The 57,671-nt window shown below is 35.1% G+C and carries 56 protein-coding genes, 1 tRNA gene and 1 pseudogene (1 of these 58 only partly in view); 23 read left to right on the top strand and 35 right to left on the bottom strand.

Features of this window, described 5'->3' with window-relative positions; translation table 11 throughout:
- Both ACMT7R_RS10705 and ACMT7R_RS10700 read left to right on the top strand, forming a co-directional pair.
- Positions 1-688 carry the 3' portion of a M24 family metallopeptidase gene (locus ACMT7R_RS10705; RefSeq protein ID WP_415311840.1) on the top strand. 464 nt of this gene lie to the left of the window's left edge, so the window shows 688 of its 1,152 coding nt (coding positions 465-1,152); its start codon lies beyond the left edge, outside the window; the stop codon is at positions 686-688.
- Between the two features lie 351 nt (positions 689-1,039).
- Positions 1,040-1,921, top strand: a complete 882-nt coding sequence (locus ACMT7R_RS10700; RefSeq protein ID WP_415311839.1) for a radical SAM protein — start codon at positions 1,040-1,042, stop codon at positions 1,919-1,921.
- Between the two features lie 54 nt (positions 1,922-1,975).
- On the opposite strand, the gene ACMT7R_RS10695 is transcribed toward ACMT7R_RS10700, so the two are convergent.
- Positions 1,976-2,452, bottom strand: a complete 477-nt coding sequence (locus tag ACMT7R_RS10695) for a hypothetical protein (protein WP_415311837.1) — start codon at positions 2,450-2,452, stop codon at positions 1,976-1,978.
- Between the two features lie 163 nt (positions 2,453-2,615).
- Positions 2,616-3,659 carry a sodium:calcium antiporter gene (locus ACMT7R_RS10690; RefSeq protein WP_415311836.1) on the bottom strand — a complete coding sequence of 348 codons (1,044 nt, stop codon included), beginning with the start codon at positions 3,657-3,659 and terminating at the stop codon, positions 2,616-2,618.
- 111 nt (positions 3,660-3,770) lie between these two features.
- Between ACMT7R_RS10690 and rdgB the strand changes: the two genes are divergently transcribed.
- Positions 3,771-4,340 (top strand): RdgB/HAM1 family non-canonical purine NTP pyrophosphatase, encoded by a 570-nt coding sequence (gene rdgB, locus ACMT7R_RS10685; protein WP_415311835.1) that lies wholly within the window; start codon positions 3,771-3,773, stop codon positions 4,338-4,340.
- Positions 4,341-4,345: 5 nt separating this feature from the next.
- Here rdgB and twy1 read toward each other — a convergent pair whose 3' ends face one another.
- Positions 4,346-5,374 (bottom strand): 4-demethylwyosine synthase TYW1, encoded by a 1,029-nt coding sequence (gene twy1, locus ACMT7R_RS10680; protein WP_415311834.1) that lies wholly within the window; start codon positions 5,372-5,374, stop codon positions 4,346-4,348.
- A gap of 131 nt (positions 5,375-5,505) precedes the next feature.
- Here twy1 and ACMT7R_RS10675 point away from each other — a divergent pair.
- Positions 5,506-5,608, top strand: a tRNA-His gene (locus tag ACMT7R_RS10675).
- Positions 5,609-5,936: 328 nt separating this feature from the next.
- Here ACMT7R_RS10675 and ACMT7R_RS10670 read toward each other — a convergent pair.
- Positions 5,937-6,638 (bottom strand): type 1 glutamine amidotransferase, encoded by a 702-nt coding sequence (locus ACMT7R_RS10670; protein ID WP_415311833.1) that lies wholly within the window; start codon positions 6,636-6,638, stop codon positions 5,937-5,939.
- Positions 6,639-6,715: 77 nt separating this feature from the next.
- Here ACMT7R_RS10670 and ACMT7R_RS10665 point away from each other — a divergent pair, with 77 nt between their 5' ends.
- From ACMT7R_RS10665 to ACMT7R_RS10645, 5 genes are all read left to right on the top strand, one after another.
- Positions 6,716-8,032 carry an ABC transporter permease gene (locus ACMT7R_RS10665; protein WP_415311832.1) on the top strand — a complete coding sequence of 439 codons (1,317 nt, stop codon included), beginning with the start codon at positions 6,716-6,718 and terminating at the stop codon, positions 8,030-8,032.
- A 100-nt stretch (positions 8,033-8,132) separates the two neighbouring features.
- Positions 8,133-10,091 (top strand): excinuclease ABC subunit UvrB, encoded by a 1,959-nt coding sequence (gene uvrB / locus ACMT7R_RS10660; protein WP_415311831.1) that lies wholly within the window; start codon positions 8,133-8,135, stop codon positions 10,089-10,091.
- A 6-nt stretch (positions 10,092-10,097) separates the two neighbouring features.
- Positions 10,098-12,983: an excinuclease ABC subunit UvrA gene (uvrA, locus tag ACMT7R_RS10655; protein ID WP_415311830.1), complete on the top strand. Its 2,886-nt coding sequence runs from the start codon at positions 10,098-10,100 to the stop codon at positions 12,981-12,983.
- 79 nt (positions 12,984-13,062) lie between these two features.
- On the top strand, positions 13,063-14,772 hold the full coding sequence (uvrC, locus tag ACMT7R_RS10650) for an excinuclease ABC subunit UvrC (RefSeq protein WP_415311828.1): 1,710 nt from the start codon (positions 13,063-13,065) through the stop codon (positions 14,770-14,772).
- A 90-nt stretch (positions 14,773-14,862) separates the two neighbouring features.
- Positions 14,863-16,287 carry a cobyrinate a,c-diamide synthase gene (locus tag ACMT7R_RS10645; protein ID WP_415312196.1) on the top strand — a complete coding sequence of 475 codons (1,425 nt, stop codon included), beginning with the start codon at positions 14,863-14,865 and terminating at the stop codon, positions 16,285-16,287.
- A 32-nt stretch (positions 16,288-16,319) separates the two neighbouring features.
- On the opposite strand, the gene ACMT7R_RS10640 is transcribed toward ACMT7R_RS10645, so the two are convergent.
- The 6 genes from ACMT7R_RS10640 to ACMT7R_RS10615 form a co-directional block, all read right to left on the bottom strand.
- Positions 16,320-17,015 carry a precorrin-8X methylmutase gene (locus ACMT7R_RS10640; RefSeq protein ID WP_415311826.1) on the bottom strand — a complete coding sequence of 232 codons (696 nt, stop codon included), beginning with the start codon at positions 17,013-17,015 and terminating at the stop codon, positions 16,320-16,322.
- Positions 17,002-17,760, bottom strand: a complete 759-nt coding sequence (locus ACMT7R_RS10635) for a sirohydrochlorin chelatase (protein ID WP_415311824.1) — start codon at positions 17,758-17,760, stop codon at positions 17,002-17,004. The genes ACMT7R_RS10640 and ACMT7R_RS10635 overlap by 14 nt, the downstream gene beginning before the upstream one ends.
- Positions 17,757-18,839, bottom strand: a complete 1,083-nt coding sequence (locus ACMT7R_RS10630) for a cobalt-precorrin 5A hydrolase (RefSeq protein WP_415311823.1) — start codon at positions 18,837-18,839, stop codon at positions 17,757-17,759. The genes ACMT7R_RS10635 and ACMT7R_RS10630 overlap by 4 nt, the downstream gene beginning before the upstream one ends.
- A gap of 227 nt (positions 18,840-19,066) precedes the next feature.
- Positions 19,067-20,245: a cobalt-precorrin-5B (C(1))-methyltransferase gene (locus tag ACMT7R_RS10625; RefSeq protein ID WP_415311822.1), complete on the bottom strand. Its 1,179-nt coding sequence runs from the start codon at positions 20,243-20,245 to the stop codon at positions 19,067-19,069.
- Between the two features lie 58 nt (positions 20,246-20,303).
- Positions 20,304-21,464, bottom strand: coding sequence for a methionine adenosyltransferase (metK, locus tag ACMT7R_RS10620; protein WP_415311821.1), 1,161 nt, complete (start codon positions 21,462-21,464; stop codon positions 20,304-20,306).
- Between the two features lie 36 nt (positions 21,465-21,500).
- Positions 21,501-21,767, bottom strand: a complete 267-nt coding sequence (locus ACMT7R_RS10615) for an LSM domain-containing protein (protein WP_415311820.1) — start codon at positions 21,765-21,767, stop codon at positions 21,501-21,503.
- Between ACMT7R_RS10615 and ACMT7R_RS10610 the strand changes: the two genes are divergently transcribed.
- Together ACMT7R_RS10610 and ACMT7R_RS10605 are read left to right on the top strand one after the other, a co-directional pair.
- Positions 21,757-22,524 carry a hypothetical protein gene (locus ACMT7R_RS10610; protein WP_415311819.1) on the top strand — a complete coding sequence of 256 codons (768 nt, stop codon included), beginning with the start codon at positions 21,757-21,759 and terminating at the stop codon, positions 22,522-22,524. The two genes, ACMT7R_RS10615 and ACMT7R_RS10610, sit on opposite strands and share 11 nt — an antisense overlap.
- A 115-nt stretch (positions 22,525-22,639) precedes the next feature.
- The gene (locus ACMT7R_RS10605) at positions 22,640-23,779 is read left to right on the top strand and encodes an NAD(P)-binding domain-containing protein (protein ID WP_415311818.1); all 1,140 of its coding nucleotides are present in this window, start codon (positions 22,640-22,642) and stop codon (positions 23,777-23,779) included.
- Here ACMT7R_RS10605 and ACMT7R_RS10600 read toward each other — a convergent pair.
- Positions 23,772-24,257, bottom strand: coding sequence for a tetrahydromethanopterin S-methyltransferase subunit A (locus tag ACMT7R_RS10600; RefSeq protein WP_415311817.1), 486 nt, complete (start codon positions 24,255-24,257; stop codon positions 23,772-23,774). The two genes, ACMT7R_RS10605 and ACMT7R_RS10600, sit on opposite strands and share 8 nt — an antisense overlap.
- 1 nt (position 24,258) lies before the next feature.
- Entirely contained in the window at positions 24,259-24,657 is a 399-nt protein-coding gene (locus ACMT7R_RS10595; protein WP_415311816.1) for a pyridoxamine 5'-phosphate oxidase family protein, read from the bottom strand.
- A 336-nt stretch (positions 24,658-24,993) separates the two neighbouring features.
- Between ACMT7R_RS10595 and ACMT7R_RS10590 the strand changes: the two genes are divergently transcribed.
- Genes ACMT7R_RS10590 through ACMT7R_RS10580 form a run of 3 tightly spaced genes read left to right on the top strand, consistent with a single transcriptional unit; the run spans position 24,994 to position 26,581 of the window.
- Positions 24,994-25,524, top strand: a complete 531-nt coding sequence (locus ACMT7R_RS10590) for a cob(I)yrinic acid a,c-diamide adenosyltransferase (RefSeq protein ID WP_415311815.1) — start codon at positions 24,994-24,996, stop codon at positions 25,522-25,524.
- Positions 25,525-25,572: 48 nt separating this feature from the next.
- Positions 25,573-26,382: a translation initiation factor IF-2 subunit alpha gene (locus tag ACMT7R_RS10585; protein WP_415311814.1), complete on the top strand. Its 810-nt coding sequence runs from the start codon at positions 25,573-25,575 to the stop codon at positions 26,380-26,382.
- A 13-nt stretch (positions 26,383-26,395) separates the two neighbouring features.
- Positions 26,396-26,581, top strand: coding sequence for an RNA-protein complex protein Nop10 (locus tag ACMT7R_RS10580; protein ID WP_415311813.1), 186 nt, complete (start codon positions 26,396-26,398; stop codon positions 26,579-26,581).
- Positions 26,582-26,622: 41 nt separating this feature from the next.
- Here ACMT7R_RS10580 and ACMT7R_RS10575 read toward each other — a convergent pair whose 3' ends face one another.
- Together ACMT7R_RS10575 and ACMT7R_RS10570 are read right to left on the bottom strand one after the other, a co-directional pair.
- Positions 26,623-27,366, bottom strand: a complete 744-nt coding sequence (locus tag ACMT7R_RS10575) for a hypothetical protein (protein WP_415311812.1) — start codon at positions 27,364-27,366, stop codon at positions 26,623-26,625.
- Positions 27,367-27,475: 109 nt separating this feature from the next.
- Positions 27,476-28,363 carry a right-handed parallel beta-helix repeat-containing protein gene (locus ACMT7R_RS10570; RefSeq protein WP_415311810.1) on the bottom strand — a complete coding sequence of 296 codons (888 nt, stop codon included), beginning with the start codon at positions 28,361-28,363 and terminating at the stop codon, positions 27,476-27,478.
- Between the two features lie 210 nt (positions 28,364-28,573).
- Between ACMT7R_RS10570 and ACMT7R_RS10565 the strand changes: the two genes are divergently transcribed.
- Positions 28,574-29,614 (top strand): NAD(P)/FAD-dependent oxidoreductase, encoded by a 1,041-nt coding sequence (locus tag ACMT7R_RS10565; protein ID WP_415311808.1) that lies wholly within the window; start codon positions 28,574-28,576, stop codon positions 29,612-29,614.
- Positions 29,615-29,636: 22 nt separating this feature from the next.
- Here ACMT7R_RS10565 and ACMT7R_RS10560 read toward each other — a convergent pair whose 3' ends face one another.
- The 5 genes from ACMT7R_RS10560 to ACMT7R_RS10540 all read right to left on the bottom strand — a co-directional run bounded on the left by ACMT7R_RS10560 (position 29,637) and on the right by ACMT7R_RS10540 (position 33,736).
- Positions 29,637-29,939 (bottom strand): hypothetical protein, encoded by a 303-nt coding sequence (locus ACMT7R_RS10560; RefSeq protein ID WP_415311807.1) that lies wholly within the window; start codon positions 29,937-29,939, stop codon positions 29,637-29,639.
- Between the two features lie 613 nt (positions 29,940-30,552).
- Positions 30,553-31,368, bottom strand: coding sequence for a class I SAM-dependent methyltransferase (locus ACMT7R_RS10555; protein WP_415311806.1), 816 nt, complete (start codon positions 31,366-31,368; stop codon positions 30,553-30,555).
- A 347-nt stretch (positions 31,369-31,715) separates the two neighbouring features.
- Positions 31,716-32,447 (bottom strand): methionine biosynthesis protein MetW, encoded by a 732-nt coding sequence (locus ACMT7R_RS10550; protein WP_415311805.1) that lies wholly within the window; start codon positions 32,445-32,447, stop codon positions 31,716-31,718.
- A gap of 163 nt (positions 32,448-32,610) precedes the next feature.
- A complete protein-coding gene (locus ACMT7R_RS10545; protein WP_415311804.1) occupies positions 32,611-33,405 on the bottom strand; it encodes a hypothetical protein in 795 nt (264 codons plus the stop codon).
- A gap of 22 nt (positions 33,406-33,427) precedes the next feature.
- Positions 33,428-33,736 (bottom strand): glycosyltransferase, encoded by a 309-nt coding sequence (locus tag ACMT7R_RS10540; RefSeq protein ID WP_415311803.1) that lies wholly within the window; start codon positions 33,734-33,736, stop codon positions 33,428-33,430.
- 183 nt (positions 33,737-33,919) lie between these two features.
- Here ACMT7R_RS10540 and ACMT7R_RS10535 point away from each other — a divergent pair, with 183 nt between their 5' ends.
- From ACMT7R_RS10535 to ACMT7R_RS10525, 3 genes are all read left to right on the top strand, one after another.
- Positions 33,920-34,762, top strand: coding sequence for a hypothetical protein (locus tag ACMT7R_RS10535; protein WP_415311802.1), 843 nt, complete (start codon positions 33,920-33,922; stop codon positions 34,760-34,762).
- 57 nt (positions 34,763-34,819) lie between these two features.
- Positions 34,820-35,953 carry a glycosyltransferase gene (locus tag ACMT7R_RS10530; protein WP_415311801.1) on the top strand — a complete coding sequence of 378 codons (1,134 nt, stop codon included), beginning with the start codon at positions 34,820-34,822 and terminating at the stop codon, positions 35,951-35,953.
- A gap of 114 nt (positions 35,954-36,067) precedes the next feature.
- Positions 36,068-36,904 (top strand): glycosyltransferase family A protein, encoded by an 837-nt coding sequence (locus ACMT7R_RS10525; RefSeq protein ID WP_415311800.1) that lies wholly within the window; start codon positions 36,068-36,070, stop codon positions 36,902-36,904.
- A gap of 19 nt (positions 36,905-36,923) precedes the next feature.
- Here the strand turns inward: ACMT7R_RS10525 and ACMT7R_RS10520 are convergent, their stop codons facing one another.
- Entirely contained in the window at positions 36,924-37,622 is a 699-nt protein-coding gene (locus tag ACMT7R_RS10520; protein WP_415311799.1) for a hypothetical protein, read from the bottom strand.
- Positions 37,623-37,653: 31 nt separating this feature from the next.
- Here ACMT7R_RS10520 and ACMT7R_RS10515 point away from each other — a divergent pair, with 31 nt between their 5' ends.
- Positions 37,654-37,977: a hypothetical protein gene (locus ACMT7R_RS10515; RefSeq protein WP_415311798.1), complete on the top strand. Its 324-nt coding sequence runs from the start codon at positions 37,654-37,656 to the stop codon at positions 37,975-37,977.
- A 511-nt stretch (positions 37,978-38,488) separates the two neighbouring features.
- On the opposite strand, the gene ACMT7R_RS10510 is transcribed toward ACMT7R_RS10515, so the two are convergent.
- The 6 genes and pseudogenes from ACMT7R_RS10510 to ACMT7R_RS10485 all read right to left on the bottom strand — a co-directional run bounded on the left by ACMT7R_RS10510 (position 38,489) and on the right by ACMT7R_RS10485 (position 43,599).
- Positions 38,489-39,343, bottom strand: a complete 855-nt coding sequence (locus ACMT7R_RS10510; RefSeq protein ID WP_415311796.1) for an isocitrate lyase/PEP mutase family protein — start codon at positions 39,341-39,343, stop codon at positions 38,489-38,491.
- Between the two features lie 124 nt (positions 39,344-39,467).
- Positions 39,468-40,910: a phosphopantothenoylcysteine decarboxylase gene (locus ACMT7R_RS10505; RefSeq protein ID WP_415311794.1), complete on the bottom strand. Its 1,443-nt coding sequence runs from the start codon at positions 40,908-40,910 to the stop codon at positions 39,468-39,470.
- Positions 40,911-41,010: 100 nt separating this feature from the next.
- Positions 41,011-41,802: pseudogene (panB, locus tag ACMT7R_RS10500) on the bottom strand (3-methyl-2-oxobutanoate hydroxymethyltransferase); the annotation flags it as partial.
- A 62-nt stretch (positions 41,803-41,864) separates the two neighbouring features.
- Entirely contained in the window at positions 41,865-42,491 is a 627-nt protein-coding gene (locus ACMT7R_RS10495; RefSeq protein WP_415311793.1) for a phosphopantothenate/pantothenate synthetase family protein, read from the bottom strand.
- Positions 42,451-42,588: a hypothetical protein gene (locus ACMT7R_RS10490; RefSeq protein ID WP_415311792.1), complete on the bottom strand. Its 138-nt coding sequence runs from the start codon at positions 42,586-42,588 to the stop codon at positions 42,451-42,453. Before ACMT7R_RS10490 ends, ACMT7R_RS10495 begins: the two co-directional genes overlap by 41 nt.
- A 57-nt stretch (positions 42,589-42,645) precedes the next feature.
- Positions 42,646-43,599, bottom strand: a complete 954-nt coding sequence (locus ACMT7R_RS10485; protein WP_415311790.1) for a pantoate kinase — start codon at positions 43,597-43,599, stop codon at positions 42,646-42,648.
- Positions 43,600-43,670: 71 nt separating this feature from the next.
- Between ACMT7R_RS10485 and ACMT7R_RS10480 the strand changes: the two genes are divergently transcribed.
- Positions 43,671-44,729, top strand: a complete 1,059-nt coding sequence (locus ACMT7R_RS10480) for a PhoU domain-containing protein (RefSeq protein ID WP_415311789.1) — start codon at positions 43,671-43,673, stop codon at positions 44,727-44,729.
- A gap of 54 nt (positions 44,730-44,783) precedes the next feature.
- Here ACMT7R_RS10480 and ACMT7R_RS10475 read toward each other — a convergent pair whose 3' ends face one another.
- The 3 genes from ACMT7R_RS10475 to ACMT7R_RS10465 form a co-directional block, all read right to left on the bottom strand.
- Entirely contained in the window at positions 44,784-45,857 is a 1,074-nt protein-coding gene (locus ACMT7R_RS10475) for an inositol-3-phosphate synthase (protein WP_415311787.1), read from the bottom strand.
- A 238-nt stretch (positions 45,858-46,095) separates the two neighbouring features.
- The gene (locus ACMT7R_RS10470; protein ID WP_415311786.1) at positions 46,096-46,314 is read right to left on the bottom strand and encodes a CbtB domain-containing protein; all 219 of its coding nucleotides are present in this window, start codon (positions 46,312-46,314) and stop codon (positions 46,096-46,098) included.
- 70 nt (positions 46,315-46,384) lie between these two features.
- Positions 46,385-46,657: a hypothetical protein gene (locus ACMT7R_RS10465; RefSeq protein WP_415311784.1), complete on the bottom strand. Its 273-nt coding sequence runs from the start codon at positions 46,655-46,657 to the stop codon at positions 46,385-46,387.
- A gap of 100 nt (positions 46,658-46,757) precedes the next feature.
- Between ACMT7R_RS10465 and ACMT7R_RS10460 the strand changes: the two genes are divergently transcribed.
- Positions 46,758-47,171, top strand: a complete 414-nt coding sequence (locus ACMT7R_RS10460) for a hypothetical protein (RefSeq protein WP_415311783.1) — start codon at positions 46,758-46,760, stop codon at positions 47,169-47,171.
- 610 nt (positions 47,172-47,781) lie between these two features.
- Here ACMT7R_RS10460 and ACMT7R_RS10455 read toward each other — a convergent pair.
- A complete protein-coding gene (locus tag ACMT7R_RS10455; protein ID WP_415312195.1) occupies positions 47,782-48,003 on the bottom strand; it encodes an Hsp20/alpha crystallin family protein in 222 nt (73 codons plus the stop codon).
- A 21-nt stretch (positions 48,004-48,024) separates the two neighbouring features.
- Positions 48,025-48,180, bottom strand: coding sequence for a hypothetical protein (locus ACMT7R_RS10450; protein WP_415311782.1), 156 nt, complete (start codon positions 48,178-48,180; stop codon positions 48,025-48,027).
- Between the two features lie 474 nt (positions 48,181-48,654).
- On the opposite strand from ACMT7R_RS10450, the gene ACMT7R_RS10445 reads away from it, so the two are divergent.
- The gene (locus ACMT7R_RS10445) at positions 48,655-49,911 is read left to right on the top strand and encodes a cation:proton antiporter (protein ID WP_415311780.1); all 1,257 of its coding nucleotides are present in this window, start codon (positions 48,655-48,657) and stop codon (positions 49,909-49,911) included.
- 260 nt (positions 49,912-50,171) lie between these two features.
- On the opposite strand, the gene ACMT7R_RS10440 is transcribed toward ACMT7R_RS10445, so the two are convergent.
- Entirely contained in the window at positions 50,172-50,753 is a 582-nt protein-coding gene (locus ACMT7R_RS10440) for a hypothetical protein (protein ID WP_415311778.1), read from the bottom strand.
- 709 nt (positions 50,754-51,462) lie between these two features.
- Here ACMT7R_RS10440 and ACMT7R_RS10435 point away from each other — a divergent pair.
- Positions 51,463-52,440, top strand: coding sequence for a hypothetical protein (locus tag ACMT7R_RS10435; RefSeq protein ID WP_415311776.1), 978 nt, complete (start codon positions 51,463-51,465; stop codon positions 52,438-52,440).
- A gap of 1,143 nt (positions 52,441-53,583) precedes the next feature.
- Here the strand turns inward: ACMT7R_RS10435 and ACMT7R_RS10430 are convergent.
- The 3 genes from ACMT7R_RS10430 to ACMT7R_RS10420 all read right to left on the bottom strand — a co-directional run bounded on the left by ACMT7R_RS10430 (position 53,584) and on the right by ACMT7R_RS10420 (position 57,632).
- Positions 53,584-53,958, bottom strand: a complete 375-nt coding sequence (locus ACMT7R_RS10430) for a hypothetical protein (RefSeq protein ID WP_415311775.1) — start codon at positions 53,956-53,958, stop codon at positions 53,584-53,586.
- 264 nt (positions 53,959-54,222) lie between these two features.
- The gene (locus ACMT7R_RS10425) at positions 54,223-55,653 is read right to left on the bottom strand and encodes an MFS transporter (protein WP_415311774.1); all 1,431 of its coding nucleotides are present in this window, start codon (positions 55,651-55,653) and stop codon (positions 54,223-54,225) included.
- A gap of 1,001 nt (positions 55,654-56,654) precedes the next feature.
- Positions 56,655-57,632, bottom strand: coding sequence for a magnesium transporter CorA family protein (locus ACMT7R_RS10420; protein ID WP_415311772.1), 978 nt, complete (start codon positions 57,630-57,632; stop codon positions 56,655-56,657).
- Positions 57,633-57,671: the final 39 nt, after the last annotated feature.

Genomic DNA, 57,671 nt, shown 5'->3' with positions numbered 1-57,671 from the left:
CGATAAGCTCTTTGAAATTGCAGAGAAAGAAATCAAGATAAATAAATCCGAAGAGGAGATTCAATCAACCCTAGTATATGAGGCACTCCGTATGGGTGCTAGATTCCCCAGCTATCAATTCACATCCAATCCACTCATTGTTGCTAGTGGGCCAAATGGTTCGTTTCCTCATGCTGAAACTTCTTCAAGGAAAATCAAAACCGGTGATTTAGTAGTTTTGGACATTACATTAAGTTATGACCATTACGTATCTGACGCAACTAGAACGTTCGGAATGGGAAAGATATCAAAAAAGGAACATGACATATACGAGATAGTGAGAAATGCTCAAGAAAAAGGAATCCAACGTATTAAAACGACTAACAATCTTGCGGAGATTGATCTAGAATGTAGAAAAATTATTGAAGGGGCTGGATTTGGTGAATTTTTCGTGCACTCGACAGGTCATGGAATAGGACTAGAGGTACATGAATTACCCTGGATAAGACATGACACTCCTACTCCTATCAAAGAAAATATGACCATAACTATCGAACCAGGAATTTATATGGAGAATAAATTTGGGATCAGGATCGAGGACAGTTTATGCATTACAAGTAAAAAAAATTCTAAAGGAAAATTAAAAACAGAAAATCAATTTGATTATCTTAATTTTCATAGGTTTGACAAAGATTTAATTGTCATATGACATATTTTAAATAAACAATTGTAAAGTCAATTTTATGACGATGAATGTTTGGGGATGAAGTAATTCGCTGCTCCAGTCTGAGAAAAACGATGATGACCCTGCGACGAACTGACCCAATTAATAGCTAACTGGTAGGGAACTACTACAAGATTGATTTCCTCAGACGACAAAAGGTATCTGAAAGTTGATTAATGAGGAATGCCTCTTGCTTTCGGCAGTTTTAATTTGGGCGTTTTGAATTATAAGCGAGTCACTCAGAGCGACTCATTTTGCTAAATCTTCAAGTTTTGGTAGAATTGTAAGATTCTAAATAAGGTTAAATTAATTATCCGGGAAAGGTAGATAGAAACAATGGAACTCGCATATGATTACCCACTTTATCGACCGCCGTCTGAATCGCGCTCACTAATTTTTCAAGTTACTTTAGGATGTTCTTTCAATAAATGTTCATTTTGTGATATGTATAGGACGAAGAATTATTCTGAACGGCCCCTTGAGGAGATCTTTAGTGAAATCGAATTAATGGGAAAACATTTCCCTCATACTCGACGGGTCTTCTTGGCTGATGGAGATGCGTTGAATCTAGGAACAGAAAAATTAATTAGTGTAATAACCAGGATTCGAGGAACTTTTGAAAGCATAGAGAGAATATCGTGCTATTCCATGCCAAAGAATTTGCTTCAAAAATCTGCTGATGAATTGAAATCACTCAAAGCTGCAGGCCTAGACATGGTCTATTTGGGAATAGAAAGTGGTAATGACAAGATATTAAAAAAGGTTACAAAAGGTGCAACATCTAATATGATCATCGAGAGTTGCAAGAAGGCAAAGGACGCAGGATTTATTCTATCTTGTATGATAATTTTAGGATTGGGAGGCAAGACTTACAGCGCTGATCATGCCAGAGATACAGCTAAAGTAATTAGTAATATAGCACCAAACTATATCGGCGCACTAACTTTGTACATGGAACCAAACATTGAAAAAGAATTCTACGAAAAATTTGGAGAAACTTTTTTGCCATTAAAAGACAATGAAGTTTTAGATGAGTTATATAATCTGATATCAGATATTAATTTAGAAAATGATTCAATTTTTAGGGCTAATCATGCATCAAATGTATATGCCATAGGTGGAACCTTACCCAATGATAAGAAGGAAATCTTGCAAAAAATAATCCATTTAAAGGAACATCCAGAGTTGTTTAAACCGAAGATATTGAGGAGATTTTAAAAACAAGAAAAAAATTGTGATATTTAATAAAGAATTTATTTATTATTCAATTATTTATTTAAATAAATTCATTAACATATCCAGAGGATTTTCCGATGTGGAATTTGTAGCGTTTCCTCCAGTTGATGTTGCGTTATCTGCTGCTTGTCCCATTTCGCTGGCAGTATTATTTGCTGCTTGGCTTGCACTCTCGTCAACTGTAGTTGCGTTATCTGCTGCTTGTCCCATTTCACTAGCTGCTTGGCTTGCACTCTCGTCAACTGTAGTTGCGTTATCTGCTGCTTGACCAGTTTCATTTATAGCTCCGCTCATTGACTCTGTTGCATTACTACCAGCTTCGGTCAGTGTTTCTGTTGCATTGCCTACTCCCTCACCTAACTCATCTAGTGCTCCCCCAATTGTATCACCAATTTGCTCACCCGTAGATTGAGCATTTGCATATTGTGAGATTGAATTTCCACCATTGGCCAAAAACAAGGATAGAATCCCTGCAAGAACGAATATCCCTGCTGCATATTTATTAAAATTCATTAGAAAGTAATAGCATAGGGTTATTTTTAAGATTTACATATAATTTTTTTATAGAAATATACAGTTATGATAAATTATATTATCTTTCTATCTAAGAAATTAATGTATTTTTCACACTATAATGAAATTTTCACCGAATTTAAGGACACTTTGACGCAGAAAATTAATGGGGTTTTATTTCCCCTGGGGCAAAGAATTGAATTACTATACTCAAGATATACAAAGCCACTAAAAATATTCCAACATGTATACCTATGTGCCGCCTAAACAATGGTATTAAAGCAACAACAGTAATTGAAGTAGCTAAGACCATCTGGAACCAAAGCAATTCACTGTTATGTATGGTTGTAAAGAATCCCCCATGATACATTGCAGCAATAATCGCTACACCTAGCAAAAGAGAGTTATTCAAGATCTTAGATCCTAGCACATTTGCAATAGCGATTGCAGCACCAGCTGCTCCCTTCCGAGCCAGAATCATCATGGAAATCTTCTCAGGCATTTCTCCAGCAATAGGACTTATAATAACAGCCAAGACAATAGTAGAAACTCCAATATCCTCAGAAAATGTTTGCAAGGAGTGAATAAACGGTCCAGCACCAATTACTATACCGATAGTTCCAGCTATGAAAGCCAAAATTGCCTTTGTCATATCGTTTCTCGAAGTCATTACATGTGCGGGTGTTGAAATCGACTTGTTATCAGCAGTCTGAATTACAGCCGCTTGCCCAACTTTCTGCTCTCTCTTCATTTCAATATAAGCAATCAACACGTAACCAACAAACATACCCACGAAAATAAATCCATCAATGAAATTGTATCCATCTAGTAATAAAACAGCACTTATTAACGCTGAAGCCAACAAAAATATTTTATCGATTTTAAAAGTACTCACATCTATCTTTTTTAGAGGTGCCTTAGAAAGTTTCGTCGTAGCTATGAGTAACATCAAGGCAAGTCCTAATGTCATCATCAATACATTACTTCCTAATCCTGCGCCAATAGCAACCTCATACAATCCAACCGACGCAGCATACATTACAATTGCAATTTCAGGAAGGGTAGTTGCTACCGAAAGAAGCGTTCTGCCCACAAATTTCGCACCAAATCTCATGGAAAGATGCTCTGCACCATAAGATAGTATCCAGCTGGCAAAAATCAATTCACCCAGCCAGCCTAACATTAACAAGAAATTCTCAGTATTCAAAAATCAAAAGGAATTAGCTCTCAATAGAATATAAATTTAATATTTTGTCTTTTGATTGATTTATCCGAAATTTATGCAAAAATAGTTGATTCTCTATTACAAACATGACCTATGTATTTTGTAAGTAGCAATGAACATAAATTTAAAGAAATTAAGAAATTATTATCCGAGTTCAGTTCGACTCCATTACGCTTAGAGCACAAGAAACTAAAATTGTTGGAGATCCAGTCGAGCTCTTTATCGGAAGTAGCTAAAGCGAAAGCAAATCATGCATTTGATTTGATTAGAAATGAGGTGTTAGTTGAAGATGATGGATTATTTATTGAATCCCTTAACAATTTTCCAGGGGTATATTCTTCTTATGTGTATGATACCATAGGAAATATTGGTATATTAGATTTACTCAAGAACAAAAAAAGTAGAAAAGCTACCTTCAAATCCTTAATCGCTTACTATGATGGAAAAAATCTGAAAACCTTTGACGGCCAAGTTGATGGATTTATATCTGAACAAATGTTTGAAGGAGGATGGGGATTTGATCCCATTTTTATTCCAGAAGATATGGACCGCGCATTTGCTCAGATGGATTTGAAATTAAAGAACAAATATTCGCACAGGAAATTGGCTCTGAAGGAATTTTATTCTTGGTATATAAAAAACAATGTGGCCGAGAGAAAATGATATTACTAAGAATAGTCTTCAATCCAACGCGAAATGAACCTTTTCTTATTTTGTAAAACTACAATTCTTGAAACAATACTTTCGTCCATTATGACGTAATCAGATAATCTAAGAACTAATCCGTTTGCAAAGCTTCTTACTTCATCCATTTCGAGCATGTTTGACTGTTCTAATCTATTGGTAGACATTCCAATATGCATATATGATTTTAGTTCTACGAAATGAGGCTGACCAGTTTCGATAATCTTGCTGAAATCATCATAAAACTTGGATTCATTGTTAAAATTTCTTATTAGCGTAAAGCGCAAGACTGTCCTGGTTTTTGCCTGTGACAAAAATTCAAGACTTTTTTTCCAACGCTCCCACGCATCTTTGTGTCTTGGCCCATTAATCCTAAAGAACATGTTCTTTGTCGAGGCATTAGTTGACAAATAAATTTGAGTAGGAAGCGCGTTTTCATCAGCTAACCGATAAAGCATTTCCGGTTCTTGTCCATTGGTAACTAAGAAGATTGATTTTGTCGCTTTCAATCGATAAAGGTATTTAATCAATTGAGGCAGTTTTGGATACATTGTTGGTTCGCCTGAAAGGGAAATGGCATAATGTTCTGGAAATAAGGATTCATCTAATTTGGATTGATTAATATTATTTTTTCCATAATGTCCAACAATCAGCTTTCTACGTTCCTCAAGTAAAGAATGCACGATCACTTCAGGATCATCTACCAAATGAGAAGGCATTTCCAGTGTATCGTAAAATTCAGTCGGCCTCCAACAATAAATACATCTATTCTCACAATTAAGAGCGGTTGGAGTCATTTCCATACATCTGTGGGTAGAGATGCCATAAAATTTATGTTTGTAACAAGTACCCTCGTCTGAAAAAGACCTTTTAGTCCAATGACATAATTCAACGGCTGAATGATTGAAAACTCCATATTTTGCTTTCTGTAATTTCTGCTTGATTGAAGGAGTTATCTGAATTAAATTATTCTCAATCCCATTATGTGAATAAATTTCTCCCGAACAGCTCATTTGTATAATGAACGCTATTATGGATATAAGTCTTGTAGAAATGCTACCGACTTTTTATTAGCAAACCTTCAAAGATATGTCCCTAAAACAATTATATATTAATAATTGATTAAAATTTTTAAGATTACGTGGCCTTCGTAGTATAGCCTGGTTAGTATAGGCGGCTGTGGATTTTATACCTCGTAATATGAAGACGGAAACCGCTTGAGGAGGGTTCAAATCCCTCCGAAGGCCCTTTCAATTAGTTTGAATGAATTAGAAAGCTCAAATAATTTACTGATGTAAAATACACGCTGTTTGAATGAATAATGTTTCATAAAGATAATAAAGGTATAAGTAGCCTATTGTGCATCAACTAGTGTTTTTGACCAACACTATGTCAAAGTACTTTATTAATCCAGATATCCATGGCTATTGAGGCTGGCAATTAATGCGTCAAAAACATACGCTTTTGTAATGGTGTAAAAAAATTAATTACACTATTAGGTCTCAAGGACTAGATTATCAGGTATAACTTATCTATATAAATTTTTTTGTTTACTGAGAACGGAAAAAGAAATGTCTATTTTTCTATCAATCCCTTGAAATAGTCATAAGTATTTTTTGAAATCCTTAAAAGGTCTGAGAATTTCTTATCTTGATCAATCAAAAATGACTCCTTAGAAAGATTTTCGTTTAAGAGCTCTGCTTGATAGGCAATACTCCAATCTCTTACCATTTGTTTGTCGACTTCTAAATGGAATTGGATGCCGTATGCACTCTTGAAACTAAATGCTTGAATATACAAATCAGATCTAGCTAAAACTTGGGCACCTTCAGGTAGTGTAAAGGTATCACCATGCCAATTAAACACACGAATTTTATTCTCTAATATATTGCGAAATATGCTTTTTGTCCCACAAGCCGTTATATTGACTTGCCCCCACCCTATCTCTTTTCTCGTACCCTTATAGACAGAGCCTCCACAAGCCGACGCAATTAATTGCGAACCCAAACAAATTCCCAATAACGGAATTTCGTAATTGATCGAAGATCGAACAAGTTTTTTTTCTTCAACTAAATAATCATAATTGTCGTTAACTGACATTGGTCCACCAAGTATCAAAACCGCGTCATATTGTTTTAAATTGAGAGATTGGATGGTTTTCTTACTTGCCAATAGATCGAAAATTTTAAAACCATCACTCAAAAAAAAATCTCCGAAACTGCCTAAAGTTTCAATTTCGATATTTTTAATACATAGGATCTGGTTTGTGCGTCCCAACTATATTGACTTCTTCACATTGTCAAGATTTAAAAACATTATATAACCATGTATCCAACTCCTCATAATTAGATAAGATGAATTTTAAAGAGATGCTTTTTTTAACCTACAGTTCTTTGAAAGAGAGGAGAACTCGTAATGCTCTTACTATTTTGATGATAGTCATGGGATGTGGACTATTGGTTTCATTAAGCAGCCTCTCACAAGGTTTGATAAATTTTGTGGAACAGAACTTTAAAAAAATATTACCTAATCAAATTGTAGTATCCAATACGGATAGGATACAAGAATCAAGCATAGAAGGCATTAGAAATAAGCTCGAGGTTCTTTTTGATCAAAACGTAACCCTAGTTGAAAAAAATATCCCCATTAATAATGATACCATATCTTATCTACAAGGGTTGGATGGAGTCCAATACATTAATCCAGCGTACCAAGGTGTTGTAATGATTCAGTATAAGAATCAATCTCAAGTAACAAATGTTTTGGCAGTTAATTTTGAGAACATAACTGATATCATTCCCTCCATTAATTTGGATCTATATCAAGACAATTCTTCCTCAGTAAATCATGTGATCATTCCTCAAAAAATAGCCGAGAAGTTGTTTGTGAATACCTCAGAACCAAGAAAAAAAGATAACCAAGTCGCTTATTTTGATTTCAAGACTATTTACCCAAATATGGTTTCCATAAATGGGATAAGAGATATAATAGATTCTTCATCAACACAAAGTACTCTTTTCGTTCCTAGTCTATTGAATTCAACTGGAAATCCAATTATAGATAACTCAATTTTTATTGACATTAACAATGGTAAAGCAATTTTGCAGAAAAAAAATGATTATGATTTGCTTTTCATAACTTATAATGACATAGACAAAGTTGAATCCCTAGTCAGTCAGGTCCAAAAGTACTTTAACAATCAAGTTACCATATTAAATTCTTTAGAATTAGTAAAGAACATAACCAAATTCATTATAGGCATTTCAACATTCATTTCTAGCATTGCAGTTATCTCGCTCATAGTAGGGTCCATTGGAATCATCATCACAATATACACATCAGTGGTAGAGAGAACAAGGGAAATTGGAATTTTGAAAGCGCTCGGGGGCACTAACAGAGTCATTTTGGGAATGTTTTTGACTGAATCTATTTTTTTGGGTATAATAGGAGCATTCTTTGGGATAATATTTGGATTCATAGGAGCATATCTATTATTAAATGGCTTTTTATATTTCCTGAATTTACCACTTAGTATTCATCCAGTTTTTAATATCATTGAGATTTCGAAAATTGGTATTGTAGTTATTCTCTTGAGTATATTTTCTGGATTATATCCCGCATACAAAGGATCTAAAATTTCACCAGTAAATGCATTATCAAAGTTTTCGTGACAAAAATACAAAGTATTAATTATTTGGAAAGTCTCATATAACTAGATAAAATTGCTGCATATTTTTGCAATGCTAATGTTACACTAGGGAAGTTGGAGATATGAAAAAGTTTCAACTAACAGATAAACTGATTCCAAAGGGCGACCAACCAATGGCCATTAGAAACTTGGTAGATGGATTGGATCATAATAAGAAAAAACAAGTTTTATTGGGCGTCACAGGTAGCGGCAAAACATTTACAATTGCAAACGTTATTGCAAGACATAACAAGAATACACTCATTATTTCCCACAATAAAACGTTAGCAGCCCAACTTTACACAGAATTCAAAGAATTCTTTCCTCACAATAATGTTGGATACTTTGTAAGCTTTTATGACTATTATCAACCCGAAAGTTACATACCTCAAAGTGACACATACATAGAAAAAGATACCGAAATAAACGAAAAAATAGAGCAATTAAGATTAGAAGCGACCTCAATGTTACTATCCGGCGAACCGACGATAATCATAGCCACGGTATCCTGTATTTATTCGCTAGGTTCACCTCAGGAATGGAAGGCTCAGTCCATTTTACTTAAAAAAAACATGGTAATAGATAGACGTTCAATAATTCAACGTCTTGTTAAAATTAGATATGAGAGGAATGAAGTTGAGTCAAATAGCGGCTCATTTAGAGCCAAAGGTGATATCATAGAGATAATTCCAGCATATTCAAATCAGGTCATAAGGTTGAGTCTTTTCGGACAAACCCTTGAAAAAATTTACTTGATTGATAAGACAACAAGAACAATTATTAGGGAATTAGATTATGCAACGATATTTCCGGCAAAACATTACATAATTGATGAGGCGAGCCACAAAAAAGCCATTCAATCAATAAGAGATGAATTGAGACTATGGTTACCTCAATTACCAAGAGAATTGGAACGACAGAGATTATTGTCTAGGACCACATATGACATAGAAATGTTATCAGAATTAGGATATTGCAATGGGATCGAGAATTACTCAAGGCATTTTGATGGGCGACAACCAAATCAACCCGCTTACTGTTTATTAGATTTTTTTGATCAAGATTTCTTGTTGGTAATCGATGAATCTCATGTAACTATCCCTCAGATAATGGGAATGTATAAAGGAGATTATTCCAGAAAGAAATCCCTGGTAGATTTTGGTTTTAGATTACCTAGTGCATTTGATAATAGGCCCCTCAAGTTTGAAGAATTTGAAAGGTATCTAAACAATGTAATATTTGTTTCAGCTACTCCTGGAAGATATGAACTCGATAATAATAGCAACGTTGTTGAACAGCTAGTACGGCCGACTGGACTGGTAGATCCAGAAGTTGAAATAAGAAAGACGAATGATCAAATGGCAGACCTCATAAGGCAAATCAATGAAAGGGTTGCAAAGCAACAAAGAGCTTTAGTCACAACTTTGACTAAGAAGATGGCCGAGGATATGGCTGACTACCTTTCAAGAAATAGGATTAAGGTAAGATACATACATTCGGAGATAAACGGACTTGAAAGGACAGAACTTTTAAGAAAATTACGAGTGGGAGAATTTGATGTGCTCGTGGGCATTAACCTTTTGAGAGAGGGATTGGATTTGCCCGAAGTTGCACTTGTCGCAATTTTAGATGCTGATAAAGAAGGGTTTTTGAGAAATTATAGTAGCCTCATACAAACTTTTGGGAGAGCAGCTAGAAACATCGACGGTAAGGTGATCTTGTACTCAAACTCCATAACCAAATCCATCAAGGAAGCGGTGCTTGAAACTAACAGAAGACGTAAGAAACAGATCGAATATAATTTGAGTAACAAAATAGAACCAAAGAGTATTTCAAAACCCATCCCCCAAAAGAATCTAAATATTTCCAATACCCTTGTAGATCTTAAAACTATGACACGTAACGATTTAATAGAATTATCTGCCAAGTTAGAGATTCAAATGAACAAATACGCTGAGGATCTTGAATTTGAGAAAGCAATTGAACAGAGAGAGAATCTACAAAAGGTTAAACAAATCTTGCTAAGACAAGTTAGTAAATAATTCGAAATGGATAATAAAATTATAATAAAAGGTGCTAAACAGCACAATTTGAAAAACATAGATCTTGAAATTCCCAAGAATAGATTAGTAGTTATTACAGGTTTATCTGGTTCAGGAAAATCCACCCTAGCTTTTGATACTATTTTCGCAGAAGGTCAGAGAAGATATGTTGAATCTCTCTCTGCATACGCCCGTCAATTTCTTCAAATAATGGACAAGCCAGATGTGGATTCTATAGAAGGATTATCTCCAGCCATTGCTATTCAACAGAAAACAACGAACAAGAATCCCCGCTCTACAGTAGGCACAATTACCGAGATATATGATTACATGAGATTACTATATTCAAAAATTGGTACTCCATATTGCCCCAATTGCAACAGAGAGATTTCCTATCAATCCCTCGACACAATCGTAAGCTCGATCCTAAACATAGTAAATATTAAGGATGGAGGAATCATGTATATATTATCCCCTATTGTTAAAGAAAGAAAAGGTACTCATGAAAAGACGTTGCAGGATCTTAAAGAAGATGGTTACTCACGAATCAGAGTAGATAAGGAGATCATAGATGTGAGTGAACGGGACCATCTTGACATCATACCACCTCAGGAGAGACATCTAAGACATTCCATAGAGGCGGTCATAGATAGAATAGTAATGGAGAATACCACTATAGAAAAAGACAGAATTTCTGAATCTGTACAAACAGCAATTGAGAAAAGTGGAGGAATTGTTTCGGTACTTTTTGGAAAGGATGAAATTCTGTTTTCTCAGAAGAATTCATGTCCCAATTGCAATATAAGTATCGGTGAGATGGAACCAAGGTCATTTTCATTTAACTCCCCTTTTGGTGCCTGTGGTAAGTGCCATGGATTAGGGATTGAAACAGAATTTGACCCTGACTTGATAATACCAGATAGGAAACTAAGCATTTTAGATGGAGCAATAAAGCCATGGTCTTCTGGACAATTTTCAAGTTTTAGGACCTCAATGCTAAAGGACGTAGGCAAGAGATTTGGATTTAATTTGAATACACCAATCAATAGACTGAGCAAAAACCAGCTGGATGTAATCTTATATGGTACCGATTTGCGAATAAAATATAATTACACCTCAAAATCAAGCGATAGTTCTTGGGAATATTCAGGAAAATTTGAGGGAGTAATTTCTAATTTACAAAGAATTTTTAATGAAACTGAATCAGAATCTAAACGTGAAGAAATCAGAAGGTTTATGATAGAAAAGCCTTGTGAAAGTTGCAAAGGGCAAAGATTAAAGAAGGAAATTTTGGCAGTAAAAATCAATGGGTGTTCAATAATAGATGTTTGTAATCTTTCTGTTGATAAAGTCATTGATTTTTTCCGAAATTTGACTCTGGATGTTTCTTCTTCAATCATTTCTAAACAGATACTCAAGGAAATTAATAACCGATTGCAGTTCTTGTCAAATGTTGGCCTGAATTATTTAACCCTGAATCGAAATGCAGGAACGCTATCCGGTGGGGAATCACAAAGGATTAGACTTGCTACTCAGATCGGAACTAATCTTACAGGAGTTCTTTATGTATTGGATGAACCTACAATTGGGCTGCATCAAAGAGATAATAAACTTTTAATAAATACCCTCTTTAAATTGAGGGATATTGGTAACACCGTTATAGTTGTAGAGCATGATGAAGAAATAATCAAGAATGCAGATTGGCTTATAGACATTGGTCCTAAAGCTGGAGTCCATGGTGGACAGGTAATAGCAGAAGGAGAATTAGAAAATGTGTTACTTAATCCGAACTCCATTACAGCAGCTTATCTGAATGGGAAAAAAACAGTAAATGAGGATTATAAAAGGATTGTCATAGGTGAAAAATTTCTCAAAATCGCGGGAGCTAGGGAAAACAACCTGAAAAATATTAGCCCATCATTTCCTTTAGGAGCTATCACTGCAGTAACGGGTGTTTCTGGTTCGGGTAAATCAACTTTGGTAAATGATATATTATTCAATTACTTAAGCAATCATTTTTACAAATCAAAGTACAAGGTTGGAATAAATGATGGAATTAGTGGAGTAGAATCAGTAGACAAAGTCATAGGCATTGATCAAGCACCAATTGGAAGGACTCCAAGGTCAAACGCAATCACCTATGTCAATGCATTTACCTATATTAGAGATTTGTTTGCAAAAACTCAGTTGTCCAGAGAAAGAGGATATAAAATGGGGAGATTTTCGTTTAACTTGCCTAGCGGAAGATGTGACATGTGCGATGGCGCAGGTGTCAGAAAAATTGAAATGCAATTCCTTCCAGATGTTTATATTACTTGTGACCAGTGCAAAGGAAATCGTTACAACAATGATACTTTGGAAGTACGATACAAGAGAAAAAACATTGCCGAAGTACTAGATATGACTGTTGAAGAAGCATTAGAATTTTTTAAAAATAACATTCCTATCAAGAATAAATTGAAATTATTGGATGAGGTAGGTTTGGGATATTTACACTTAGGCCAATCGGCCACCACATTATCAGGTGGGGAGGCACAGCGGATCAAATTAGCTACGGAATTATCCAAAAAGGATTCTGGAAATACAGTTTATATCCTTGACGAACCCACTACCGGACTTCACTTCGCAGATGTAAAAAAGCTACTAAAGATCCTAACTAGATTGAGGGACCTAGGCAACACCATCATTGTCATAGAGCATAATCTAGATATAATATCATCTGCAGATTGGATCATCGATCTTGGACCTGAAGGCGGAAACAACGGAGGTTACATAATATCTACTGGTACTCCGGAGTCTGTTTCAAATGATCCAAAGAGTTATACGGGAAAATTTCTTAAAGATAAGTTGAACTCCGTCAAAAACAACGAAATTGTTTTGAAAAATAGCTAGGTGGTGAAATTGGAGACGAGTGTTTTGATAAAATCAGTGTGATGAATCAAGGTGAAGGAATGGTTTTAAGGATACGAAAATGATTACCGATATTAGAGATTACTTAAGATACCCTTATCCTAGCGAACCTGGCGTCTACTTAATGAAAGACAATAAACGACAAGTCATATACATCGGCAAGGCAAAAAACCTTCGTAAGAGAATCACGAGTTATTTTACCCATCCGAGAACCACCCAGCCGGAGAGATCAGGTTGGAAAACAAATGTGTTAGTTTCTCGAATCCAAAGTATAGACTACATTATTACTGACAACGAAATTGAAGCTTTTTTGCTTGAATCCAATCTTATAAAGAAATACCGACCGATATTTAACATAGAACTTAAAGATCAGCAAAGGTACACTTACTTAAAAATTACTGATGAAAAGTTCCCTAGGTTAAACGTAGCTAGAAGAAACCGAAATGGAGAATTTACGGGTACTAAAGGTGATATAATCGGACCTTTTGTGAAGGGTAGTTCAAGATACTTGTCTGTGGGATTGTTAAGAAAAATGTTTAAGGTTAGAATCTGTAATACCCTGCCAAAGAGTGAATGTTTGGAATACTACATGGGAAATTGCGATGCACCTTGTATCAACAAAATAAGTGAGGAAAAATACAAAGAAAATATAAATTCCTTAAAAAATATTTTAAAAAACAATGATAGTTTGAGCACTTTTTGCAACAAATTAGAAGATGAGATGAAAATAGCTTCCCAGAGCCAAGATTATGAAAAGGCGATCTATATAAGAGATACACTTCACCGATTAAAAAACATCCTTCAGTACCAAAAAATGGAAATCTATAATCCACAAGGCATAATAGAAGAGTACATTGGGATAATTGAAGACAAGTATGAGGAAGTTGCGCATGTTATGACATTAATTAGTAAAAATGGAGTAATCAACGATATGAAGAAGTATCAGTTTGACCTTTTGGGTGACAATTCAATTGAGAATTTCATTTTTCAATACTACCTTACTACTTCTATTATTCCTAGTTTCATTTACATTAATAAGGAAATCAAGGAACCAGAAAAATTGGAAAAAATTTTGTTACAGCTGACAAAAACAAGAATAAAATTGGTATCACTTGAGAAGGAGAACAGTAAGAACGACAAACAAGCTGATCATAACTCACAAAACAAAAAGGATATAATGCAATTGATATTGAACAATTTGAAAACCCATATTTCCAAAAAACATGAACCTGCATTGGATGAATTGATGCAGATCCTAACTCTCAGTAAACTTCCTTATATAATTGATTGTTTTGACATTTCTAATTTTGGTAATGAATTTGCCACCGGGGCGTCTACTCGATTTATTAATGGCACTCCAGAAAAGAGTGGATACAGAAAATTCAAAATAAGAAATGTAAATCACCAAAATGATTTCATGATGATTGAGGAAATTATCAAAAGACGATACGAATTAAGAACAAATTCGGTTGAAAGTTTTACTAAATTAAAAAAAGGAAGGCTTCCAGATTTGATTGTAATTGATGGAGGAAAGGGTCATCTGAATGTAGCTTTAAAAGCCCTTAAGAGAATAGGCCTAGAGCAAATCGAATGTATCTCCTTGGCCAAGGAAAATGAAGAAGTTTATACCAGATATTCTTCCAAACCAGTGGTTCTTTCAAAGAATCAAAAATCACTTATGATACTCCAACATATAAGAGATGAATCACACAGATTTGGTTTAGCTTATAATCGAAAATTACGTAAAGAAAGGTTAAAGGAGCAAATCTAGACGAAATCAAGATAATCGCTTGTGGTAGGGGGTTGGGATTCAATTAAGAAGATAGTAATTTAAAGGAAGTCCGTCAAAATTATAATCTTGATGAAAATCCCAGGGATTGTAATTGCAGGAACCACGAGTGGAGTCGGAAAGACAACGATTTCAATGGCGATTATGTACGGTTTAGAAAAAAGAGGATATAAAATTCAACCCTATAAAATTGGACCAGACTATATTGATCCTTCTTATCATAACATTATTACAAAACGGAAATCGAGGAATTTAGACGTATGGCTTATGGGTAAACCCGGTCTAATCAAATCTTATTACAAAAATTCAAAGGATGCGGACATTACAATATTAGAGGGAGTAATGGGCCTATATGACGGTATTAACGGAAAAAATAACTTTGCCAGTACTGCACACATTTCAGAAATATTGGACCTTCCAGTAGTACTAGTTGTAGACGCAAGGAAGGCGGCCAGATCTGTTGCAGCAATAGTATATGGTTTTATAAAGTTTAGTAGAAATATCAAAATTTCTGGGATTATCTTGAACAATTTAGCAAGCGAAAGACATTTGAAATTTGTTACCGATGCATTTGATTCTAGCATCAAATTACCTATTATAGGTAATATATATAACAATAAGAAATTAACATACCATGAAAGACACTTAGGACTAATCCCCGGTATGGAACTAAATTCAGAAGATGAGAAATCAATAGTTGTGAAAACCAGATCGATTTCAGAGAATATTGACTACGACAATCTGATTCAAATTATCGAAAAGCATCATAAATCAACGCTTCATGAATCAAATACGACGAAATCCTTTTCTAACGGATTCGATGAGAATAAATCACAAATTAATCAGCATGCTTCAAAACCCAAAATCCTTGTAGCATTGGACAAATCATTCAATTTTTATTATCAAGACAACTTGGACCTTCTTTCTGAAAGAGTTCAAATAGAGTTTTTCAGTCCTATCGCTGATACAAGTATCTCTCCAGAATGTGCAGGCATTATTTTAGGAGGAGGGTTTCCCGAAGTAATTGCGGATAAACTTGAAAAAAACTCCGAGATGAGAAAGAAAATAAAGAAACTAGTTGATGATGGGATACCGATCTACGCTGAATGTGGAGGGTTAATGTATTTGACGAAATCAATTTCTGGATTTGAGAACAGAAAGAGAAAATACAAGATGGCAGGAATATTCGACGCGGATACCCTGATGACTGGTAAATTGACTTTAGGTTACACAGAAGGCCAATTGATTCACAATCAATCTTTCTTAAAAAGCATGAGACAAATCAAAGGTCATGAATTCCACTATTCAATGGTGATACCTCAATGCAAAGATATTAAGATGATATATCGCCTCAAAAAAGGTAAAGGGATAATAGACGGAAAAGATGGATTTAGTGAACAAAATTGTGTTGCCTCATATATGCACATTCATTTTATTAATTCACATATATCTAAAAATTTTACATACAGTTGTTTAGAATATATGAGAAAAAAATGATTCCGCCCCTTTGTCAAAAATTACTAATTTGTTTATTTACCTCCCCTAGACAAGTACATTAACATCAACGAATTGATAATCGATGACGCTGCTGAGCTACCTCCTTTTCTTCCAGTGTTTGTGATAAAAGGGACATTTATATTCAAAAGATCCCTCTTGGACTCTACTGCAGAGACAAACCCCACTGGAATCCCAATTACCAATAGGGGAGATATTTCTTTCGCCTCAATCATAGATATTACTTCATATAGAGCTGTTGGCGCGTTACCAATAATTACAATTCCTTTGTCTATCTGTCTTGCACACTCCCTCATTGCTAATTCCGATCTTGTTTTATTAGATATTTTTGAAATTTCTTTAAGTTTAGGGTCGTTAATCATACAAACACCCTCAATACCGATATCAGACATAGATTTCTTATTGATCCCGTGCAATACCATTTCTACATCCGTAACGATACGTGAATTTTTAGAAAATGCCAAACATGCAGAGTCTATAGCATCTTTAGAAAAAATTATTCGATCTGACCGTGCAAAATCAAAATCTGCAGTTGCATGAATTACTCTCCTTACTATGGTCCACTGGTCCTCTGTATAATCATGTTTACCTATCTCTGATTCAATTATATCGAAACTTTGCTTTTCAATACCAAAAGCACGTTTAGACATGTCACGTGTAGTTGGATTACCAATATTATAATCCTCGGTATTGTTACTAAAATAATCCACTTTTTGTCTCGGCCTCCCTTGCTAAAGATATTACCAAATCGACCATTGAAGAATTAACTCCAATATGTGAAGTAATAGAAATATTTTTGAATCCAAATTTTTCTTGTGCCTTTTCTAAATCTACCAGAATATCCTTTTGGATGTGTATACCCTTATGTAAAAAATACGGAATCACAATTATTTTGTCGGGTTTTGTATCAATACAATCCTTAATACCCTCTTCGATATTTGGGGGTTCCAATTCTAGGAAACAGAATTTAACATTTTTGTAAACTGCTTTCAAGCTCTGTACAGTGAACAAAAAAGCTTCTCTAGCCCTTTTATCACTACTCCCATGCCCTATGAGTAACAAACAGAAATTTTTGTTAAGTTCTGTTCCTTCTTGTTTCGTTAGTCTTTGAACATGACTAAGTACAATTTCAGAAATTGTAGGCTGATATGATAAGGGTTTAGTTATAACCATTTTCGTTTCCTTGGAATTGATTATCAGTGCTGATCTTTTGACTGCATCTTTAAGTTTCATTCCAGGGTACAGAAAGTATGGAACAATCGTAATAGATTCTGCTCCTTGAGTTATACATTTATGAATTCCTTCATCTATAAATGGTGGAACCACCTCAAGAAAGCAATAATCCACGTAGTCATATTCTGTCTTGTCCTTAATTAGGTAACACGTTTCTTGAAGTTCATCTTGGACTTCTTTCATCTTGCTCCCTCGATCAATTATAAGTAATGCCTTTTTCATTCCATTTGCACCCTACTAATTGCGACAGTCAAATCCGGTGGAAACTTGTATTTTGGTACTACGAGATTGCCATTAGATTCCGCTATAGAGGAGGCCTCCGCAACGCTCGAGGTACCTTCAAACCTTCCTACTATCTCTGACGGATTTGGGACATTTATCTTATCTAATTCATCTCTAGGAAACAGAATCAATGGAAAATTATTGTTCTTACAATAATCATCTAATCCCTTTATACGTTTTCCCTTATCTAATGAAGCAATGGACTTTATACTACCAAAACTAAGCTGAGATTCTTCTAGGACCTTTTTGATTCCTGTTTGAATAGTTTCCTCAGTAGTATTCCAGTGAAGTCCCACTCCAATAACCAAAGTTTTTGGTCTATATAGAACTGATTTATTTAGTACAGTATCATTGGTGATTATCCTATCGCTTATTATAATAGCTCCTTTAATCTCGTCCTGTAATAAATCATATAGATTTGTTACTAACTTTATGTTTTTGGGTAATTTATCCATATCCCACCAGTCTTTTTCCCCGGCATCCTGAAAAACACCTATTTTCTCTTCGTTTACCATCATTGCACTAACCCTTGTAACATTTCTTAAATCTTCGATGGTCCATCCAAATTTCTTTCCAAGCAGATCTATTGCAATGGTATTGTTTACGTCTGCCGCAGTAGTAATCACAGGAATAGCGTTAAGCATCCCAGAAATTCTCAAAGTTAATTCATTTGCACCTCCCAAATGTCCAGATAGAGTACTAATTGCAAATTTTGCTGTATCATCAATAACGACTACGGCAGGATCGGATTTTTTATCCCGTAAAAATGGAGAAATCAAGCGGATTACTGCACCAAGTGAAAATATACAAATAATTGACGAATAGTTGCCAAATAATGCCCCTATTTTTTGAGATACAGGTTCTGCAAAATATATAATCTTGGATTCAGAGGTCCTAAATTTGTCAGGAACATAAATATCTGAATCATTCATTCTGTTTTGAATTTGTTTGGCAATAGCAATACCATTCTTTGTGATTGCTATTATGGCTGTTTTGTAATTAGTATTGATATTATCCATGGCAGAATTATTCCTAAGGTAATCCAATTAGTACTAACATTATAATATATTTCTAATTTGCCAAATAAACTCTCAGCCGGCTTGATAAATCAAGTTTGTCACAAGCCAATCTAACTATGAATGTGTACCATTAGCGACAATATCGAAAATCCACCTCCACCAGTATTTCTTTACTCAAAAACCAAGCAAACCTCAATTTTATTTCATTTTCAAAATAGACATGAACGCTATTTTGGATATCTGCCTACCACGTTTCCGTTAAAGTCGAATAATAATACTTCAATCAATAGTTGGTTGCCAGAATAATTTTTAAGTTGTTTAACAGCCTCTCTGCAAATTAGGTCATAAAAACCTACAATGGAATTTGAATCAATTATTTCAGAAACATGTCTGGCAGTATTTGCATTTACTATTGAGTCAACAAGTTCTTTATTTGCACCCGATTCCTCGGCTAATCTTGCCATGAAATCCATGCTCACATGGGAACCTCTTACATGGGTTTGTTTTACGCCCATTGCAATTTTTGTAAGCTTCCCAATAAATCCGCCAATGAAGATCCGCTTAACACCTTTATCATGACACTGTTTCACACTAAAGCCAGCGAAGTCGCCCATTTGAATATAGCAATGTTCAGGATATCTTTCTTGAAATAGATGTTTCATAAAATCTTCACTTCTTCCCCCAGTTGTAAGAATAAAAGTATCTGCTCCTTGAGCAATTCCGACATCCAATCCCTGTCTAATGGCTGCTGCAAAAGAAGCAGTAGAATAAGGTAATACAATTCCGGTAGTTCCTAGAATGGAAATACCCCCTATAATTCCCAATCGAGGATTGTCAGTTTTTATAGCTATCTCGGCGCCCTTAGGAACGGTAATAGTTATAGCAATTCCAAATGATTTTGTTGAATCGATGTTCTTGCTTAAAACTTCATCCACGGAATCTTTTATCATTTTTAAGGGCACAGGATTTATGGCATGACTACCAATAGGCAATCCTAAACCTGGTTTAGTTACTTTTCCCACCCCTATACCACCTTTCACTTGTACACTTCCGGCTTCGGACGTAAACTCCACTGTGGACAAAATTTCAGCTCCATGAGTTACGTCTGGATCATCCCCGCCATCTTTGATCACCGAACAGGTGACACGCGAGTCATCTACTCTCGTCCATGCAATTGGCAGTTCTACTATCTTACCCTTTGGAAGGGTTATTTGAATTTCTTCATAGATTTCCTTTCCAAGTAATGTTTGTAAAGCAGCTTTGGTAGCAGCCGCCGCTGATGTACCGGTTGTAAGACCAGTGCGTAATTGACCTTTTTTCCTTTTTTCCTTAACTTCTTTTGGAAGATCTTGTTCTTTTTCAGCTATTGATAAATCATTAATAAAAGTATCATCAGAATCGATCAAGAGTATTTACACTTGCCATAATTACCTAAAATTTAGAAAAAGGTCCCTTTTAATTAAATTATGATGAATCCAAACCTCTTAAGACTTCAGACTTATCCGTTCGCTCCCAGTTAAAGTCAGGGTCACGTCTTCCGAAATGACCGTATGCGGATGTTTTCTTGTATATAGGTCTTTTTAGGTCTAAGGTTCTAACTATTCCCGCCGGGCTAGTATCGAAAACCTCTTTAACTTTTGCTTCGATTTTTTCCTCATCCACTTTAGATGTCTTGAATGTATCCACCATAATAGAAACCGGTTTTGCTACTCCGATTGCATACGCTATTTGAACCTCACATTTGGTGGCCAGTTCGGATGCAACAATATTTTTTGAGATATATCTAGCCATATAGCACGCAGACCTATCGACTTTAGTTGGATCTTTTCCTGAAAAGGCACCCCCACCATGTCTGCCCATACCTCCGTAGGTATCTGCTATAATTTTCCTACCAGTTAAACCCGTATCACCAGGAGGTCCGCCTATAACAAATCGGCCAGTAGGATTAACAAATATCTTTGTATCCGGTGTTATCCAATCGGTACATACAGGTCTTATTACATGCTTTACAATTTCTTCTGTCAACTGATCCTGGTATATGTCTGGAGAGTGTTGCGTAGATAAAACAATGGTATCTATAGATTTGGGTCGATTGTCCTCATAAATCACCGACACTTGGGATTTTCCATCGGGTCTAACCCAGTCCAGTTCTTTCTTCTTTCTTACTTCAGATAAGCGTAATGAAAGGTTATGAGCTAAAGTAATTGGCAAAGGCATTAATTCAGGGGTTTCATTTATAGCAAACCCAAACATCAATCCTTGATCTCCTGCCCCTTGTTCTCTTTCGTGATTAGATGTAACTCCTATAGATATATCTGGACTTTGTTCATGAAGTGAAACCAAAACTGAGCAGGTGTTTCCATCAAAACCGTATTCTGGTTTATTGTAACCAATATCATTTATTTCGTTTCTTACGATTTCTTGGATATCTAACTTATTTCTCGACGTTACCTCTCCTGCCACTATCACCACACCGGTGGTGGTCATTGCTTCTACTGCGACTCTTGCCTCTGGATCGTATCTTAGAAATTCATCAAGAATGGAATCAGATATCCTATCACAAATCTTGTCAGGGTGACCCTCTGTCACACTCTCGGATGTAAAAATAAACTTTCTCGATTGCATTGTTACCCTTTATTGATTATCCTCTATCTCTAACTTTTAGAATTCTTTTTCTAACTTAATGAATAGAACATTATTTCCTCTGATAACTACCTTGCCATAATTTGCCAACAGATCAGAACCATCAAACTCCTCTGCATCAACTAGTATTAGATTCATATAAGAATCGACATTTGACATTTTACCTCTGTACTCAATTTCGCTTTTCAGCCTTACAGCAACTTTTCTATTTAAAGAACGCTGTAGTACATTTAGTGGTCTTTTGGTAGGTTGTTGGGAAGGTGTTGATGCCATATTGTTAATCAAGTGTGAAAGGACCCTAGGCTACAATAAAAAGCTTCCTCTGGCCACATTTATTTTACCAAGATTTTTATTTACGAGTCTCAAAATTTTGAACATAACCACACATCTAGACAAGTTAAGTAATTTGCTTGAAAGTTTCAATGAAGCTGGAAGTCTGATTGAATTTGCTGGAGAAAAAGGATCGGGAAAGACCTCCCTATTACATATGATTTGTGCAAAAAATACATTACTGAACAAAAAAACTTTATACGTTGATAGCTCTGGAGGGTTCAAACCAGAAATAATACACGATTATTTGGAAAAATCAACTCACGTGCATAGTCAAGGAATGATAAATCAATATTTAAGAAGTATAACATACGTTAGAATATACGAGCCTGATATCATACTTAGCGTTTTGCGAAGGATTAGGTTGATGGATATAGATTGTGTAGTTATAGATGATATGATACTTTTATGTCTTCATAGCCTTAGATCAAAAATGAGATTTGAAGTTAGAAAGTTTGTTAGGGATATGGCGATTATGGCATTGTTCAAAAGGATAAACATCATTTTTACAAACACAGTAATAAACAGATTTGAGTCTCTGGGTAGCGAACCAATCTCTTACGAGTTATTTTACAATGACTTGGTAAGATATGTCCATGTGAAAAGTATGTTAAAAAAAACCAATAATGGAATAAACTGTAACTTTATCTACCCGAAAAAACTAGATACTCTAGAATTGCAAACCTGGCCTGATCACAAATTTGCACAATAAGATTTAAAGCATACTAGAAATTATTCTAGTAAAAAGTAATAGATTTATAGAATAAAAGAATCATAAGAAATCATTATTTATTCTACTCAGGTATTTCTAAGAAGTAACTAAGAGAATGTATAATTATAATTATGAAAAAAACTACAATAAAGTAGTTGTTATCGGCCTTGGCCAACTTGGTCTTCCAGTTGCAAAATATGTTAAAGAGCATGGGTTTGATACGTTTGGTTATGATATCAATCAAAAAGCCATGCAGTCAGCTGAAGCCAGCTACGGAATTAAACAAGCTACAAACTTTGGTGACTTTGACGTACTAATAATATGTGTATCAACACATCGACCAGATGATATGTTTTCACCACAAGTAGATAGTCTAATGTCTGTGGTAGAAAAGATATCAAGAGAGGCAAAGAGTGGTGCACTAATATCTATTGAAAGTACAATACCAAAAGGTACTTCAAAGAGAGTCTTTGAGAAACTAGATCACAGGCTCCATGTGGTACATGCACCTCACAGATGGTATGCATTAGAAGAAGAAATTCACGGTGTTAATCAACTACGTATTGTTGGTGGTGTAAGCAATTGTTGTCTGCAACATGGACTGAACTTTTATGATGGACGTGAAGTTATACCTACTTCAACAAGCTCTTCTACATCAGCCGGAGAGTTTGTTAACAATAACAATAACAATACCAGTTTCGGTGCTGCTTCTACTACCGTTACATCTCCATCATCATTATCTCCAAGTTCTGGTAGTATTAGTAGTCCTAAAGGAACATCATCTATAGCAAGATCTCGACCTTCAGCCAAATTTGTAAATAGAATAAAAAGCCTAGGTATACCAATGCATCCAGTCTCTTCAGTTGAGGTAGCCGAACTAACAAAGATTGTTGAAAATGCACACAGATATCTTCAGATAGCATTTGCAGAAGAACTATACCTCTACAGTAAAGCAAATGGCATTAGTTTCTCAGAACTACGAGAATCACTTAATACCAAATGGAATGTCGAAATACTAGAACCAAGAGATGGAATAGGAGGTCATTGTCTACCCAAAGATACAAAGATGTTTATCAATTCATCTAATACGATAAAAAGCAAGATTCTACAAGCAGCCATGGAAATAGATGAAGATTATAGAGAGTATATTCAAAGTAGAGAGAAAAACGGTAGTAACGGCTCGGTTGCGATAAAGAATAAGAGTAACACAGAAGCAGAAGCAGAGCAAATTCTTTATAGTAAGAAGATCAAGTAAAATTATTTATCCTACTTCTGATTTCATTCAGATCAAGACATTCCCTCATATCTATTAATTGTATTTTATCCCTAAATTTTTGAATTGAGAGAGGGTCGCATGTAAGGTATGGATGAGGAGATTTTGTATTTATAATCTTGTTTTCTGTGTCAATCCCGTAGGTTATCAGATTTACCAGCGCATCGCCCGGGTAGTGTCCTTTGGTATCCCTACCACAGATAAGCAAGTATCTTAAAGCTGGTGATTGTACACAAAAAGTTACTAGAGAATCAATTCCTTTATTTTCAGAAAACAAACGTCCAGCAATTAAGATCTTCTCCATAATCTTGTCCCTTGAAATCCTTTTTAGCAAACCCACACTAGATAACGTACATACAGCTATCGATGTTCCAGATCCACTTATTGATGTAGTAGGTATGGGATACATGTATTTACAAACAAAACCTGCCAATTCTCCCATTCGAAATCTAAAGGACAACTTAATTGATCCCCCAAGAGCTCTTTGATTTTGCAGTTACCTCGATAATTGGAGCCTCATACTCTTTCCAAGGATCGTTTTTTACCCAATCAAATTTTTGAAATAAGAGCAAATAAACTTCTTTAAATGTCTGACCATGTTCAAGTATCCTGCAACTTCCCTGCAGAGTTAATCCTTTATTCCCATTACCTTTATAGACATCGATGACAAGCCCAACTTTGGGATTCTTTTTAATATTGGAAAATTTTTTTGTTTTATAGTCCGTAGCGAAATAAAAATGATTATCATGGAATAAATATGAAACAGGTACCACGTGAGATTGATCCGCGATTGATGTGCTGAGTCTACAACATTCATTTTCTTTAATAAATTTGACTTCTTTAAGTGTGAATTGCACCATGGCTTAATTAAATATTTATGATCACTTACCTAAATAGTCTAATCTACATTAACCTCAATTTAGGAGCGATTTCAATAACTCGGCCATAGTATGAAGATTCATCTCAAAATGTGAACCATAAACAAAACCAAGATTATTTAGAGTATTTGGTATCGCCAAAACGAGACCATTAATTCTTGTTGTAAAAGAAAAATTGTACAAGAATCAAGGAAATGGCTGATCCGATAGTGAAAGGAATTGTCTAGTATTCGATCGTGCATTATTTTGATAATATTGTGATAAGAATAATCATAAAACAACAAGAAAATATTGCTTCATTAATAATAGAATAATCAAATGGACAGGGGGTTAATAATAACATATTATGGGAATGGCAAAGGTAAGACTACGGCGGCTCTAGGGATAGCACTTCGCGCAGTAGGATATGACCAGAAGATATGTATGATCCAATTTATCAAAGGAGAATGGGATTATGGGGAAATATATAGTTCAAATAGGCTAAAGCCCCATTTTGAATTGATTATAGCAGGAAAAGGATTCATAGGAATACTAGACGATGATCATGACATTCAGGAGCATATAGATTCTGCTAAAGCTGCTTTGGGTTTAGCAAAAGAAAAAATAAATTCATTGCGTTATGATACTGTAATACTAGATGAAATCAATTATGCGCTAAAATTAAAATTGATAGAAGAACACGAACTTATTTCGGTGCTTCAATCCAAGCCTCCAGGAGTGAATATAATCTTAACGGGGAACCACTTGACTGATCAGGTCCTAAATATTTCAGATCTAGTCACGGAAATGAGAGAGGTCAAACATCCATATAAAAAAGGCATTAGGGCAAGAAAAGGAATTGATTTTTGAAATAGCAAAAAGCAAAATTAATTAATCTAACAAAATTGTTAAAATATAGTGAGTATTTCAGAAACCAAAAAACTCCCCGAATTGGGAGAAATTGTTATAGTAACTGTCAAGGAAGTTACAGGTCACGGTGCTTATGTGACACTTGACGAATATGATAATCTTACGGCATTCTTACATATATCCGAAATAGCAACAGGTTGGATTAGAAATATCGAACGATATGTGAAACCCAAACAAAAAACCGTGCTTAAGGTAATTCGAGTAAATCCTAGTAGATCAGAGGTAGACTTATCACTAAAGCAAGTAACAGGGGAGGAGAAAAAATCAAAAGTCATTGAGGTAAAGAAGGATGAAAAAGGAGCCAATTTCATGGACATTATAAAAACAAAACTTGGTTACGACCAGAATCAAATGAGAGAATTGGAAGAAAAGATTAGCGAAAAATATGACTTCATTTATGACGCATTTGAAGCAGTGGGAATCAAGGGAACCGAAGTACTGGCCAGTTTAGATCTGAAACCGGAAGTAGTTGAGGCAATTGAGTTAGAAAGCAAGAAGATTCAGATCCCACATATAGAAGTAAGAGCACTGATGGAGATTACCGTAAGAAAAGGAGACGGCATTGAGATAATTAAGAATATCCTATCTTCTGTTGAAGGATCCAAAAATAACTCCAAAATAGACATTACGTATGTTGGTGCCCCAAAATATAGAATGACAGTGACGGCAGAAAATTTTAAGATAGCTGAAAAATCTCTTAATCAAGCAATTGAAAAGATAAAGGTCAATATCGAAAAGAATTCAGGCACTTTCAAGTTTTCGAGGGAAGAATCCAAAAAAACACACACAAATATTTAACCTGGTTGTCAAGATGAAACATCGGATTAGAATTTGTAAAAGTTGCTTAAGATATACATTAAGGGATAAATGTCAGAACTGTAATTCAGAAACCAATGATCCACATCCTCCAAAATTTTCGCTCGATGATAAATACATAAGATACAGAATAATGGATGCTTATACTGATTTATCAAGAAGTGAAAGCAAGGATTATTAGTAAAAGAATATTGACTTTGTGACAACTGCTAAGTAATTCGGTTAATCTGATGCAGTCAGGTTTATGGTATCAAGATTTGGTGTGGAGTTTATTATACGCATAATTCCTAAGTCACTAGCATTGGTATTTTGAGTCATATTGACAACAACAGGGATAAGATCCTGAGGCTTGGATGGGATATTACTGCTATTGATGGAAGAAGAAGAAGGCTCATTTGAGAAGGTAGAGTTTAATTCGCTTGGAGCAGATTTGTTCGAACTATTCTTTACAATATCTTGTAGAGCGGTGACATTAGAAGGAACAGTATCAATTACATTTTGAATCGGAATATCACTAGCATTGGTATTTTGAGTCATATTGACAACAACAGGGATAAGATCCTGAGGCTTGGATGGGATATTACTGCTATTGATGGAAGAAGAAGAAGGCTCATTTGAGAAGGTAGAGTTTAATTCGCTTGGAGCAGATTTGTTCGAACTATTCTTTACAATATCTTGGAGAGCGGTGACATTAGAAGGCGTTGCTTCAATTATTTGTCTAATTGGAATATCACTAGCATTGGTATTTTCAACTTCTTGTATCATTAAGGGGATTAAAGAAAGATAGGTTTGGTTTATGCTAGCCAATATCTCAGCGTCACTAACAACAGAAGAATTTGATTCCTGTCCAGTAACTAATCCATCATTGTTGAATTGGTAATTTAGAACCGCTGGAATTAGGGCTAATAAAATAATAAAAGAGATCAAAATATAACCTAATCTGCCAATGGAAAGGGCTAAGTTCATAACAGGTTTGATACCGATTAATAAGATAAATATATTACTGAAGGTTTTTAAAAAGATTTTAATAAATTAAAGTAAAATTTTTAATAAGAATAAAAAAAGGAGGTTGTTGTTATCTACCTAGACACAAACCGTCTGGGACAGATGTGTTACAGTTGTTGTCTGAAAAGACGTTGTTGTTTATGTTGGTTGGTAGACCGTTACCATTATTCAAATCTACACCGCGGTTCTGCAATACGTTGTTTGAATTGACGTTGTTCTCTGTGCTTTGGCCATCAAGGAAGATACCATTTACAGATCCCTGGATTGTATTCATGGAGAGTTCATTTGCTGCAGAGTTTACTAGAGTTACGCCTGCTAAGTCATTTGATTTGAATAGGTTGGTTGTCAACTTTGAACCAGAGGAGGAGTGTGCTGCTACACCGATGCTGTTTCCAAACATAAGGTTATCTTCAATTACTACATTCTTAGATCCTGTTTCAAAGACTGCAATTTCATTTTCAGTGAATGTAACTCTTGAGATTTTGTTGTCTTCTCCGCCAGAGAATAATGCACCTGCTTGGAAGCTTTTGATCGTTCCTGGGCCTTGAACAGTTACTTCATCATTATCTGCAAACATGATTCCAACCTTTGAGCTCTTCTCTCCTGGGCCGCTTAGCGTAAATCCATTCAAATCAATTGTGATACCGTCTGCACCTACAATGATACCATCAGTCTTACAATCAAGGTTGGCAGTCAATTTTACACTTTGTTTAATAACTTGACCACAAGATAAGCTAGTGCTTATTGGAGCTGCTGTGCTTGCGCTGTCGCTGCTGCCGCTGCTGTCACTTGCTTGTGATGGTTGATTATTATCATTAGAATTAGAAGAGGGGAGTGCACTGTTCAAAATATTGTCTATCATGCTGCTTTGTGCTGATGCTACAGTTGGTTGTATTAACAAAGCACCAACAGATGCAAATGCAATTAATGCCGCCATGAGATATATTTTGTTATTCATTCAAACAAAGATTTCATTGTATAATATATATGGGAAACTATTGTTTTTACTTAATTCAAGATTAATCTCTATCAGATATAAATAATTAGTAAGTAGATTGATTAGAACTTTTTTTGTAACAAATCATTATGTATAATCAATCTGTAGAAGGTAAATCTCTCTGCTAACCATACAAATATTAATATTATTACAAGAGGTATCCAAATTAATTTGAGGATAGCAGTAATTGGAGCTGGCGTTGCTGGTAGTTATCTTAGTAATATGTTAGACAAACGTGGCTACGAAGTTACTCTCTTTGAAGCAAATAAGAAGGAATCACATTGGCCGGTATGTGCCTGGGGAGCATCAAGACACATGTTAGAATACTTTTCCAATAACGCAGGCCTTGATTTCAACAATTATATTTTTCATGTTGGAAAAAAATTGAAAATGAGCCTTCCAAATCAAAAAACAGAATTTCTCGATTTGGATGGCTTAGTTACTTACAATAAGAAACAATGGGAAATTGATCTCTTGTCGAAAGTAAATGTAGAATACGGAATTAATTGTGATAGAAAGAGATTCCCCAATGAAAAATACGACTACATTCTAGATTGTACCGGATTTCATAGAAGATTTTTGCCAAGACCTGAAGAAGACTTTGTGATACCAGCTTATGAATACTTGCTTGAAAACATAGATGACATTGATGAATTTCATGTGATGGGCTATAAGGGAGCTAGAGGATACTTTTGGTACTTTCCACTCAGTAATGGCACGGGATTCATGGGTGCAGGGGACATAGATAGAAAATATATAGGAATAAAAGAATTCTTTGAAGAACATCCTCAAGCAAAAATAATAAGAAAAATTGGACGACCCATAAGACTTTCACCACCTAAATTGATGGAACCTTTTTGTGATAACAACATAATTGGTGTAGGGGAGTCAATTGGAACGGTTTTTCCCATGCTAGGAGAAGGCATTATTCCATCACTTTTAAGCTGTGAAATATTCTTGGACGTATTAGATCGGTCTAAAAAAGCCAATAAGAAATTTGATCAAATCGAGTACCGCGAAAAAATCCTAAAGAAATTCCAATACTATTATGATGTTTATAGAATTGTAAGACTAAAGATGGATGGAAAGTTGAGTACAGTTAAGCATTTCAATTTGCTTTTGAGCATGTACAAGAATATGAAAAAGGAGGAGAAGCGATTTGGGTTTGAGATAAATTTTGACAAAATGAGAAGATTGGTAAATGCCCTTTAATTCTGTTTAGTAGGTACATCGATTATTTATCAAACTTCTCTTCCCCTTTAGAATTAGATGTAGAGTCTTCATCATGGGCCATTAGTTCAGTTTTATTGGTCCTCTTCAAAATATCATTCAAATAATTCATGACAAATTCGTCCTCCTTCTTAGTAGTTTTACCTTTTATCAATCGCACTTGATATTGCATTATCCAAGCCCAAACCCAATTCTGATTAATTAACGCTTCGTTTTCTACTGAATATTGATGCTTTCTATGCCAGTAACCAATTAGCATAGATACAGGGATGTAAAAAAGTGCAAATAGAACAATAAACAATGGCAAAGATATAGTATCTCCTATAATGGGTATCTGTTTTATGGCAAAATTATAAGTGATAAGTATAAAATTAGTAAAAGTCAGTAAGAATATCAAATAAATGCTATGACCATTTCTAAAATCTAGCCATCTTCTGCGGATAAATCGTTGATTAATTTTCAAGTATTTTGACACAACCTTGTAATGATTTTTTCTCTAATTTAGCATTATCCATCAATTTTGTGTGGCTAAATATTTGATGGATATCATATAACGATATTCTTAATTTTGGATAACCCCAAGATATAGAAACAACATTATTTCAAAACAAATAATCAAATAACCAGAATGATGATAAAAACATATAAAATCATGAATTTGATAGATTCTAGAGTAATCTTTTCAATGAGAAAATAAGACATGATTCAAGCAAACAATACGACACCTTTGTTTCAGAGTTCAGTATTGGTAGCAAATAATTTAGCATGAAAATGGAATTTGGATGATGGAGTCATCTTATTTACAAAGTTGTTCTAGTGCTTACCAAATAAAGTATTTGCCGATTTTGTTCAAAATGATTTTATTGGCTCTGATGAATCGCCATTATCCTAAACATGTTGCTACTTAAGTCAGTCAGCCATCAGTGTTTTCTGCAAACCATAATTTCTGTTGATGGGCTTTCTTTTGATATGGAAATCAGCAAAAGTTCTATAGGATATAAAGCACAGCCTATTAACGACCCAAATGTTTCCCCGTTACTTGCTATTTTTTTGATCGAGTTCCAAAACCTGTGAATCATTACCCCATCAGAATCAACCGGAGCATTCATCAAATAAAACATTGGAGACCTCTCTAAGATTTCAAATCCTGTCGCTTGAAGCAATAATTGAATTTCAGATAAGGAGCGTATTGATTGAAATTTATTTTTATGTGATTTTCTTTGTACAAAATTTTCTGAGAATATAAACAATCCTCCAGGTTTTAACAAATTGTAAATGTTACTAATAGCTTTTGCATATTTATCATCCTCTTGAATATATGATAATATATCGAATGCAGTAACATAATCAAATTGCTTGATAAGAGGAATAAAGTTAGAACTTAAATCAAATTCTATGAAATTCGCTCTTGGGTATAATGTCCTGAATCTTTTTATGAATATGCTGGTTATATCGCAACCCACAACATCCTTGGCACCCAGTTGCTTCCAGACATCGACATAATATCCACTGCCAGATCCAATATCAAGGGCTTCAATATTATTCATATTTGATATTAGTCGTCGAAGTTTAGTAGACACTATAGATCTCCTTATCTTATACATCCAAGAATTGTAATTCCTACCGAAAGATAGATGTGCAGTGCCCTGTAGACCGTAATTATCATTCAGTTGCTTCCTCCGATATCCCATCTGTCCGCTTGTACCAAGTCTGTCTACATTGTCATCAAAGATCATTAATTCACAGCAAGACTTGGCCGAAAAACAGTTAAAGTTTTGGTTGGATACTATCATATTTAGATCAGGGAATAAAGTAGTAACGGATTGTTCTAAAAGATTTGAGGAGTACCTACCTTCATACTTGATAATAAATTGAGGATATTTGTACAAAAGGCCTGAAGTCAGGGATATCACATGTCAAAGGTAATAGACTTCGTCCCGCCGACAATTTGGAGAAAAGCAATCTAAAGATATACGTTCATACGATCCAATGAGAATAGAGTTGAAGTCTTGTGACCAGGAAAAGGAATTTGACTACGTTGATTGATAATCCGATTGATATGAGATACCACAAGAGCAATCCATCAGTCTTTTTTGGCAGAGAATGCTTTGGGTGCCAGGAACCAGCATTGTTGCCAACAAAGCAAATTGTTAAATCTCATTAACCAAGGCGGAAGCAAGGTATTAAAATCCAAAATAGTGATTCCAAGGTCCTTGCAAAAAAGACCAAAATCTTTGACAGACCAAAAATGTAAATGAGAAAAGGATTGTCTGGGTGAATATCCCCTCATTAGCTGAATTCTCCATTTAATGTAAGCACTATTGGGGATAGTCACAATCACTCCTTTTTTAGCATGAGATACAGCTTCAACAAGTATTTTTTGAGGATAAAGAGTGTGCTCTATAACCTCGATGAATAAAATATAATCAAAAAATTCATCTTTATCAAGACTAATTCCGTGATTAATATCCTTCACAGTTACCGAGATTCCCCTATTTTTGGCTTTCTCACATGCTACGTTTGATATATCCATGCCCTTTACATTGGCACTTTTGTTCTTCATTAAGAGCTCGGCCATAAGACCATCGCCTACGCCTACATCCAAAACTGTGGAATTTGGCTCGATCCAATCCTTTATCAAGTCAAATCTTACGGTCTTGCCTGTGCTTATATTAGTGTGATATTTTTCATAATCTTCAAACATTTCTGGAAACTCCCAATCTTTTTGCATTAATGATTTCGTCAGATCCCTTCTTAGTTCCCTAGACAATGTAACTATACTTCTAATTTTTTTTCTATAAGGAAGGAGTTGCATGAAACTTGATATTTATCCATCTTTATTAATTGTTAAGTTTCACTTGAGAAGTATAATTGGTCTGCTAAAAGTAGAGATGTACATGTGTTATCTAGGGTGATGTCTGTTGTTCATAGCCCAATTGCTAGAAATATTTACCATGTATATAGACAGGATAAAAAAATTAGGCCTGTTTGTAAGCTTCAAAGATATTATTTTCATAATTTTCCCACAATAAATTGCTACGGGCAAATTCGTATGTCTTTACCCGTTTTGTAAATAGTTCCTCTGTATTAGAAATCAAATTCTTAAATTTTTCAACCATCTCAGGATAATCATTAAATCCTATTACATTATCCAACAACGTATCGAATATAGGTTGCAAAGAATTTGTACTGAATACGACTAAACCCGTGTGAGCGTATTCAAATGCTTTGTTTGGACTGCAGTAAGGATGAAATGGATGTTTCTTCCACGGAATAAAACCGATACTATTTTTTGACATTTGATTAATCATATCTGTTCTATCCAAGAAGCCATGATACCTAATGTATTCTGTATCCGAAGCATTCCAGCCAATTACATTTAGCTTACCCAGTTTTCCCATTGCAAACAAGTCAATAAACCCGTCAATATTTTTAATTGGTGTCTGATAGCCTTTGTAGGGCGATGTTCCGGCATAGACTGAAGACGGTTCACTATTATTATTAGGAGGTTTGATTCTTTCAATTTCGTTATTTAAAGGAAAATTAGGTAGTAAAAAAACTCTGTTTGATATCCTAGACAATTCCAACTTGATTGATGAGGATGGCACTAGAGATGGGAATTTAGTTGTTATTTCTAGCTCCCAATCAATCCACATTTTTCGCTTGTTTTTTTTGATTTGATTACCCAAGGTCGTGACATTGCGTTTTATCTTAGCTAGCATGTCGGTATCATAGTAACTAACGTCGGTACTACTTTCATATTGACTAATCAAAAATTTTGACCAATATTCATGATTATCGTAGACAACAGCGATATTTGTCGATCTCCTTGGCCATTTTAGCTGAAAAAATATTATGGGCGTGAATAATGTCGGGTTTCACTTCATCAATGATTTTTTTCATGTGTTTCCTTAGAATATACCATTGGTAAGGCAACCTATACCGCGCCTTTGGATTCCAGTTTAGATTAAAGACATGTAAAAAAATATTTCTCTTATAATTAGACTTGGGTTTTAGTCCTGCAAAATAGACATCATAGCCTCTGTTTTTTGAACTTATGGCAGCCTTTTCTATTCTCCAATCCGGCAGAGGGCCATCTGACAAATGCAATACCTTAAAAACCAAATAACAGATTGGTCATTACGAGAAATTTATAAGTGTTAATATTTTTTGGTTTAATATTATTAAAAAAATTAGCCATAAATATTCATAAGAGTCCATCCATTGTCATAATAGTCTTACTTGAACATACTTCATGTCTGGGATCAATCTGGCGTGGCCTGCATTTTGGCTAAATATCAAAACAAACTTGGGCACAATGCTAAAGTCATTAGAAGGGCGAATTACGATCCCTATAGCATATATGAATTTTACAGGGACTTTGTCGAATTTGTTGAAGAATCAAATTATCTGGAATTTTGCCTCAAAGAAGCAAAGAACGCAGACATTATACATATCCATAGTCGCACTGATGTATTATTGTACCTAAGAAAGAAATTAGTGCACGAATCCAAAATTGTAATGCACTTTCATGGAACAGATCTACGGGGACTCAGGCGAAAGTATACGATAAACGATCTAATGGCTAATCCGAAACTTCTTTTCAAGAATAAAAGGGTTGCACGAATCCGCCAAAGGAATAATCTATTAGCAGAAGAATCTGCAGACAAAGTACTTTATTCTACACCAGATTTGAAAAAATTTTTGAAGGTAAGCGATCCTGTTCTAGTAAATATCCCAATTGATACTGAACATTTTACAAAAGGTCAAAATATAGAAACCAAAGAGGATTTTTTTATTTTCAACACTCAAGCTATTTCTAACATGGATTGGATTGTTAACTATTGCAAGAGGAATGGGATCAATAATTTGAAAGTAATTGACAGAATACATCAGCCAATAAAATATTCTGAAATGCCCGGATTCCTCAAACAATACAAGACCTATGTTGATGTTAGATATGTAAACGACAAATTATTGCATAATCTAAGCACTACCGCACTTCAATCGTTGGCATGTGGTTTAGACGTATTAGATTATAATCTTGACCGCATAACTGAGTTACCCAACGATCGTGTGGGGTCGAACGCTACTAGAATTGTTCAAAAAATATATGAGGAACTTCATTGATACATAAAAGCTACGATATCGATCACATGACGGTGAATTCATATTAAAATATTGCATTTGTCTGACACTTCACTGCCGGATTGGAGAATAGAAAAGGCTGCCATAAGTTCAAAAAACAGAGGCTATGATGTCTATTTTGCCGGTAAACAGGTGTCATCTAATCACAGATCCATATTTGATAATCATTTTGAGATTCAATGGACATCAAGATCGAGAAATAAGTTTCCAATCTATTGGTATAGTCTTAAAAAACACATGAAAAAAATCATTGATGAAGTGAAACCCGACATTATTCACGCCCATAATATTTTTTCAGCTAAAATGGCCAAGGAGATCGACAAATACCCTGTTGTCTACGATAATCATGAATATTGGTCAGTTTACTTAAAAAGACAACTAGAATCTGGAGTTTTCAATCACAACACTGAGAACATCTCTAACATAAAGTCAAAGGTTGCTGCGAGTAAAAATCGATTTAGAAATTTTCTTAAATCACGATATGTGAGAGTCTGGACGAACCTAGAAGAGGATTTGGTATCCTCAACTCCCACAATTACAGTTTCAAATACCATAGCGGCCGATCTCAAAAAGATGGGCAAGAAAATCTACGTCGTGCCGAATTTTCCCTTGCGAGATGAAGTAAATTGGATCCCAAAGCCAGAATTTCATCACTGTAAATCGTCAGTATATGCAGGTGTAGAACCCACAGGAGCTGTAAAATCAGCCCATCGGAATCTGGAAGGATTTATAGATCTATTTAGTAACATGGATATCGGGGAATTATTTATCTTAGGTTGGAGTAACAACAAAAGTTCCACACCCAACGTTCAGTATTTGGGATTTTTGAGCAGAACAGAAATGTACAAACAGATGCAAAAACATTCTATCGGAATTGTCCCGTTTCGTCCCCACTGGTCTCATGTATTTATTAGTCCTAACAAGGCCTATGAATATGCTCACGCGGGACTGTTTGTTATTTCCTCTAACGGCTTTATCCCTGTTTTTGATACATTGCAAGATAATTGTATTGCGTTCACCGACTATACCGATCTTCAAGCCAAATTACGATACCTATTTGAGGATATGGAGGATTTATACCATAAACGGGTAAAGACATACGAATTTGCCCGTAGCAATTTATTGTGGGAAAATTATGAAAATAATATCTTTGAAGCTTACAAACAGGCCTAATAGTAGATTAGGCTATTGGATTAAGGAGGGCAGACAGTCTTTACAGATATCAATGGTAGTTTAGCATCAGGTATATCGCAAAAACCTTATATCATTACCATTTTTTTTTAATATATGGGTAATTATTATGTAATTGTTACGTGCAGAAATTCAGAAAGGACGATTGAAAAGGCAATTCTATCATTACATAATCAAACTTTAAGACCCGAATATATAATAACAATCGATGATGGATCAACTGATAAGACTCCGGACATACTAAAACAGATGACTATAAAAATCCAGAATTTATATGTTATAACAAACCCAGATATGGGTTACGATGTTACTCGAATTGTTAGAAATTGGAATAAGGCAATAGAGTATTCTAGAGAACATAATCTAAAATCAACTGATTATCACATGATAGCAACGGATGATACCATTTATGAATCGGATTATGCAAAAAAGATTATTTCGCTGATGGACAATAATCAAAATCTAGCAATTGTTTCAGGACGTTATGATGAGAACAAATACGAAAAACCCCATGGGGCAGGCAGGTTTGTTCGAAATTCATTTTTTGACAATGCCCATCATCTTTATCCAGAAAAAATGGGTTATGAATCAGTCATTTTAATTACAGCCTTAAAAACCAAGATGGGATACAAAATTCTTGAAGAAGCTAGATTTGAACATACACGCCAACTAGGTCAAGATCATCACTTTTATGAATTTGGTGCAAGTATGAGAACACTAGGCTATCACCCGATATTTGCATTTGGAAGGTTTTTTAAATATTTTCTGAGTGGTAAACCAATAGGAAGAATGGGTGCTTTGTATATGGTTTACCATTATATTTTCTATAAACCGAAGGAAACAGGTTACGACAGTATGTATCCCGAAGAAATTAGAAAGTATCTGAGACAGAATCAGATTAACAAGATAAAATCCCTTCTTAAAATAAAATAGGAAATAATTCTAAATAAAATTATTGATACTTGCAAAGTATTTTACTAATGTTATAAACCTTAAACTGTCCTGATCCATAAACCTGGAATATCGAAACGTTTTCAAAGGCTTTTTCACTGCTTGATACCAGTATTATATGTGGCCATCTCGAATCTTGACTACTAGTTTTAGAATTGCACAGTCCTGGGCCATGTGTTTTAAAGAGTGAATTATTTTTGAAGTTAGAGATATTTAATATACTTTCTTCGTACTTGAAGTCATTAGTTGGGTCCAAGAAAAGAGAGAACCATCCTCTCCAATGGATTGATCCGATAACAATTGAATTTCCAGCTGTGTTTTCATTTATCCATTCGATTACATGAACGAGGTCCTTATTTTGATTTATGTCTAATGAATTCATAGACATGGAAATTGGCATAATAAATTGTGTGAGATCATGGAAATAACCCGGTATCGTAACAATTGTTCCATATGGAGCAATTGCAAAAAACAATCCGTAAATAATAAAAAAAGAAAAAAATACTGCAAAAATAATCATCTTTATTTGTTTTGATTTTATGGATGCATTCATTAGAGAGAAGCCATAAACAGCAAAGATTGAAACAAAAATGCCAGACACTATAACCCAGCGCTCGGGAACTAGGTATTCATAATTGGGAACTATTACCCAACTAAATGAACAAACCAATGCAATCGTAGTTGGGACTTTTAGAAGCATGAATTCAGATCGATTTTTTAAATAACCACATATGAAAAAAGGTAGAAGAATTCCATACAAGGAGACAAATAGTGTGAGGATGTTGGTAATAGAGTATGAATTTAGATCATATGTTGGGCTGATAAGGGTTTGTATAAGATCCGATTTCATGGAAAAGACTGAGACATCATCAAAATTAATCAAATATGCTATAAATAAAACCAGAAATGATAAAGTGACCAAGACCAAATATCTATTTCTAATTAAGAGTGCGTATACGAATGTTGTAGTAAGAAGGAGAACTGAAATCATACGATCAGAAAACACCGTGATCAATATTAGACAAAATATCGAAGTGTACGATAGTATTAATTGATAGTTACTTTTGAAATTTTTAGAGATGGTATTGATCAGTAACAGGCATAAATTTAGAAAAATCATGGAAAGAAGATCTCTGTATAGATCCCATGACATGCGCAAAGCGCATAGCTGTACTAAAACGAATATACTAAACAATATACTTTGAAGTAGGGATATTTTCATCAATCGGGTAAATACGAGCTGAATAGAAACACCGAATAATCCGTATAGAATAATATTAATAAAATTGAAGAAGGTATATGGATCTATCAAAAATAATTTAGAGAAGAAAGAAACGATGAATAAATAGACAGGATAGGAAGTCGTCCAATTAATCCCATTATTAGAAAAATTATATAAAAACGGTAAATAATAATTAATAGAGTCATACCCAATTGGATAAGGATAATTTATATAGGTAGGAACGGCACGAATTACGCAACCGATAGAAAAAACGACTAAAGTAGAAAAGAGAAATTTATTCAATGAAAAATTCAATCATCTTTGAAAACCCCTTTATCAAATATTCAAGCATATTTATTTTCCATTTCCATGTATTTATCGAGCTCTACCAGCTCATTGAATTCCCTGAATTTCATCATTTTCTCTTTAATTGATTTCGTAGTACCGGTCCGTTTTAGGGTATCAAAAGTATGGTAAATCGCATAAGTGGAGGAATATAATCCTGAAAGTGGAAATAATGCGATTTTATAACCAAGTTCCAACAATTCAGAAGAGGTTAAGTTAGGAGTAACTCCCTCTTCTATCATGTTAGCGACTAATGGAGCGTCTATCTGTTCAGAAACTTTTTTCAGATCTTCAATGGAATGAGGTGCTTCAACAAATACAATGTCGGCACCTATCTGCTTGTATAATTTGCCTCGTCTAATAGCTTCGTCTAGACCTAAAGGAGCGGCAGCATCTGTCCTTGCCACAATCAAAAATTCTGAATCATCCTTCTTTGCTTCGATAGCAGATTTGAGCTTTTGCACATACTCATTAGAATCGATGACTTCCTTTCCCTTCATATGACCGCATCTTTTAGGCCATACCTGATCCTCAAGAAACATCCCAGAAGCGCCAATACTTTGTAGATCGTTTACAAGTTTTGCAACAGTCAATGGATTCCCATAGCCCGTATCCACGTCTACAATCAGTGGGATATTGACAGCCCTAGTTATCCTACGAGCCGTCTCTAATGTCTCTGTTATGCTTAAAAATCCGAAATCAGGTAAGGCTAGCAGTGAGGCAGAAGTACCATAACCTGTTTGAAAAATAGCTTCGAAACCTACATGTTCTGCAATCTTTGCTGTTAAGGCATCATATACACCAGGCATTACTAAAATACCATTTTCACGATTAAGTAGTTTATTTAAAGACAAATAATTGTTTTAGTTTTGAGCTCTTTATATAATTTTACTGCAAAAAGATATTTTGCTATACCCCATCCTTAAAAGATACGAATTAGGTATATCATCCCACTGTCATTAGTATAATTTAAGTCGTTTATTGAAGTTTGTTCCTAGAAAGTTTCAGAAATATTAATTTGAAAATATTTTCTGCTACTTTATTCTTTTCTTGATATGGAAAATCACAGTAGTTACGCTCCCTATCCAAGGCTAGTATTTTGTTTGAATCAGATCCAAGAACAGGTTCAACTGATCCTACATCGTTGGCTATTATCATGTCCGCTCTAGACTTTACCAATTTCTGCCATGATTTTGTTAGTAGAGTGTGATAATCAACATTGTGTTCTGCCTTGAATGCAACAAGAAAGGTATCCTTTTGGATATCTTTTACTTTGTCCACAATCTTTATGGTCGGCAGTAGCTTCAGGTCAATTGAATCACTATCAGTTGGAATTTTTTTGTCAGATGCCAAATCAGGTCTAAAATCTGAAACGGCGGCTGCTAGAATGACAAAGTCATATTGCTTGTTTTTCAGTTCGCTAGTAATAGCTTGGTACATTTGCTCTGTAGTTTTGATTTCAAGTATTTTCGGACAATTTGTGGGTAGTCCAATGAATTTTCTAAAGTTTTCATCTATCTGAGTCACGCCTTTTATCACCGTAACATCCAGGTCATGTTTTAGAGCTTGGTTTACTAAGGAAAAGCCCATTCTACCAGAGCTAATATTAGAAATTATCCTAATAGGGTCAATGTATTCGATCGTGCTGCCGACGGAAATCAAGATTCTCCTTTTTGCAAAGAAGGAGAATAATTTTTTTTCCTCAAGATCAGAAAGCACAGGAATGTCATTCCTGCAAAAAAAATTCCAGATGGACTCATTCTGTGGATGAATTGCAGTGACATTTCGGTCAGAAGACATGATAGCAGAAATTCCTTGTGAAAGCACAAGTTCTATTGGAGCTACTTTGGCCTTGTCTTCTTCTAAAACTGGTGTAGAAAATCCTACACCTAGACTCTGTAGATTCTGAATATTTGACTTTATTATTGTATTATAATACATTGCCTCATGCATTGCAGGTGCTATGATTATTGGAATTGATGATCCTAACGCTATGGATAATACAGAGGTTACAGGAGTATCATCAATTCCATTTGCAAACTTACCTATAGTATTGGCAGTACAGGGATAGACCACAATCAAATCAGAGGTATTGTAATTTGCCACTCTTACATGCTCTAATTCACCGGTTAGTTCGGAAATAACCTCGTTGCCACTAGCCCATTGAAAATAGTCCTTACTCATAAATTTTTCAACAGTCTTTGAAATTACGACATAGACATCGGCACCGTGTCTTACAAATGCGCGAATGAGATCGATGGCCTTATAGCATGCTACACTTGCTGTTACGCAAACAACTACCTTTTTATCATTCAACTCGTATCCTAATGTTCCTTTGATATCCTTCGACGGATGGTGATCAGAATTATTAGGCTGAGGATTTATATTGATGTGTTTTGTGTTTAATTTTTCACTATGCATGACGGATTTGCTCTTTTTGCTTTTCGTTTCTATTAGTAATATTATAATTCCTCAAAGTGGAAATATAATTTGTAAATTTTATTGATTCTTCTGTAGACATCGAAAACGAATGTTCCTCACCAGGAAAAATGCCTGAGTTTATCTCCGATTTATATTTTTTTACTGCTTCTAAGTTTAATGAAAAAGATTCTAAATATCTTTTTACAAATTTTGGTTTAAAGTTATCAAATAATCCTAAAAGATCATGATAAACTAAAACCTGGCCATCACATCCAGATCCAGAACCAATACCAATGGTTGGAATCGTCAGGGATCTTGATATCTCGCTTGATACTTCTTTTGTGACTAGTTCCAAAACTAGACTAAATGCTCCTGCCTTTTCTATTTCAATCGCTTGATTATACAGTGCTTTAGCTGAATCAAAAGTTTTTCCCTGTACTTTATAACCTTGCCAGAGTACGGTTGTCTGTGGCTTTAGTCCAATATGTCCCATTACCGGGATACCAAAATTCGTCATTTCACGAATCAACTTTAACACTTCCAACCCTCCTTCAATTTTCACTGCGTGGCAGCCCAACTTTATGAATTTGATTGCATTTGCAACTGCCAATTTGGGATCAAACTGATATGAACCAAATGGCATGTCTGCTACAATTAGTGAATTTTTGGATCCATTAACTACGCTACGACAAAAGACTAACATTTCCTCCATGGTAACCGATATAGTATTAGGATAGCCCATTACTACCATACCGGCACTGTCTCCCACCAAAGCTATATCTATACCTGCTTCGTCACAAATTTTTGCACTAGTCAGGTCGTACGCGGTAAGGACAGCGATTTTCTCTGATCTAGTTTTTTTCTCTTGAATATCCCGAATGCTTGGGCTCATGTGATATCTTCACTCTAACTTGATCATTAAATGATCTAGTGCAGGATGACTAAAAAAAGAGATCATTGAATAATATTCTCCCTAACCTTGTTCATTGTAAGTAAAGCATCTTGTAATCCTTTCTTATTATCATGACTCTTTATAATTCTCTGAAGTTCGCGTTCCGTAGAGTTTTTCTGATGATATTGAATTCGGTCGATGAGTAAAGGAATAGCCCTAATTATGTTGTCAACTATAGTAATATCTGCTGTCATAGATGTCCTTGAAATAGGATTCAAATCAACTGTTATGATTTTTTTGTTCATCTTTCTCAAGGCCAAAGTTCTATCACCGTCCTCAAGTGGTACAAAAACTGTGTCAGCCCTGAATATTCCATCACCATCAACTAGCCTTCTGTTGCTTTCCAATTCAGGTATTTTCACCAAGTTCTCTGGATTAGTACCAAAAACTTCGGAAACGCCATATTTCGCTAGCTCGCTATAAATCTTGGATTCACGATCTTTGGAATAATAAAATAAATTTATTTCCAACATTGACTTTTTGATTGAGCGATGTAATGCACAAATTAGATCCGAACATAATGCAGCCACGTTTCCGTTTACAGATATTATAGGGTAACTCGAAATCAACATCTGAGCGGCTGCAGCATCAGCAGCCGATCTCAGCTGATTCGATAGAGTGCTCTCCAATTAAATAATCAAAGCATTCACCTCGGCCATGGGCTATCAAACCTTCCAAAGCCACTAATCCATTCTTGTATCCTTCTACTATTTTTTCTCGGCTCATTAATGAAACAAACCTAGGATGTGATGTGGGAATGGTTATCTCTCTTTTCAAACTTACTCATCCAACATCCTTTAACAATCTAGCACCCAAATTATCAATCCCACAGACGATCAACTTGCCGCCATATCGTTGTAAAATATCAATTATTTTGTTCAAGTTATTTTTTTGTATCAAGGTAAATAGGGTATGTCCAAATAACGCTATACTAGATTTAAAGCCCTCAGATCGAAGGTGTCTAACAGGTTCCTTGCATATTCCTTCAGTTAACTTGCATTGAGCTGCAAATTCGTAGGAAAGATCCATAAATTTATCGACACTCTTTGCTTGACGTAATTGCAACAGCATCTGTCTTCCCATCTCGTTTAGAATTTGATATTTCATTCCGTTTAAATACTCTGAAAGAAACACTTCAGTTTTTATAGGTGCTAAACAAAGTATCACAGCACACCATTGAGACGGCAATTCAGTTTTTTCAATCTGACAAATACCAGGACCGCCAATACTTAGCCTTAATTCAAGCCCTCCAACGTATTCTGATACTACTGTGCCTCTTCCTGTATTGCACACTATATCAGCTTGATGAGCTATTTGAGCTGATTGAAGTTTTGAAAGGTTAGTATCAAGAGCATCGTTTAGCGCATACGAAAGACTGAGAGCTGCGGACCCACTCGATCCTAAACCATATCCAATAGGCAAAGTGGATTCATGATCGATAGATATTAACACAGGATTCTTGATGAGACTCAAGTAATATTCTGTGACATACTTTGAAACTTTTAATTCACAATCTGATAAACCATTTAATTTTATTTCATAATTCTTATCTGAGGACTGAAAAACTCTTACGGTAGAGGTTATTCCTCGGTCAATACTAAACCCTGCTCCCAAAGATCCTTTACAATTGAAATTCGTTTGAGCATTATTCTGGTCATGAGTAGAGAAAAATCCAGTGATATGGCCTGGGCTATATGCCTTTGAAATTGAAATTGGGACCTGCGAGACTATAACCAATATGCTATTTAAAAATGAAATAGCAAATATAAAAATATAGTATAATTTATTTATACTAATATAAAATAATAATGACAATTTATACTAGAATACTGCAACAGATAGGAAGTAGTGTCCTGATTTCCCTGCCAAACGAATGGGTCAAGAAGAATGCACTTTCCAAAGGTAACACTGTGACAGTTGAGACTAACATTGACAATACAGTATCTATTTACAATAACTATCAAGAAGAGGAGATTAAGATTGTCTTTGAATTAGACGAATCAGAAAATCAACACCACACAGAGAGATCGTATGATAGTGCAGATTGGAATGAAAAAATCATAAAAATTATTTTGAACAAGATTTTTGGAGCTTACTTGTTGGGATATAATAGCATAAATGTTCACTCAAAGAATCAAATTTCTTTCGAAAATAGTGAGACAATAAAAAAGGCAACTAGAAAATTAATAGGATTAGAAATCGTAGATGAAAATAGTTTTAGTATAAGTTTTCAATTCCTGATTGATGCAAAGACTCTAAATATACAAAAGATTCTGGGCATGATGAATTCGATTATCCAAGGGATGTTTAGAGAAACTATTCATTCATTAAATGGGGACTTCAACCGTGATTTAGAGAACAAGATTGCTAGTAGGGATGATGAGATTGATAGGCAGTATTTTCTCCTCGTTAGAATCATACGAACAGCAATTATGAATAAGAAACTTGCTAGTAATTTGAATCTGACCAATATAGACATGCTTGATTATAGAATAGCTGCTAACTATTTAGAAACTGCTGGTGATTTGATAGCCGAACTGGTTACCTATTTATCTAATTTCAGAGTGGCCAATGAAATATCAGTACTAATTAAGAAAATAGGTTATTCTTTAGAAGAGATGCAGTATTATGCAATAGAGGCATTCATAAGCACAAGCAGAGATAAGGCATTCAAAGTCATAGAAAATTACGAGGAATTTAGACATAGTATATCAGAGCTTAAGAAGAATATAGCGGTTAACCAGCATGAAAGCGTTGACGAAACATATTCTATTACATTGGTAAATTGTATTTCATGCTTCGATAATATTGCAAAGTGCTGGATCGATATAACAGATCTTGCGAAACCAACCTACACATTAAAGTAGGCCAAAAACACGTCTTTGACAATATCAAAATAAATACAAATATCGGCTAGAACTTTAACGATCCCTTTTCCCATCTACAAAATCAATAAAGTTGGTCTTGGCTTCAGAATACGACATTTGAACAGGAGGGTGTTTAAAACAATAGGCAGAAATGCTTTCTAAAGGACCAGAAATGCCTCTATCTAGAGCAATTTTAGCTCCCCTTATGGCATCTATCATCACACCTGCACTATTGTATGCATCCGGCACACGAAGTTTTAAATCCATCTCTAATGGAACCTTTCCAAAAAATCTTCCTTTCATGTAGATATAACAAACTTTGTCGTTTTGTAAGAAGTTTACATAGTCAGAAGGGCCTATCCTCATAGGAACTTCATAAGGGATCATTGCCTTGACTGCAGAAGTCTTACTAACACGTTTATCTTCCAATCGATCTTCGTCTAGCATATTGTAAAAGTCCATGTCACCTCCTATGTTCAATTGATATGTTTCATCCACTGCCACTCCGCGATCAACCCATAATTTTGCCAGAGTTTTATGAACAACAGTTGCCCCTAATTGGCTCATCACATCGTCACCCGCACATGGGATATTTTTCTCAATGAATCGTCTATGCCAATCAGAATTGGAAGATATAAAAACAGGTATAGCATTTATGAAACAAACACCTGCTTCTAAACAATTTTCAGCGTAATACCGACTAGCTTCTCTGCTGCCAACGGGTAAATAGTTGATTAATATGTCGGTTTTTGTATCCCTAAGGACTTCTTTGACGTTCACACCTAGATTATCCGACAGTTTAACTACTTCCGAAAAGTGAGACCCAGCTCCATCAAGCACTTCACCTTTTTGAACTTTTATCCCAAATGAAGGAACATCAACAATTTGTAAAGCATTGTTAGGGTGGGAAAACATTGCATCTGACAAATCCTTTCCGACCTTGGATTCAGCTACATCGAAAGCTGCAACAAAATTAATGTCGCTTGGTTCATATCCACCGAGGTTCAGTGATGTAAGTCCAACGGAATCCTTTTGAGAGGAATCGGAGTTATAGTATTGTATTCCTTGAATAAGAGCAGAAGCACAATTGCCTACACCAGCTATTGCGACATTGATTTTTTTACCCATGATTACGATCTCTATCATATTCAATTTTAATATAAATTTTACAAAGACAAATTAATCGAGAATAATATGACAAGCACAATAAAGGAAGTAAAATAGATAAAATTAGAAAAGTATGGTAGTCTGTTTGATCTTATTGTCTTACGAGCATTAGAATTTTAATATCATTGCCTGATTGATTACACAAAAAAAATTGTATAAATAAGTTCAAAGTTTAGCTTGTCTAATTAATATATTTGCATCAATGACAAGGGAAGCCTGCGGCGTGTCTAATATCATGAGTGAATTCATGTAGAAACATATTGTCATAGGCTCCATTTCCCTGTACTAGGCTAAATAACTCACCTTGATCATAACCTACCAGATATACACTGATAATTGCTAGAGCTGCAAGAATCACCATTGCCAATTTTGGCGTTTCTTCATCACTTCTTGCTTTAAGCTCTGTATAAAGACTCATGATTTTACCATATAGATTTATTATATAAACGATCGCCTATACTCAGGGATGATAGAAATATTTGAGAACCTCAGAAAGTAAATAATCTGAATGTTCTAGCCAATTTGGCTAGCCAATATACAAAAGAATTTAATATCTCAAAGTGCTCTAGAGAGACATGACAATGTCTTGTTTGAGATGCGGAAACATGATGATTTGGATCAATGGTTCTATTAGTCACAGGCATGACATCAATTATTATGAATGCAAACATTGTAACATCAAAGTTGTGAAATATCCTGACGATCAAATTATTGAGGTAGAAGAAGAACCCAAAGTCTAACAACATCTCAAATACTTTCATTTTGGGCATATACTTGTATGCAAAATTTCTGTTCATATAGTTAATTTAATACAATAATCCATATCTAGGGCAATATGGAGATAATATCATAGAATAGATTATGAATGTCGATAAATATTTTTTCTTTATAATGTCGTTTTTGATTTCAGGTATTCTAATCGGAACAAATATATCGATTATTGCTACTTACGCACAAGAACAAGGAACGATAAACTCGTTGTCTAGCAATATTGTGAATCTTGAACTCAGAGAGATAGAGATCGGCGAAAGCCCTACTGGTCTCATCTACGTAAAAGGGACAGCGATAAATAATTCAACCTTAGATACAAGGGACGTTAAAGTACTAGTTAAATTATTTGATGCCAATAATAGTACGGTGTCTGAAACTAGCAGATTTATAACACCTGCATCCTCGACCTTTAAGCCCGGTTATGAACGTGATTTCTATTTTTTTGTTAGTGCTAACAACGTTGATCATTACATTATAACGGCAGAGGGGGAAAAGGTTCCATAATCACGTTTTTTATGGACTCTTATCTTCTTATTTTGCTCCGTTACGAATTTAATCACAGGTCGTCCGTCGAAAAGACAATGATAATGGAGGTTGTTATAATAATGAGGACTTTAAAAAACTAAATAATTCATAAACAAGGTCGACTTTTCACCATAAATACTAATCAAAAACCAGTAAAAAATGCAGCACCTACTTCAAAAACGCCCACGACTGATAACCATCCAGCTCTGGATGCTACTCTTCCTCTTCTAATTTATCTCGCTGTTGACTTTCCTCTTCTTCATGTTGTTCAATTATTTCATCAAGATCTTCGTCACTTTCCATATAATCTTGGTTTGAGCAAACTATATGAAAAATCTATCCGTTTTTGACTTTCTCGATTCATTATACTTTTTTAAAGAATTTTATATTTTAGACATCGTGAGATGGATATGAATTGCATCAAGTAAAGGTAAATGATCTTAGGTCTTTGACCTCCAGTTAATGACAATATTATTTATTGGAATAAATCAATTGTTTGTTTTCAAAAGCGTTACCTTAATATGTAGTTGATTTCTTGAAAGAACAAAAAAACCGCAAAAAAACAAGACAGGAAGAGATCTTTAATTGTTCAGTCTATCTTAATATCTTTGCCTTTTGCGCTCTTATCAATGCTCTTTGCAAAAGTTACTTCTAATATACCATTGTTGTAAGTGAATCTTCCGGTATTGATGTCAATATCATGAGGCAAATCTATTATTTTATGATATTTTCTTTGGGAATCATGGGCATGAACTTCTACGGATGTCTCATTTGCACGTATCTTTATATCTTCCTTTTTGACCCCAGGAATCTCAAGTATAGCCTTTACCTCTCAATCAGTTGAATTTACATCAGTTAGTGGTTCTCTTTCGGTTGTTATTTTGGGACCGAAATAGAAATTTTCTTCTCCTTCCTGGTCCTTATCTGTTAATGTTTTTAGATTGCCAAATTCTCTAACTCGGGGCTTACCATCTGGTCCTAACTTCATTGAATACCCATAAACAATTGGACCAACTTCCCTAACAATATCTCCATTTTCAGTCTTGTATTCCCTGACTAGTTCCTATGGTATGTTAGACCTAATGCTATTATATAGATTTAGCATCCTACTCATCTCATTTTCAATGTCTTCGAATCCAAAAAAATCTGTCAAATAATCTCCCTCTGCTGTCACCCCTCGAGCTCATAAAGAAGTTTCGTGACCAATCAAATGGAAATATATCTCTATTACTCATTGTTCTTAATTCGACAATATGTAAGGTTTATTACATTATAAATATCTTTCTAACTTTATGTATTTTTCCCAAATAATTAATATATCGCTTAAAAGTAACAATTAGAGTAGTCGGATTTTTTCGTTCATTTTGCTTTTAATATATGGCGAAATACAATTTAATGATATGAGTGGAAGTCATCAAGAACAATTACAATTATTTAAATAATATATGTATTTATTTTTGGTGTGGCAATAGAAATAACCCAAATTTTGCAAGATTTTGCGACTATTATGATAATCGCAGCAATTATGACAATAATTTCATATAAGTTAAAACAGCCACTTATTCTTGGATATATTGGGGCGGGTATAATAATAGGGCCACATACTCCACCATTTAGTTTCATTAGTAACATAGAGGTATTAAATTTGTTCGCTGAAATGGGAATAATTTTACTTTTGTTTACAGTTGGAATGGAATTTCCCATTAGGAATCTAAGAAAAATCGGTAAAAAAGCCACAGTAATTACAGTTGCAGAACAAATTGGAACTTTAATTGCAGGATTTTTTGTAGGTCAGGCGTTGGGATTTTCATTTATGGATAGCCTCTTTCTAGCAGTTGCCCTCTCTGTTTCAAGTACTGTCGTTATTTTGAAGGTGTTGGAAGAATTAAAAATCCTGAGAGAAGAGGCTTCTAACTTGACTCTTGGAATTTTAATAATAGAGGACATAATAATACTATCTATCTTCGCACTACTGCATTCAACTAGTGTTACTGGAAATATATCAATAATGGAGATAGTCATTCCAATCGGCATTTCCATTGTTTTCATAGCAGGAGTATTAATAATAGGATCCAGAACGATTCCAAAACTTGTAGACTTTGTAGCCAGGACAAACCAAAGTGATGTTCTAGTAGTTGCAGTACTTGGTTTGGCCTTTGGATTTGCATATCTTTCTAATATACTTGGAATTTCTGTCGCAGTTGGTGCATTCTTTGCAGGTGTATTAATAGCAGAATCAAAATCTCATGCAGTTACAAGTATTTTGACAACACCTATCAGAGATATGTTCGTTGCGCTATTTTTCGTTTCGGTGGGTGCCTTGATGGATATCAAACTTATTCCAGTCTTTATTATTCCAGCTCTTTTACTCGTAGGTGTGACTTCGATTGCTAAATTTGCAATTGTTTATCTAACCTCAAGATATGAGGGATTTAGTAAATTAACTGCCTTACAAACTGGAATTGGTCTATCGTCTTCTCGAGGAGGAGAAATGTCACTAATTGTAGCAAAAGGAGGTATTGACATAGGGGTTGTTAGTGGGTTTATATTACCAATCGTAGGAACCATTACTCTAATTTCAACATTTCTGGCGCCTTATTTGATAAGACTGGGATTAAAACTGGGGCAGCGGGCAGAAAATCAGGGTCCCGAGTCGGTGAAATACGAAACCGATGCCGAGACAGATAAAAACGAGGAAAAAAGTCCACAAGATGACTAAGTCAGAGAACGGGATTAGCGAAATGCGGAGTAGTTATTTTTTTTGACTGTGTTCCTTTTTAAACAAAAATTTCTGGCCTTTTAGAAATAATGACAGTTGTCTAGAAACATCAGTGCAAAAAAATTGCATTGAGTTCAAAATATGCCGGCTTTAACTTCGTTTCACTAAACAGTGCCAGAACACCAGTAGAATCATTATCCTGTAGGATAAATTTCAGGAAATTTATAGAGGAATAACAAACCCAAAATGTTACATTGTATTTACAAATCATCTGAAAGGGGTGTAAATCTACTTGGACTGTATGAAAGTTTTGCCTTAATATTATCTTCTAATCGTATATTTTCTTCCGTCAAGCTCTTATTATTTGCTTCTAGACATCTGTTTTCATGCTCTAACCATTCTTTTCTGTGTTGGCTGGCTCTGCAAGAAATCAGATTTGCAAGCATATGATCAACATCCTCCTTGAACAGTTCCCCTCTTTTCATCTTTTCAGCAATTTCAATAAAGAATCGTAAAAATCCTGAATAGTTACCAAGTATTTTTACAAAGTCAAACTTGTAATTTAGAGATACATATTCAAAATACCACCTCTTTACCGTCTCATATGATAAATCCACAATAATGGATACCTGTGTAGGAGTCTTACCTGCCAAAAACAACTGAAAAGCTTTAGCGTGATCTGATTTTTGTGGTTTGGGTTCCGGTTCTTTGTTGTATTCACGGAGAATGATACCGATATCTCTGATAGAGATTCTAACTATTTTTGCTATCTCTCGAGTTGTTTTACCTTCTTCGTAGAGCCTGATCACTAATTCCTTTTTTTGTTTTTTGGTTAATACCATATGATTCTATGAAAAGAAAATATATAAAAGACAAATTCTTACGATTACCAAAAAATCCAATATATTACCCTTGAAACCCTTGATACTAAAGAATTTTTCTAAAAAAAGTTTAAGCACAGATTTACTTTAAGAATTTTAAATAAACGAGGAAAGGAAATATTTTCAAGTCCGGATAAAGTTCTAACCTTTATATCCGTCTTAACAAAAACACTAACTTTTTGAGTATGTTTTGGGTTCCCATATCTACGGAAACATTCAGTCTGGTTCATGAAACCATTCTAAAATTTTTGACTTAATGAGATATCTCTTACATTAGGGGGAGATGGTAGATATTCGACAATTGCATCTAATCCTCCGGTGGTGTCTAAATAAAGTCCCATTAGTTTTTCATAAAGGGATATCCGATTACGTGATCAAACCATGGACGATGTGAGTTTGGGCTCACTCGCTCATAATTTTCCCTAAACGCATATCCTATTCTTTTTCTTTAAACAATGATTCATTTTATCCATAGTTAAGGATGTTCTTTGATCTTGGATAGCATATATGATTTTCATGATTTGAATTATAGTATTTGGAAAAATTAATAGTATTATCATGTAGGTCAGGCCAAACCGACCTTGAGATTTAAAAAAATGATCGAATTGTTTGTAGCCTGGATTAGTTAAGACTTGCTACCACCTAACTTTACCCGCTAGCGCCGGGATTTGTGTTACTTGGGGAAATAATCTTTGTTAAACCAGGACTTTTTCCTAGGCCAACCCCCTTGCTTGCGGTTGAAGGCTTGTCAGTGGAGCTGGAGTCGTCAGCAGAGGAGGCCTTGCCGCTTTGTGGAGCTATCGAGTCTGTACTGGTAGTATCGGTGGTTGAAGGCTTGTCAGTGGAGCTGGAGTCGTCAGTGGAGCTGGAGTCGTCAGTGGAGCTGGAGTCGTCAGTGGAGCTGGAGTCGTCAGTGGAGCTGGAGTCGTCAGTGGAGCTGGAGTCGTCAGTGGAGCTGGAGTCGTCAGTGGAGCTGGAGTCGTCAGTGGAGCTGGAGTCGTCAGTGGAGCTGGAGTCGTCAGTGGAGCTGGAGTCGTCAGTGGAGCTGGAGTCGTCAGTGGAGCTGGAGTCGTCAGTGGAGCTGGAGTCGTCAGTGGAGCTGGAGTCGTCAGTGGAGCTGGAGTCGTCAGTGGAGCTGGAGTCGTCAGTGGAGCTGGAGTCGTCAGTGGAGCTGGAGTCGTCAGTGGAGCTGGAGTCGTCAGTGGAGCTGGAGTCGTCAGTGGAGCTGGAGTCGTCAGTGGAGCTGGAGTCGTCAGTGGAGCTGGAGTCGTCAGTGGAGCTGGAGTCGTCAGTGGAGCTGGAGTCGTCAGTGGAGCTGGAGTCGTCAGTGGAGCTGGAGTCGTCAGTGGAGCTGGAGTCGTCAGTGGAGCTGGAGTCGTCAGTGGAGCTGGAGTCGTCAGTGGAGCTGGAGTCGTCAGTGGAGCTGGAGTCGTCAGTGGAGCTGGAGTCGTCAGCAGAGGAGGCCTTGCCGCTTTGTGGAGCTATCGAGTCTGTACTGGTAGTGTCGGTGGTTGAAGGCTTGTCAGTGGAGCTGGAGTCGTCAGCAGAGGAGGCCTTGCCGCTTTGTGGAGCTATCGAGTCTGTACTGGTAGTGTCGGTGGTTGAAGGCTTGTCAGTGGAGCTGGAGTCGTCAGTGGAACTTGGTTGAGGTTGGTTTACTGGTACCATAGTATCAGTGGAACTTGGTTGAGGTTGGTTTACTGGTACCATAGTATCAGTGGAACTTGGTTGAGGTTGGTTTACTGGTACCATAGTATCAGTGGAACTTGGTTGAGGTTGGTTTACTGGTACCATAGTATCAGTGGAACTTGGTTGAGGTTGGTTTACTGGTACCATAGTATCAGTGGAACTTGGTTGAGGTTGGTTTACTGGTACCATAGTATCAGTGGAACTTGGTTGAGGTTGGTTTACTGGTACCATAGTATCAGTGGAACTTGGTTGAGGTTGGTTTACTGGTACCATAGTATCAGTTTCCCCAGGGGGAAATATTACGTCTACCTGTCCAAGAGGATCAGTCAAAGTACTTTGAATCTGACTATAGATACCATTCTTATCTATATCCATATCATTACTTTGGTAACTATTTGGTTGGGTTGAATAACTACTTGATTGACCCGACGCTACATCTTTAGAATTTAAGCTATCGAATGGGTTTGATAAAATGTTTTGAATGCTTCCAAAAAGACCATTCATATCTAAATCTCTATCATTATCTAACTGAGCGGACACAGGTTGATAGATCACGCCCTGAAAAGTGGGACCAGTAATAACGAGTACTAATAATACTAGTATTACATTTAATGTTAAAATCCTTACCATTCATGAAATAATAGCTTTATATAATAAAGGAGTTTGATAACTCATTACTTAAAAAAATGTACAATATTTTCTATAGTAAAAATTTAAAATCTAAAATCTAAGATATAGTGGCTTAAGTGCTCAACATAAGAAAATTACATCAGAGAGAATAATACAATAAAATTCATTCGGGACAAAAGGCAAATTAGGAATAAATTTCAACGCCAAAAGTTATGTAAAACATTTTAATCCATGACAATCGATGGTAGGTAATTGATTGTGTATTGTTCTTGTCCCTTGAGTTGTGGAGAACCTAGAGGGAATTTGAAAGCTTAAACCAACCGTAAGGAAATTTGAGTCGATATTAGATAAAATCTATGAGGATTTAAGTTGGAATAATCAATTACCGCAGATTCATTTCATTCGAATAAAAATTATGCGCTATTATACATTCCTAATTTTGAAACAAGAATTTTCTAAAGGTTTAATGGTACTATTGTTTCTGAAGATTTGAGTGTGTAATTTTATCAATATATTTATTGTAAGATAGAATAAAATCCCTGGCATACTGATTGGCGTGCCTTTCTGATCCTCTATGAATTCCAGCTACCATTCTTAAGTGATGATAAAACTCATGTATAATGATAAATGGATTGAAAAACACATCAGAATTGAGACAATAAATTCGATTCTCCATGTGAACATACACTGCATAAACTGTTCTTCTTTTCCCTTTTATAGTTCCAACAACTATTTCTGGTGCTTTAATTTCATAATGTCTACTCAACAATAATAACGCATCCTCTGTTCTTTTACTTAGTACCATTTGAACAATCCTAGCCATAAAGGATTCATCTAAAGCCTTCATCTGTAGTAGATATTTTTGGCTTTAAAATAATATAAATGAGACGAAAATTATTAAATTGTGTGTCAGTTGAAATACAGTTGGGTACGTGATCGAATCTTTTGGGGCCAAGATTGATTCAAATTTGTAAAAAATTGAAAATTAATCAAATCGTAAAGACTCTTTTAGATGAATTCGTGTCACTTCTAATAATCGTAAAACAATATAGAGGATTCTGTCCTGATGGACTTCGTTACAAAACAAAATTATTTGATCCACAATGAACTATTAGGCCAACTCTTGTAACCGCCTCTTCGCAATTAGCATGGTCAAAATAACACTAATTATAGATATAGCAACTGCAGTCAAAAATATTAGATCGTATGCTAGCGGTTTTGGATATGATTCTTGAGAGGTATTTTCACCAGACTTGAAACTTTCCATAAAAATGCCAGATACAGAAGGTCCTATGGACATACCAATAAGAAAAAGCAGCATTGTGATTCCTAGAGAAGTACCGCTCAAATGTATGGGTGCTGAAACTAATGATATGTTAAATGCCCCTATTTCAGCTAATGCAAGTCCAAAAGCAATAATGGCAAGTTCTGATGAAATTATTAAAAGGGTAGGATGGTAAATAAAAAGCGCAATAAATCCTAAAGTTGAAATGATACATCCAATTAAAGTTGGCTTTAAGTTACCAATTTTACTTACCAAAAATCCGGAAAGAACTGAAATAATAAAAGATATTATCATAAAAGGTAATTGCACAGCAGCAGTATCAACCGGCCCGCCACCAAAGCCGAGAGGTACCGGGCTCTGAACCATGATAGGTAAAGTTTGAAAAATTAAGAAAAACGAAATACCGATGGTCATTATGAGAATGTTTGTAGGTAACAAAATACGGTCCTTCAATAAATTGAGATCAACGATGGGTAAATGAGCACTTTGTTGTGTAGTCAAAAAGATTGGTAAAAACACAGCAGATGTTACAAACAAGATTATAGTTGGCATGAGGTTTGAATAGGTAATATCAGAAATAGTGTATGGCAAATATGTTAAACCAATTAAAAAGGTAGAAACTACAATTACTAGAATCAATGTACCTTTTATGTCTATTCTAGCTTGGTATTTACTAACTAATTTTTCGTCTGTAACATGAATTCTTTTATAAACAACTATCAATAACGTTATCATTAATGGAACAATTGACAAAAACGTCATATGCCAGCTAAAATATTCAACTATAGTTGCACCTAGTCCGAGTCCTATAACTGCGCCAGCTGAAAAAACGGCTGTAAATATTCCCTGACCTATAGATAGTTTTTCTTGTGGGAATTTGTCTCTAATAATGGCAAAGGCCACCGGAAACATCGCAAGTCCAATCCCTTGCACTATTCTCGACATAATCAGCATAAAAATATTATTTGACAGGCCGCCCAGTAAGGTACCAAGAACGTAAATAATTATCACGGCCAACAATATCTTTTTCTTACCATAATTGTCTGAAAGTTTACCAATTATAGGAGTCATTACTGCACCTGCAATTAGATAGGAAGTTAGGATCCATGAGGATGTATTATAGGAAATATCAAAATCATCTATCAGGTATGGGAGTGCAGGTATCAGCATAGTTTCTCCATACATAGTTATTAATGCAAGGGAACTAAGAATTGTCAAAGCGATCCATGCATCTTGATAAGAATTATTTTGTGGCATGTCAATAGTTCCTATTCACAAGTATTAATGTACCCGCAACAACCCCAATCAATGTCTAGTAAATAACTTGATTAGATTATAGAGGTTATCATGTAAATCATAGAAGTGGTTGACCACGAGATGATAATTATCATATGATCTTGTTTTTCAATTCATTAATATTATGAATAACTAGAGTGTATAATTGGCAATTTCAATCCATAATGTAAAAAAAAATCTACTCTGCATTAATAATACACATTGAATAGATAACTTGCTTCAAGAGGTAGGTAGAATCTTTATGATAGGTATTATTGCACATTAATCAATTTCAAGGTATATGAATGCAACCGTGTCATATACGTATGGTTCTTATGATCTGGTAGTTATTTTACTAAAAGAAATGTAATGTTATTTAATGGTACAAGTCGTATAAAATATTATAGTAGAGATTTAGACCTTTCTCCTGAAATTAGGGCAGTATTATTCATAGCATTAGGTACTGTACTAATTTGTTTATTGATGGGCCGGGTCTCTACAGCCGCTTCTTAGTTCCAGTATTAAGGAGACCCCATATATAAAACAAAACAGAAATATACATACATTGTAGTAGCATCTGACGGAATTCCCAGGACGATAGAAAATTGCCCCTTCAGCGAGGGTGATAGTGTTACCATAACATATAAACAAGGTCTACCCACCTTAGAAGGATTCCAAAATCAAGATTATACAAAATTTTTCCCGTTATACTGAAGAAAGGACATTACTAAATAATCAGCCTACTAATCACATCTTTAATGCGACTGTAAATTAAATACAAATAATCAATAATTCATTTTATAATAGAAAAAGGTGTGATTGATTTACTGATTTCCGTAGTGACTTATCAACTATTATTTGCAGCAAATGTTTATGAAACACGAGTTATTTACCCAAAACACAGACTTTTAAGTAAATAACTCTGAAGTAGAGACAATATCCAGACCTAATTGTAGTATCAAAGATGGATTGCCTTGCACAAATTAAGAATTGATCCATCCCAACTTTCTAAAATAGTATATCATAATACCTGCTGCCACAGCAGATATCAAGCTTATGATTGTAAGCGGAATATAATCTGCAATTTTCTCACCAGGGTTCACGCTTCCCGGAATTACAATATTCATTCCATAAAATGTACCAGCTACAGTAATAGGTATAGACAACGTGAATAGAATTGTGAGAAAGCTCAAGATCTTATTTGTTTTTTCGGAATTTAACATGTTATCAGTATCTTTATAAATTTCGATAGTCTCTTTTGACTCATCAAGCGCTTCTAGTACTTTTGAAATGTGGTCGTTGATATCATCAAAGTAGTCAATTAAATCCTCTTCCTCTACCCCCTCAGAAAATCTCTTCACATCTCTAGATGTAATTTCTATCATAATTCTTTTTAATGGTAAAACGATTCTTCTCAAAGTAGTAATTTCTCTTCTTAGGATAGATAGATCTCTAGCATTTGCAACCTTATCGTCAAACACTTCATCCTCTATATCATCAAGTTTTCCAATTATCCGGACCAACATGTGTAACAAGTTGTCCACTAATGTATCGAGGATGCTATGAAGCAGATATCCGGGTGATCCGCCCATCAAATTATTTCGTACGTGGTAATTTCCTTCCTTACATTTCCTAAATAAAGATGATAAGGGAAGAAGATCGCCTTGAGTAATGGATATTAGATAATCTTTTCCGATGAAGAAGGACAACTGGGAAAAACTGGGAGATGCTTGTTCCTTAGAAGTTGTAGGAAATTGAAGTATGACAAATACATGATCATCATATCGATCAATCTTAGGTAGTTGATTTTTTGATAAACAATCCTCCATATTTAGTTCATGAATTGGAAATTTCTTAGAGATCATTTCCAACTTATCACGAGTGGGTTTTTCTAAATAAACCCACAATAAATTTCGATTACGTATTGTTTCCAAACCACTAATTTGTCTAGGAAAGTCCACTACAATTCTGATATAAACAGCTTATTTAGTATATAACTA

Origin of the sequence: Candidatus Nitrosocosmicus sp. FF01 (assembly GCF_047711275.1) — an archaeon.
Classification (GTDB): Archaea; Thermoproteota; Nitrososphaeria; order Nitrososphaerales; family Nitrososphaeraceae; genus Nitrosocosmicus.
This window is presented reverse-complemented; position numbering and strand designations above follow the sequence as displayed.

Excerpts from the sequence above, each read along its gene's own strand:
- ACMT7R_RS10700 (WP_415311839.1), top strand. The coding sequence starts at position 1,040 with ATGGAACTCGCATATGATTACCCACTTTATCGACCGCCGTCTGAATCG.
- ACMT7R_RS10695 (WP_415311837.1), bottom strand. The coding sequence starts at position 2,452 with ATGAATTTTAATAAATATGCAGCAGGGATATTCGTTCTTGCAGGGATT.
- rdgB (WP_415311835.1), top strand. The coding sequence starts at position 3,771 with ATGTATTTTGTAAGTAGCAATGAACATAAATTTAAAGAAATTAAGAAA.
- twy1 (WP_415311834.1), bottom strand. The coding sequence starts at position 5,374 with ATGAGCTGTTCGGGAGAAATTTATTCACATAATGGGATTGAGAATAAT.
- ACMT7R_RS10665 (WP_415311832.1), top strand. The coding sequence starts at position 6,716 with ATGAATTTTAAAGAGATGCTTTTTTTAACCTACAGTTCTTTGAAAGAG.
- uvrB (WP_415311831.1), top strand. The coding sequence starts at position 8,133 with ATGAAAAAGTTTCAACTAACAGATAAACTGATTCCAAAGGGCGACCAA.
- uvrA (WP_415311830.1), top strand. The coding sequence starts at position 10,098 with ATGGATAATAAAATTATAATAAAAGGTGCTAAACAGCACAATTTGAAA.
- uvrC (WP_415311828.1), top strand. The coding sequence starts at position 13,063 with ATGATTACCGATATTAGAGATTACTTAAGATACCCTTATCCTAGCGAA.
- ACMT7R_RS10645 (WP_415312196.1), top strand. The coding sequence starts at position 14,863 with ATGAAAATCCCAGGGATTGTAATTGCAGGAACCACGAGTGGAGTCGGA.
- ACMT7R_RS10635 (WP_415311824.1), bottom strand. The coding sequence starts at position 17,760 with ATGAAAAAGGCATTACTTATAATTGATCGAGGGAGCAAGATGAAAGAA.
- ACMT7R_RS10630 (WP_415311823.1), bottom strand. The coding sequence starts at position 18,839 with ATGGATAATATCAATACTAATTACAAAACAGCCATAATAGCAATCACA.
- metK (WP_415311821.1), bottom strand. The coding sequence starts at position 21,464 with ATGCAATCGAGAAAGTTTATTTTTACATCCGAGAGTGTGACAGAGGGT.
- ACMT7R_RS10605 (WP_415311818.1), top strand. The coding sequence starts at position 22,640 with ATGTATAATTATAATTATGAAAAAAACTACAATAAAGTAGTTGTTATC.
- ACMT7R_RS10595 (WP_415311816.1), bottom strand. The coding sequence starts at position 24,657 with ATGGTGCAATTCACACTTAAAGAAGTCAAATTTATTAAAGAAAATGAA.
- ACMT7R_RS10590 (WP_415311815.1), top strand. The coding sequence starts at position 24,994 with ATGGACAGGGGGTTAATAATAACATATTATGGGAATGGCAAAGGTAAG.
- ACMT7R_RS10580 (WP_415311813.1), top strand. The coding sequence starts at position 26,396 with ATGAAACATCGGATTAGAATTTGTAAAAGTTGCTTAAGATATACATTA.
- ACMT7R_RS10575 (WP_415311812.1), bottom strand. The coding sequence starts at position 27,366 with ATGAACTTAGCCCTTTCCATTGGCAGATTAGGTTATATTTTGATCTCT.
- ACMT7R_RS10570 (WP_415311810.1), bottom strand. The coding sequence starts at position 28,363 with ATGAATAACAAAATATATCTCATGGCGGCATTAATTGCATTTGCATCT.
- ACMT7R_RS10555 (WP_415311806.1), bottom strand. The coding sequence starts at position 31,368 with ATGATCTTTGATGACAATGTAGACAGACTTGGTACAAGCGGACAGATG.
- ACMT7R_RS10550 (WP_415311805.1), bottom strand. The coding sequence starts at position 32,447 with ATGCAACTCCTTCCTTATAGAAAAAAAATTAGAAGTATAGTTACATTG.
- ACMT7R_RS10525 (WP_415311800.1), top strand. The coding sequence starts at position 36,068 with ATGGGTAATTATTATGTAATTGTTACGTGCAGAAATTCAGAAAGGACG.
- ACMT7R_RS10520 (WP_415311799.1), bottom strand. The coding sequence starts at position 37,622 with ATGCTTCTAAAAGTCCCAACTACGATTGCATTGGTTTGTTCATTTAGT.
- ACMT7R_RS10515 (WP_415311798.1), top strand. The coding sequence starts at position 37,654 with ATGAAAAAAGGTAGAAGAATTCCATACAAGGAGACAAATAGTGTGAGG.
- ACMT7R_RS10505 (WP_415311794.1), bottom strand. The coding sequence starts at position 40,910 with ATGCATAGTGAAAAATTAAACACAAAACACATCAATATAAATCCTCAG.
- ACMT7R_RS10490 (WP_415311792.1), bottom strand. The coding sequence starts at position 42,588 with ATGAGCCGAGAAAAAATAGTAGAAGGATACAAGAATGGATTAGTGGCT.
- ACMT7R_RS10480 (WP_415311789.1), top strand. The coding sequence starts at position 43,671 with ATGACAATTTATACTAGAATACTGCAACAGATAGGAAGTAGTGTCCTG.
- ACMT7R_RS10475 (WP_415311787.1), bottom strand. The coding sequence starts at position 45,857 with ATGGGTAAAAAAATCAATGTCGCAATAGCTGGTGTAGGCAATTGTGCT.
- ACMT7R_RS10470 (WP_415311786.1), bottom strand. The coding sequence starts at position 46,314 with ATGAGTCTTTATACAGAGCTTAAAGCAAGAAGTGATGAAGAAACGCCA.
- ACMT7R_RS10465 (WP_415311784.1), bottom strand. The coding sequence starts at position 46,657 with ATGAAAGTATTTGAGATGTTGTTAGACTTTGGGTTCTTCTTCTACCTC.
- ACMT7R_RS10460 (WP_415311783.1), top strand. The coding sequence starts at position 46,758 with ATGAATGTCGATAAATATTTTTTCTTTATAATGTCGTTTTTGATTTCA.
- ACMT7R_RS10450 (WP_415311782.1), bottom strand. The coding sequence starts at position 48,180 with ATGAAGTTAGGACCAGATGGTAAGCCCCGAGTTAGAGAATTTGGCAAT.
- ACMT7R_RS10440 (WP_415311778.1), bottom strand. The coding sequence starts at position 50,753 with ATGGTATTAACCAAAAAACAAAAAAAGGAATTAGTGATCAGGCTCTAC.
- ACMT7R_RS10430 (WP_415311775.1), bottom strand. The coding sequence starts at position 53,958 with ATGAAGGCTTTAGATGAATCCTTTATGGCTAGGATTGTTCAAATGGTA.
- ACMT7R_RS10425 (WP_415311774.1), bottom strand. The coding sequence starts at position 55,653 with ATGCCACAAAATAATTCTTATCAAGATGCATGGATCGCTTTGACAATT.